Source organism: Falsirhodobacter deserti (assembly GCF_004015795.1).
In the GTDB taxonomy this organism is placed as follows: domain Bacteria; phylum Pseudomonadota; class Alphaproteobacteria; order Rhodobacterales; family Rhodobacteraceae; genus Falsirhodobacter; species Falsirhodobacter deserti.
Map to the genome: position 1 here is coordinate 112,529 of NZ_ML137218.1, position 52,853 is coordinate 165,381.

The 52,853-nt window shown below is 65.4% G+C and carries 61 protein-coding genes and 1 pseudogene (2 of these 62 running past the window's edge); 19 read left to right on the forward strand and 43 right to left on the reverse strand.

From position 1 onward, the window contains the following. The 8 genes from mutL to JX25_RS00590 all read right to left on the reverse strand — a co-directional run. Positions 1 to 1,593, reverse strand: partial view of a DNA mismatch repair endonuclease MutL gene (gene mutL / locus JX25_RS00550; RefSeq protein ID WP_128255127.1) — the 5' portion only. It extends 198 nt beyond the left edge of the window; only the first 1,593 of its 1,791 coding nucleotides appear in the window; the start codon lies at positions 1,591 to 1,593; its stop codon lies beyond the left edge, outside the window. A 50-nt stretch (positions 1,594 to 1,643) separates the two neighbouring features. Beyond that, complete coding sequence (locus JX25_RS00555; RefSeq protein ID WP_128253191.1) at positions 1,644 to 2,948, reverse strand: M16 family metallopeptidase; 1,305 nt, start codon at positions 2,946 to 2,948, stop codon at positions 1,644 to 1,646. Then, positions 2,945 to 4,282, reverse strand: a complete 1,338-nt coding sequence (locus JX25_RS00560; RefSeq protein ID WP_128253192.1) for a M16 family metallopeptidase — start codon at positions 4,280 to 4,282, stop codon at positions 2,945 to 2,947. Before JX25_RS00560 ends, JX25_RS00555 begins: the two co-directional genes overlap by 4 nt. Before the next feature lie 86 nt (positions 4,283 to 4,368). Continuing rightward, on the reverse strand, positions 4,369 to 4,872 hold the full coding sequence (locus JX25_RS00565; protein WP_128253193.1) for a DUF3035 domain-containing protein: 504 nt from the start codon (positions 4,870 to 4,872) through the stop codon (positions 4,369 to 4,371). Positions 4,873 to 4,923: 51 nt separating this feature from the next. Beyond that, positions 4,924 to 5,418 (reverse strand): signal peptidase II, encoded by a 495-nt coding sequence (gene lspA / locus JX25_RS00570; protein WP_128253194.1) that lies wholly within the window; start codon positions 5,416 to 5,418, stop codon positions 4,924 to 4,926. A gap of 1 nt (position 5,419) precedes the next feature. Next, entirely contained in the window at positions 5,420 to 7,000 is a 1,581-nt protein-coding gene (gene purH, locus JX25_RS00575; RefSeq protein ID WP_128253195.1) for a bifunctional phosphoribosylaminoimidazolecarboxamide formyltransferase/IMP cyclohydrolase, read from the reverse strand. Next, positions 6,997 to 8,211: a hypothetical protein gene (locus JX25_RS00580; protein WP_164876016.1), complete on the reverse strand. Its 1,215-nt coding sequence runs from the start codon at positions 8,209 to 8,211 to the stop codon at positions 6,997 to 6,999. The genes purH and JX25_RS00580 overlap by 4 nt, the downstream gene beginning before the upstream one ends. A gap of 127 nt (positions 8,212 to 8,338) precedes the next feature. Then, positions 8,339 to 9,598 (reverse strand): RsmB/NOP family class I SAM-dependent RNA methyltransferase, encoded by a 1,260-nt coding sequence (locus tag JX25_RS00590; protein ID WP_128253197.1) that lies wholly within the window; start codon positions 9,596 to 9,598, stop codon positions 8,339 to 8,341. Positions 9,599 to 9,664: 66 nt separating this feature from the next. On the opposite strand from JX25_RS00590, the gene JX25_RS00595 reads away from it, so the two are divergent. Then, positions 9,665 to 9,835 (forward strand): DUF1674 domain-containing protein, encoded by a 171-nt coding sequence (locus JX25_RS00595; protein WP_128253198.1) that lies wholly within the window; start codon positions 9,665 to 9,667, stop codon positions 9,833 to 9,835. On the opposite strand, the gene JX25_RS00600 is transcribed toward JX25_RS00595, so the two are convergent. Both JX25_RS00600 and dapB read right to left on the reverse strand, forming a co-directional pair. Beyond that, entirely contained in the window at positions 9,832 to 10,263 is a 432-nt protein-coding gene (locus tag JX25_RS00600; protein ID WP_128253199.1) for a GNAT family N-acetyltransferase, read from the reverse strand. The two genes, JX25_RS00595 and JX25_RS00600, sit on opposite strands and share 4 nt — an antisense overlap. After that, a complete protein-coding gene (gene dapB, locus JX25_RS00605) occupies positions 10,260 to 11,069 on the reverse strand; it encodes a 4-hydroxy-tetrahydrodipicolinate reductase (protein WP_128253200.1) in 810 nt (269 codons plus the stop codon). Before dapB ends, JX25_RS00600 begins: the two co-directional genes overlap by 4 nt. 77 nt (positions 11,070 to 11,146) lie before the next feature. Here dapB and rbfA point away from each other — a divergent pair, with 77 nt between their 5' ends. The 4 genes and pseudogenes from rbfA to JX25_RS00625 all read left to right on the forward strand — a co-directional run bounded on the left by rbfA (position 11,147) and on the right by JX25_RS00625 (position 13,742). After that, positions 11,147 to 11,557: a 30S ribosome-binding factor RbfA gene (rbfA, locus tag JX25_RS00610; RefSeq protein WP_128253201.1), complete on the forward strand. Its 411-nt coding sequence runs from the start codon at positions 11,147 to 11,149 to the stop codon at positions 11,555 to 11,557. Next, on the forward strand, positions 11,547 to 12,272 hold the full coding sequence (locus JX25_RS00615; protein WP_128253202.1) for a phosphodiester glycosidase family protein: 726 nt from the start codon (positions 11,547 to 11,549) through the stop codon (positions 12,270 to 12,272). The genes rbfA and JX25_RS00615 overlap by 11 nt, the downstream gene beginning before the upstream one ends. Before the next feature lie 52 nt (positions 12,273 to 12,324). After that, a pseudogene (gene truB, locus JX25_RS00620) lies at positions 12,325 to 13,227 on the forward strand (tRNA pseudouridine(55) synthase TruB). Beyond that, positions 13,224 to 13,742, forward strand: a complete 519-nt coding sequence (locus JX25_RS00625) for a DUF1643 domain-containing protein (RefSeq protein ID WP_128253203.1) — start codon at positions 13,224 to 13,226, stop codon at positions 13,740 to 13,742. Before truB ends, JX25_RS00625 begins: the two are co-directional and overlap by 4 nt. Here the strand turns inward: JX25_RS00625 and trhA are convergent. Then, positions 13,709 to 14,374: a PAQR family membrane homeostasis protein TrhA gene (trhA, locus tag JX25_RS00630; RefSeq protein WP_128253204.1), complete on the reverse strand. Its 666-nt coding sequence runs from the start codon at positions 14,372 to 14,374 to the stop codon at positions 13,709 to 13,711. The two genes, JX25_RS00625 and trhA, sit on opposite strands and share 34 nt — an antisense overlap. 157 nt (positions 14,375 to 14,531) lie before the next feature. Here trhA and ilvD point away from each other — a divergent pair, with 157 nt between their 5' ends. From ilvD to JX25_RS00655, 5 genes are all read left to right on the forward strand, one after another. Further along, positions 14,532 to 16,265: a dihydroxy-acid dehydratase gene (gene ilvD, locus JX25_RS00635; protein ID WP_128253205.1), complete on the forward strand. Its 1,734-nt coding sequence runs from the start codon at positions 14,532 to 14,534 to the stop codon at positions 16,263 to 16,265. 140 nt (positions 16,266 to 16,405) lie between these two features. Further along, positions 16,406 to 17,152 carry a DUF6478 family protein gene (locus JX25_RS00640; RefSeq protein ID WP_128253206.1) on the forward strand — a complete coding sequence of 249 codons (747 nt, stop codon included), beginning with the start codon at positions 16,406 to 16,408 and terminating at the stop codon, positions 17,150 to 17,152. 2 nt (positions 17,153 to 17,154) lie between these two features. Beyond that, complete coding sequence (locus JX25_RS00645; RefSeq protein ID WP_128253207.1) at positions 17,155 to 17,511, forward strand: hypothetical protein; 357 nt, start codon at positions 17,155 to 17,157, stop codon at positions 17,509 to 17,511. A 31-nt stretch (positions 17,512 to 17,542) separates the two neighbouring features. Beyond that, positions 17,543 to 19,768 carry a ribonuclease R gene (gene rnr, locus JX25_RS00650; protein ID WP_128253208.1) on the forward strand — a complete coding sequence of 742 codons (2,226 nt, stop codon included), beginning with the start codon at positions 17,543 to 17,545 and terminating at the stop codon, positions 19,766 to 19,768. A gap of 70 nt (positions 19,769 to 19,838) precedes the next feature. Further along, positions 19,839 to 21,071: a lytic murein transglycosylase gene (locus JX25_RS00655; protein ID WP_128253209.1), complete on the forward strand. Its 1,233-nt coding sequence runs from the start codon at positions 19,839 to 19,841 to the stop codon at positions 21,069 to 21,071. Here the strand turns inward: JX25_RS00655 and JX25_RS00660 are convergent. Continuing rightward, positions 21,068 to 21,337, reverse strand: coding sequence for an I78 family peptidase inhibitor (locus tag JX25_RS00660; protein WP_164876017.1), 270 nt, complete (start codon positions 21,335 to 21,337; stop codon positions 21,068 to 21,070). The two genes, JX25_RS00655 and JX25_RS00660, sit on opposite strands and share 4 nt — an antisense overlap. 82 nt (positions 21,338 to 21,419) lie before the next feature. Between JX25_RS00660 and JX25_RS00665 the strand changes: the two genes are divergently transcribed. After that, on the forward strand, positions 21,420 to 22,139 hold the full coding sequence (locus JX25_RS00665; protein WP_128253211.1) for an NYN domain-containing protein: 720 nt from the start codon (positions 21,420 to 21,422) through the stop codon (positions 22,137 to 22,139). A gap of 4 nt (positions 22,140 to 22,143) precedes the next feature. On the opposite strand, the gene dapE is transcribed toward JX25_RS00665, so the two are convergent. The 4 genes from dapE to dapD all read right to left on the reverse strand — a co-directional run bounded on the left by dapE (position 22,144) and on the right by dapD (position 24,861). Next, on the reverse strand, positions 22,144 to 23,289 hold the full coding sequence (gene dapE / locus JX25_RS00670) for a succinyl-diaminopimelate desuccinylase (RefSeq protein ID WP_128255128.1): 1,146 nt from the start codon (positions 23,287 to 23,289) through the stop codon (positions 22,144 to 22,146). Beyond that, positions 23,289 to 23,609, reverse strand: coding sequence for a hypothetical protein (locus tag JX25_RS00675; RefSeq protein WP_128253212.1), 321 nt, complete (start codon positions 23,607 to 23,609; stop codon positions 23,289 to 23,291). Before JX25_RS00675 ends, dapE begins: the two co-directional genes overlap by 1 nt. Positions 23,610 to 23,714: 105 nt before the next feature. Further along, on the reverse strand, positions 23,715 to 23,969 hold the full coding sequence (locus tag JX25_RS00680; RefSeq protein WP_128253213.1) for a GlsB/YeaQ/YmgE family stress response membrane protein: 255 nt from the start codon (positions 23,967 to 23,969) through the stop codon (positions 23,715 to 23,717). 67 nt (positions 23,970 to 24,036) lie between these two features. Continuing rightward, complete coding sequence (gene dapD / locus JX25_RS00685; RefSeq protein WP_128253214.1) at positions 24,037 to 24,861, reverse strand: 2,3,4,5-tetrahydropyridine-2,6-dicarboxylate N-succinyltransferase; 825 nt, start codon at positions 24,859 to 24,861, stop codon at positions 24,037 to 24,039. A gap of 74 nt (positions 24,862 to 24,935) precedes the next feature. Here dapD and JX25_RS00690 point away from each other — a divergent pair, with 74 nt between their 5' ends. Beyond that, positions 24,936 to 25,775, forward strand: coding sequence for an LOG family protein (locus JX25_RS00690; RefSeq protein WP_128253215.1), 840 nt, complete (start codon positions 24,936 to 24,938; stop codon positions 25,773 to 25,775). On the opposite strand, the gene JX25_RS00695 is transcribed toward JX25_RS00690, so the two are convergent. The 3 genes from JX25_RS00695 to JX25_RS00705 all read right to left on the reverse strand — a co-directional run bounded on the left by JX25_RS00695 (position 25,772) and on the right by JX25_RS00705 (position 27,848). Then, positions 25,772 to 25,987 carry a hypervirulence associated TUDOR domain-containing protein gene (locus JX25_RS00695; RefSeq protein ID WP_128253216.1) on the reverse strand — a complete coding sequence of 72 codons (216 nt, stop codon included), beginning with the start codon at positions 25,985 to 25,987 and terminating at the stop codon, positions 25,772 to 25,774. The two genes, JX25_RS00690 and JX25_RS00695, sit on opposite strands and share 4 nt — an antisense overlap. Before the next feature lie 49 nt (positions 25,988 to 26,036). After that, a complete protein-coding gene (gene rlmN, locus JX25_RS00700; protein WP_128253217.1) occupies positions 26,037 to 27,215 on the reverse strand; it encodes a dual-specificity RNA methyltransferase RlmN in 1,179 nt (392 codons plus the stop codon). A gap of 108 nt (positions 27,216 to 27,323) precedes the next feature. Next, on the reverse strand, positions 27,324 to 27,848 hold the full coding sequence (locus JX25_RS00705) for an invasion associated locus B family protein (RefSeq protein WP_128253218.1): 525 nt from the start codon (positions 27,846 to 27,848) through the stop codon (positions 27,324 to 27,326). Positions 27,849 to 28,041: 193 nt separating this feature from the next. Here JX25_RS00705 and JX25_RS00710 point away from each other — a divergent pair, with 193 nt between their 5' ends. Continuing rightward, positions 28,042 to 28,377: a DUF2794 domain-containing protein gene (locus JX25_RS00710; protein WP_128255129.1), complete on the forward strand. Its 336-nt coding sequence runs from the start codon at positions 28,042 to 28,044 to the stop codon at positions 28,375 to 28,377. Here the strand turns inward: JX25_RS00710 and JX25_RS00715 are convergent. The 3 genes from JX25_RS00715 to JX25_RS00725 are packed head-to-tail and all read right to left on the reverse strand — an operon-like array spanning position 28,374 to position 30,983. Further along, positions 28,374 to 29,183, reverse strand: a complete 810-nt coding sequence (locus tag JX25_RS00715; RefSeq protein ID WP_128253219.1) for a C40 family peptidase — start codon at positions 29,181 to 29,183, stop codon at positions 28,374 to 28,376. The genes JX25_RS00710 and JX25_RS00715 overlap by 4 nt on opposite strands. Positions 29,184 to 29,187: 4 nt before the next feature. Continuing rightward, positions 29,188 to 30,555 carry a leucyl aminopeptidase family protein gene (locus tag JX25_RS00720; protein WP_128253220.1) on the reverse strand — a complete coding sequence of 456 codons (1,368 nt, stop codon included), beginning with the start codon at positions 30,553 to 30,555 and terminating at the stop codon, positions 29,188 to 29,190. Positions 30,556 to 30,614: 59 nt separating this feature from the next. Then, positions 30,615 to 30,983, reverse strand: coding sequence for a hypothetical protein (locus JX25_RS00725; RefSeq protein ID WP_128253221.1), 369 nt, complete (start codon positions 30,981 to 30,983; stop codon positions 30,615 to 30,617). A gap of 124 nt (positions 30,984 to 31,107) precedes the next feature. On the opposite strand from JX25_RS00725, the gene JX25_RS00730 reads away from it, so the two are divergent. Beyond that, the gene (locus JX25_RS00730) at positions 31,108 to 31,755 is read left to right on the forward strand and encodes a carbonic anhydrase (protein ID WP_128253222.1); all 648 of its coding nucleotides are present in this window, start codon (positions 31,108 to 31,110) and stop codon (positions 31,753 to 31,755) included. Here the strand turns inward: JX25_RS00730 and JX25_RS00735 are convergent, their stop codons facing one another. From JX25_RS00735 to JX25_RS00755, 5 genes are all read right to left on the reverse strand, one after another. Continuing rightward, the gene (locus JX25_RS00735) at positions 31,756 to 32,058 is read right to left on the reverse strand and encodes a TM2 domain-containing protein (protein ID WP_128253223.1); all 303 of its coding nucleotides are present in this window, start codon (positions 32,056 to 32,058) and stop codon (positions 31,756 to 31,758) included. Between the two features lie 91 nt (positions 32,059 to 32,149). Continuing rightward, positions 32,150 to 33,172 carry an aspartate-semialdehyde dehydrogenase gene (locus JX25_RS00740; protein ID WP_128253224.1) on the reverse strand — a complete coding sequence of 341 codons (1,023 nt, stop codon included), beginning with the start codon at positions 33,170 to 33,172 and terminating at the stop codon, positions 32,150 to 32,152. Between the two features lie 87 nt (positions 33,173 to 33,259). Further along, on the reverse strand, positions 33,260 to 33,883 hold the full coding sequence (locus JX25_RS00745; RefSeq protein ID WP_128253225.1) for a glycosyltransferase family 29 protein: 624 nt from the start codon (positions 33,881 to 33,883) through the stop codon (positions 33,260 to 33,262). Beyond that, complete coding sequence (locus JX25_RS00750; protein WP_128253226.1) at positions 33,880 to 34,893, reverse strand: glycosyltransferase family 4 protein; 1,014 nt, start codon at positions 34,891 to 34,893, stop codon at positions 33,880 to 33,882. Before JX25_RS00750 ends, JX25_RS00745 begins: the two co-directional genes overlap by 4 nt. Positions 34,894 to 34,914: 21 nt before the next feature. Further along, a complete protein-coding gene (locus JX25_RS00755) occupies positions 34,915 to 35,184 on the reverse strand; it encodes a GlsB/YeaQ/YmgE family stress response membrane protein (protein ID WP_128253227.1) in 270 nt (89 codons plus the stop codon). 111 nt (positions 35,185 to 35,295) lie between these two features. Between JX25_RS00755 and JX25_RS00760 the strand changes: the two genes are divergently transcribed. Beyond that, on the forward strand, positions 35,296 to 36,906 hold the full coding sequence (locus JX25_RS00760) for an alpha-glucosidase family protein (protein WP_128253228.1): 1,611 nt from the start codon (positions 35,296 to 35,298) through the stop codon (positions 36,904 to 36,906). Position 36,907: 1 nt separating this feature from the next. Here JX25_RS00760 and JX25_RS00765 read toward each other — a convergent pair whose 3' ends face one another. Genes JX25_RS00765 through JX25_RS00780 form a run of 4 tightly spaced genes read right to left on the reverse strand, consistent with a single transcriptional unit; the run spans position 36,908 to position 39,766 of the window. Then, entirely contained in the window at positions 36,908 to 37,513 is a 606-nt protein-coding gene (locus tag JX25_RS00765; protein WP_128253229.1) for a pyridoxamine 5'-phosphate oxidase family protein, read from the reverse strand. Next, positions 37,510 to 38,196: a lysophospholipid acyltransferase family protein gene (locus tag JX25_RS00770; protein ID WP_128253230.1), complete on the reverse strand. Its 687-nt coding sequence runs from the start codon at positions 38,194 to 38,196 to the stop codon at positions 37,510 to 37,512. Before JX25_RS00770 ends, JX25_RS00765 begins: the two co-directional genes overlap by 4 nt. Beyond that, a complete protein-coding gene (locus JX25_RS00775) occupies positions 38,193 to 39,095 on the reverse strand; it encodes a cell division protein FtsX (protein WP_128253231.1) in 903 nt (300 codons plus the stop codon). Before JX25_RS00775 ends, JX25_RS00770 begins: the two co-directional genes overlap by 4 nt. Further along, positions 39,095 to 39,766 carry a cell division ATP-binding protein FtsE gene (locus JX25_RS00780; protein WP_128253232.1) on the reverse strand — a complete coding sequence of 224 codons (672 nt, stop codon included), beginning with the start codon at positions 39,764 to 39,766 and terminating at the stop codon, positions 39,095 to 39,097. The genes JX25_RS00775 and JX25_RS00780 overlap by 1 nt, the downstream gene beginning before the upstream one ends. Positions 39,767 to 39,885: 119 nt before the next feature. On the opposite strand from JX25_RS00780, the gene JX25_RS00785 reads away from it, so the two are divergent. Beyond that, the gene (locus JX25_RS00785; protein ID WP_128253233.1) at positions 39,886 to 40,356 is read left to right on the forward strand and encodes a zinc-ribbon domain-containing protein; all 471 of its coding nucleotides are present in this window, start codon (positions 39,886 to 39,888) and stop codon (positions 40,354 to 40,356) included. On the opposite strand, the gene JX25_RS00790 is transcribed toward JX25_RS00785, so the two are convergent. The 5 genes from JX25_RS00790 to argH are packed head-to-tail and all read right to left on the reverse strand — an operon-like array spanning position 40,357 to position 45,702. After that, positions 40,357 to 42,705: a DUF4175 domain-containing protein gene (locus JX25_RS00790; protein WP_128253234.1), complete on the reverse strand. Its 2,349-nt coding sequence runs from the start codon at positions 42,703 to 42,705 to the stop codon at positions 40,357 to 40,359. A 27-nt stretch (positions 42,706 to 42,732) separates the two neighbouring features. After that, positions 42,733 to 43,998, reverse strand: a complete 1,266-nt coding sequence (gene lysA / locus JX25_RS00795) for a diaminopimelate decarboxylase (protein ID WP_128253235.1) — start codon at positions 43,996 to 43,998, stop codon at positions 42,733 to 42,735. Next, on the reverse strand, positions 43,999 to 44,142 hold the full coding sequence (locus JX25_RS14705; RefSeq protein ID WP_164876019.1) for a hypothetical protein: 144 nt from the start codon (positions 44,140 to 44,142) through the stop codon (positions 43,999 to 44,001). A 7-nt stretch (positions 44,143 to 44,149) separates the two neighbouring features. After that, positions 44,150 to 44,305, reverse strand: coding sequence for a hypothetical protein (locus JX25_RS14710; RefSeq protein ID WP_164876020.1), 156 nt, complete (start codon positions 44,303 to 44,305; stop codon positions 44,150 to 44,152). Next, on the reverse strand, positions 44,302 to 45,702 hold the full coding sequence (gene argH / locus JX25_RS00800; RefSeq protein WP_128253236.1) for an argininosuccinate lyase: 1,401 nt from the start codon (positions 45,700 to 45,702) through the stop codon (positions 44,302 to 44,304). The genes JX25_RS14710 and argH overlap by 4 nt, the downstream gene beginning before the upstream one ends. 22 nt (positions 45,703 to 45,724) lie before the next feature. On the opposite strand from argH, the gene JX25_RS00805 reads away from it, so the two are divergent. Continuing rightward, the gene (locus tag JX25_RS00805) at positions 45,725 to 46,264 is read left to right on the forward strand and encodes a TlpA family protein disulfide reductase (protein WP_128253237.1); all 540 of its coding nucleotides are present in this window, start codon (positions 45,725 to 45,727) and stop codon (positions 46,262 to 46,264) included. On the opposite strand, the gene JX25_RS00810 is transcribed toward JX25_RS00805, so the two are convergent. Continuing rightward, positions 46,223 to 46,816 (reverse strand): DNA-3-methyladenine glycosylase I, encoded by a 594-nt coding sequence (locus JX25_RS00810; protein WP_128253238.1) that lies wholly within the window; start codon positions 46,814 to 46,816, stop codon positions 46,223 to 46,225. The genes JX25_RS00805 and JX25_RS00810 overlap by 42 nt on opposite strands. A 99-nt stretch (positions 46,817 to 46,915) precedes the next feature. Here JX25_RS00810 and JX25_RS00815 point away from each other — a divergent pair, with 99 nt between their 5' ends. After that, positions 46,916 to 47,740, forward strand: coding sequence for an EAL domain-containing protein (locus tag JX25_RS00815; protein WP_128253239.1), 825 nt, complete (start codon positions 46,916 to 46,918; stop codon positions 47,738 to 47,740). A 67-nt stretch (positions 47,741 to 47,807) separates the two neighbouring features. Here JX25_RS00815 and JX25_RS00820 read toward each other — a convergent pair whose 3' ends face one another. The 3 genes from JX25_RS00820 to JX25_RS00830 are packed head-to-tail and all read right to left on the reverse strand — an operon-like array spanning position 47,808 to position 49,023. After that, entirely contained in the window at positions 47,808 to 47,975 is a 168-nt protein-coding gene (locus JX25_RS00820; RefSeq protein ID WP_128253240.1) for a YdcH family protein, read from the reverse strand. Between the two features lie 56 nt (positions 47,976 to 48,031). Beyond that, positions 48,032 to 48,811 carry a tRNA1(Val) (adenine(37)-N6)-methyltransferase gene (locus JX25_RS00825; RefSeq protein WP_128253241.1) on the reverse strand — a complete coding sequence of 260 codons (780 nt, stop codon included), beginning with the start codon at positions 48,809 to 48,811 and terminating at the stop codon, positions 48,032 to 48,034. Then, a complete protein-coding gene (locus JX25_RS00830) occupies positions 48,811 to 49,023 on the reverse strand; it encodes a putative signal transducing protein (RefSeq protein ID WP_128253242.1) in 213 nt (70 codons plus the stop codon). The genes JX25_RS00825 and JX25_RS00830 overlap by 1 nt, the downstream gene beginning before the upstream one ends. A 44-nt stretch (positions 49,024 to 49,067) precedes the next feature. On the opposite strand from JX25_RS00830, the gene JX25_RS00835 reads away from it, so the two are divergent. Then, on the forward strand, positions 49,068 to 50,069 hold the full coding sequence (locus tag JX25_RS00835; RefSeq protein ID WP_128255130.1) for a polyprenyl synthetase family protein: 1,002 nt from the start codon (positions 49,068 to 49,070) through the stop codon (positions 50,067 to 50,069). On the opposite strand, the gene JX25_RS00840 is transcribed toward JX25_RS00835, so the two are convergent. The 3 genes from JX25_RS00840 to JX25_RS00850 all read right to left on the reverse strand — a co-directional run. Further along, complete coding sequence (locus JX25_RS00840; protein ID WP_128255131.1) at positions 50,066 to 50,881, reverse strand: 4-(cytidine 5'-diphospho)-2-C-methyl-D-erythritol kinase; 816 nt, start codon at positions 50,879 to 50,881, stop codon at positions 50,066 to 50,068. The two genes, JX25_RS00835 and JX25_RS00840, sit on opposite strands and share 4 nt — an antisense overlap. Next, positions 50,868 to 52,574, reverse strand: a complete 1,707-nt coding sequence (locus tag JX25_RS00845; protein ID WP_128253243.1) for a tetratricopeptide repeat protein — start codon at positions 52,572 to 52,574, stop codon at positions 50,868 to 50,870. The genes JX25_RS00840 and JX25_RS00845 overlap by 14 nt, the downstream gene beginning before the upstream one ends. A gap of 88 nt (positions 52,575 to 52,662) precedes the next feature. Further along, on the reverse strand, positions 52,663 to 52,853 hold the end of the coding sequence (locus JX25_RS00850) for an electron transfer flavoprotein-ubiquinone oxidoreductase (protein ID WP_128253244.1). 1,462 nt of this gene lie beyond the right edge of the window; 191 of the gene's 1,653 nt are visible here — the last part of the coding sequence; its start codon lies off the right edge, out of view; the stop codon is at positions 52,663 to 52,665.

Consider the following 52,853-nt stretch of genomic DNA (forward strand, 5'->3'; position numbering starts at 1 on the left):
CTGAAGGGTGGTGCTGTCGCCTTCGGCCAGCTCGTCCAGAATGTCGCGCAGCAGCGCCGCCGCATCCACGCGGCCAAGGATGGCGGGCGTTTCGCGCACGGCGATGGCCCCCGCGCCGAACGGTTCGATTGTCAGCCCAAGGCGGGCCAGATCATCTGCCATATCCAGAAGCTGGGCGGCATCCGGCGCGGAAAGGTCCACGATCTCGGGGATCAGCAGGGCTTGGGCGGCCACGCCCGCCGCATCGCGCTGCGCTTTCAGTTTTTCGTAAACCAGCCGTTCGTGCGCGGCATGCTGATCCACGATGACCATCCCGCGCGCCGTCTGTGCGATGATGTAGTTTCCGTGCACCTGCCCGCGCGCGGCCCCCAGCGGCAGCGTGTCATCGGCCTGAACCGGTTCTTCCACCACCCGGGCCGAGGGGGCTTCAGCGAAACCCAGCGGGGCCTGCCATGTCGTGCTGCGGGCCAGGACAGGCTGCGAGGGGCGATCCATCTGGTAAACGCGCGGCGGTTCGGGGCGCATCGCCTCAAGCGTTTCGGTGGCAACGGTGGAGGATGCGCGATGCCCCGCACCCGCCAGCACCTGCCGCAGCCCCGAAACGATCAGCGCGCGCGCGGTGGCCGGATCACGAAAGCGCACCTCTGCCTTGGCGGGATGCACGTTCACATCCACAAGCTGCGGATCGCAGGAGATGCGCAGCACGGCCGCCGGATGCCGGTCCCGCGACAGCACATCCATATAGGCCGCGCGCAGTGCCCCCATCAGCATCCGGTCCAGCACGGGGCGGCCGTTCACGAACAGGAATTGCTGCGCGCCCGATCCACGCGAATAGGTGGGCAGCGCGGCGTAACCCGAAAGCCGCAGCCCATCCCGTTCGATATCAACAGGCAGCGCGTTGGTCACGAAATCCGGGCCAAGGATGCGACCCAGCCTCCCGGCCAGCGCGTCGAACAGATCGCCTCTTTCAGGATCGGTGCGGAAGATCACCCGCGCGGTTCCCGCATCCGTCAGCGTGAACCCGACCGAGGGTTCGGCCATCGCAAGGCGGCGGATCACGTCGGCAATCGCCTGCGCCTCGGCGCGGTCGGTGCGCAGGAACTTCAGGCGGGCGGGGGTGGCATAGAACAGATCGCGCAGCTCCACCATCGTGCCGGGGCTGGCGGCGGCGGGGCGCACCGCCTCCATCCGTCCGCCGGTCACGGTGATGGCCGCCCCTTCGCCCCCGCCACAGCGCGAGGTGATGGTCAGGCGCCCGACGGCGCCCAGCGATGGCAGCGCCTCGCCCCGAAACCCGAAAGAGCGGATGGCCAGAAGGTCGCTGCCGTCGATCTTGGACGTGGCATGCCGCGCCAGTGCCAGCGGCAGATCGGTCGCCGTCATGCCGCAGCCGTCATCGGTCACGCGGATCAGGGTCTTGCCGCCATCGGCATAGTCCACCGAGATACGGCGCGCGCCCGCGTCCAGCGCGTTTTCCACCAGTTCCTTCACCGCAGAGGCGGGACGTTCCACCACCTCGCCCGCGGCGATGCGGTTGATGGCGGATTCGTCAAGCTGGCGGATGACGGGGCGGGGATCAGACGTGTCGCGCATGCCCACAAAATAGCATGGCGCGGGGCGGCGTGCCACCGCCCCGCGCGGCATCAGTTTTCCAGGCCCTTCGGCTGGCCGACCACCACGAAATGCAGCGCCTCGGGGTCGTAAAGCTCGCGTGCGACGCGGTTCACATCCTCCAGTGTCAGTGCCTCGATCATCTCGTTGCGTTTTTGCGGGTAATCGACAGGAAAGCCCTGCATCTGCATGCTGACAAGGATGCTGGCGATCGGCCCGTTGCCATCGAAGCGCAGCGGGTAGGCGCCGGTCAGATAAGTTTTGGCAGCATCCAGTTCCTGCTGCGTGACCCCATCCTGCGCCAGCTTTTCCCATTGTTCGCGCACCAGCGAGACAGCCTCGCCCACATTGGCATTGTCCGAGGCGAAGCGGCCGGCCAGAAAGCTGCCATGCTCCATCGAGGCAAGCTGGCTATAGGCGCCATAGGTCAGGCCGCGCTTTGTGCGCAATTCGTCCATCAGGCGGGCGGTGAAGCGGCCGCCGCCCACGATCTCGTTCAGGGTGAAGGCGGCCATGAAATCGGGATCGTCCACGGCAGGGGCGGGCTGGCCGAACTGCACAACAGATTGAGGGGTGGGAAAATCGACCACATGCGTATCGCCGTCCGCCTGCCAGTCCGCATCGCCGGGGCCTTCGGCGGCTTTTGCGGGCAGATCGCCCAGAAGCCGATCCAGCAGGGTTCCCAACTCCGTGGGTGTGATGTCACCGGCGGCGGCGACATAGATATTGTCCTGCGCCATTGTCGCCTTGTGCGCGGCAACCAGATCGTCGCGCGTCAGCGCCGACACGCTTTCGGCGGTGCCCGATGCGTCGCTGCCATAGGGGTGATTGCCAAAGACATCGCTGCTGAAGGTCCGGTTGGCAATGGCGTCGGGATCCTGCGCATCGGCGGCAATGCCCGAAAGAACCTGCCCGCGCACGCGCGCGATGGCGGAATCGTCAAAGCGCGGCTGGATGATGGCCTGGCGCAGCAGGTCCACGGCCTCGTCCCGGTTTTCGGTCAGGAATTGGGCCGAGACGCTGACGGCGTCGGCATCCGAGGAAAACCCGAAGCGTGCGGCCAGCCTGTCGCGTGCGGCGGCAAAGCCCTGTGCGTCCAGATCACCTGCGCCTTCTTCCAGCGTGGCCGCCATCAGGTTGACCGCGCCTCGCTTGCCTTCGGGATCAAGGGACGTGCCGCCAAGGAAGCGCAATTCCAACGCGGTGAAGGGAATGGCATGTTCTTCCACCAGCCACGCGGTGATCCCGCCGGGGGAGGTGACCTTCTGGATATCCACCGCCGCATGGGCAGGCAGGGCCAGGCAGATCACGGCGGCGGCATAGCGCAGGATCTTCATTGCGTCGTCTCCTCTTGTTCCAGCCAGCCGGTGACGGAGGCGCGCTTGTCCAGCACCTCTTTCGCCGCGTCGATCACCTGATCGGCGGTGACTGATTGAAGGATGCCGGGCCAGTCCTGCACATCCTGCACCGTCAGGCCCACCGCCAGCGCCGCGCCATAGCGGCGGGCAAGCGCGCCCGCATCGTCGCGCGAATAAACATCGTCGGCCCGCAGCTGGGTCTTGATCCGCGCCATCTGCTCGGGGTCGACGCCATCGCGGATGAAGTCGGCCAGAACGGCGTCCAGCGCCTCTTCGGCCTCTTGCAGGGTGGTGCCTTCGGCGGGAACCAGTCCCAGCCGGAAGGACGACGGATCAACCGCCACCCCGTCATAGGCGGCCATGGTGTAGATGGCCTTCGGATCATCCCCGAATTGCAGCCGCTGCGCGAGGACCGAGGTGGTGGGATCGCCGCCCAGAAGCGCGGCCAGCACCTCCAGCGCGGCGGCCTTGGCCTGATCGCCCGGATTGCGTTCGGGTGCCAGATAGCTGCGCAGCAGGAAGGGCTGCGCCACGCGCGGATCGCGGAAGGTCAGCCTGCGTTCGGCCAGCTGCGGCGGTTCCTGCGGGCGCAGGCGCGGCGGGATCGTCGTGGACGGCTCCAGCCCGCCGAAATGCCTTTCGGCCATGTCGCGCACCTGATCGGGCGTCACGTCGCCGGCCACGACCAGCACGGCGTTGTTGGGGGCATAGAAGGTGGTGTAGTGATCCAGCGCGTCCTCGCGGCTAAGCTCCTCCATCTCGGCCCGCCAGCCGATCACGGGGCGGCGATAGGGGCTGTTGAGGAACTGGGTTGCGGCAAGCTGTTCCTGGAACTGCGCCGAAGGATTGCTGTCGGTCCGCTGGCTGCGTTCTTCAAGGATGACATTGCGTTCATTGTCCACGATGGGCTGGGACAGGTTCAGGTTGGCCATCCTGTCCGCCTCCATCTGCATCATCAGATCCAGACGGTCCGCCGCCACGCGCTCGAAATAGGCGGTATAGTCATAGGAAGTGAAGGCATTGTCCGATCCGCCAAGAGCCGAAACCGTGGTGGAAAACTCCCCCGGCTTCATGTCCTGCGTGCCTTGGAACATCAGGTGTTCAAGGAAATGCGCAACGCCGGATTCGCCGGCTTTTTCATCGGCGGATCCGGTGCGGTACCAGACCATGTTCGTGACAATGGGCGCGCGGTGATCCTCGATCACGACGACTTCGAGGCCGTTTTCCAGCTTGAAATCCGTCACGTCCTGCGCCAGCGCGGGCGCGGCGCCAAGACCAAGGGCCAGCAGGGTGGCTGGCAGGCGATGGGGCATCGGGGTTCCTCCTTGCGATCGGATGGCAAGGTGGCCCGCGGGGGCACGGCGGGCAAGGCCGCATGCCGTGCCCTACGCGCTTGTGATCACTGGCCGGTCAGCGGGGCGGCGGGCGTGCGGCGGCCCTGCTGGCGCCAGCGGACGGTTTCGGACTGCGGATCAAGCAGCTCGTCGCCATAAGCTTGATAATAGGTCGTGTTGTTCAGCACACGGTCCAGAAGGCGGCCGCGGTTGCCCGCGCGGAACGCCTCATCCTCGGCGGCAAGCTGGCCGCGAACGCCCGCTTCGGTGCCGTAACGGCCCGTGGCCGCCAGCAATGCGCCGTCGCCGGCTGCGCCCGCATTGGGGTTGCCGCCAAGGGCGGTGATCGCTTCGGCCTGCGGGTTCGGTTCCGTCCGGTTCACGCCGCCGGGTGTGGGGGGCGGCAGCGCGTTCAGCGAAGGCGGCATTTGCAGCGGTTTTTGCGGTACGACCGAGAATTCGTCCGGACCGTTGCCCGCCGAGCGCAGGCGGATCAGGTTCGGATCATCCCCGCCACAGGCCGAAAGCATCAGGAACGCCCCGCCCGCCAGTGCCAATGCTGCACGCATTCTCCGCCTCCTTCGTCGTTCGGCCCGTTCTAGCTTATGGAACCCGTCAGGTCACGAGGTCTTTCTGCGACCCTTCTTCGGGCTTTTCGTATCCCCGGTGAACAGCACAAGCCCGATCGCGCCAGCGAAGATCGCGATGTCGGCCACGTTGAAGGCATAGGGATTCTCGATCCCGCAGCAGGACATGTTCAGGAAATCGGCCACCGCGCCGTAAAGCAGCCGGTCCACCACGTTTCCGATCGCCCCGCCGATCAGCAGCCCGGCCGAAATCTGGGCCAGCCGCGAATGCCCCGGCGTGCGCATCCACCATGCCACCCAGACCGAAATGATAACGGCGATGCCGATCAGCAGCCACTTGGTGAACGCCGCGTCCCCCGCGAACAAACCGAAGTTCATCCCCTGGTTCCACGCCATGCGGAAGGTCAAGATCGGGGGGGCGACCTCGATCTCCCCCCGATGGATCAGGCCCATCCCGTGCACCACGGCCAGCTTGGTCATCTGGTCCAGCGCGAAGGTGACGGCGGCGGTGACGGCGAGGGCGCGCATGTCAGTGCCGGAAGTGGCGCTGGCCGGTGAAGATCATGGCAAGGCCCAGACGGTCGGCCGCCTCGATCACCTCGGCGTCGCGCATCGATCCGCCCGGCTGGATCACGCAGGTCGCGCCCACGCTTGCCAGAACCTCCACCCCGTCGGCGAAGGGGAAGAAGGCGTCGGAGGCGGCGGCGCAGCCCTTGGTCAGCGGTTCGGAAAGGCCCATCACCTCGGCCGCATCCTCGGCCTTGCGGGCGGCGATACGGGTGCTGTCCACCCGGCTCATCTGGCCTGCGCCGATGCCGACGGTGGCGGCGTCCTTCACGTAAACGATGGCGTTGGACTTGACGTGCTTGGCCACCTTCCACGCGATCAGCGCGTCGGCCATCTCAGCCTCGGTCGGCTGGCGCTTGGTCACGACCTTCAGGTCGGGGAGGGGCGCGGTGTCCTTGTCCTGCCCCAGAAAGCCGCCCGCGACCTGCTTGAAGGCAAGGCCGCCCGCCTTGGCGTCGGGCAGGCGCAGGGTGGTCAACAGGCGCAGGTTCTTCTTGCGGGCGAATACTTCCTTGGCGGCGTCGTCGGCGCCGGGGGCGATCACCACCTCGGTGAAGATCTCGGAGATCTTTTCCGCGGTGGGGCCATCCAGCGGCTGGTTCAGCGCCACGATCCCGCCAAATGCCGAGGTGCGGTCGCAGTCGAAGGCGCGGGCATAAGCCTCGGCCAGCGTTGCGCCGCGCGCCACGCCACAGGGGTTGGCGTGCTTGATGATCGCAACGGCCGCGCCGTCAGCCGGATCGAATTCCGCAACCAGTTCGAAGGCGGCGTCGGTGTCGTTGATGTTGTTGTAGGACAGTTCCTTGCCTTGCCACTGCTTGGCCGTGGCCACGCCCGGACGGTTCGACCCGTCGGTATAGAAGGCGGCGGACTGGTGCGGGTTCTCGCCATACCGCAGGGTGGATGACAGGGTGCCGGCGAAGGTGCGGCGGCGCGGAACCTCGTCCAGCGTTTCGGCCATCCATGCGGATACGGCGGCATCATAGGCGGCGGTGCGGCTATAGGCCGTCAGCGCCAGCCGCTGGCGGAACGCATAGGATGTCGCGCCATCGTTGCGCGCCATCTCGTCCAGCAGGGCGGCATAGTCCTGAACATCCGTGACAACGTTCACGAAGCGGTGGTTCTTGGACGCGGCGCGGATCATGGCGGGGCCGCCGATGTCGATATTCTCGATGCAGTCGTCATAGCTGCCGCCACGCGCGACCGTCGCCTCGAACGGGTAAAGGTTCACGACCAGCAGGTCGATCGGTTCGATCCCGTGGGCAGCCATGGCCAGCAGATGTTCGTCATCGTCACGAAGCGCCAGCAGGCCGCCATGCACGTTGGGGTGCAGCGTCTTGACGCGGCCGTCCATCATTTCGGGGAAGCCGGTGATGTCCGCCACGTCCTTGACGGGCAGGCCTGCGGTGCGCAGCGCGTTCGCCGTGCCACCGGTGGAGATCAGCTCGATCCCGCGGCCATGCAAGGCGCGGGCAAGGTCCAGAAGCCCCGTCTTGTCCGAAACGGACAGCAGTGCGCGTCCAATGTAAACGAGGTCGGTCATCCAATGGCTCCTGGGTCGTGGGGCAGATCGCGGGTCCGTGCCGGAGTATCGCCGGATCGGGAAAAGGTCCAGTCAAAGCGCGCGGGCCATTCCCCGATCTGCGGCTGCAGCACGATCCCGCCCGTGTCGATCTGTGCGCCGGGGGCGGTAAAGGCCCACTGCTCGCCCTCGGGCAGGGTCAGAAGGATGCGGTCCGGCGCGGCCTGCACGGTGATGCGCGGGTCCAGCAGGAACCGGATAGACAACGGCGGGGCGCGGAAGCGGCGGCGCTTCGGTGTCAGGATATGGGTTCCGTGCAGGGTGCCCCCATCCGCCGAAAGCGCAAGGTGGCATTCGCGCGGAAGCCGAATCCGGAATGTCCCATCGTGCAGGGTGGTGATGGCGGCCTGTGTTACCGAAACGCGGGAAAGCTTGCCGGGCAGCGACGCGCCATTGGCCGTAAGGATGCCGCCGGCGGTGACGATGGGGCCATGGCGGCTTGCCAGTTCGAACCTGTCCGGATCGGCGATGACCGTGCTGCCGCCACGGGCAAGGCGTGACAGCCCCATTGCCTGTGGCGGCGGTGCCTGCCTGATGTGCGCAAGGGCCAGCGCCGCGTCCAGTTGCAAAGGATCGCCGCCCGACCCGCCTGTCAGCCGTGTCAGGCGCCCGTCGGCATGGCGCATGGCGCGCAAGGCGTTCACGGCGCTTGCGATGCCGTCGTGCACCGGCGCGTTTGGCCAGGTTTCGCGCAAGGCCAGCATCAGGACCAGCGCCCGAACCAGCCCGTCGGGATCGCGGGGAAGATCGGGAAGCACGATCCCTGCAGGCCGCAAAGCGGGGCGATCCAGTGCATGGGCGGCCGCCGACAGCCCTGCCAGTGCCGCAACCCGCGCCCACCCCCGCGTCGCCCGCCAGCGCAGGCGCAGGAATTCGGCCTGCCGCGCCAGTGCCTCCATCGCGGGAAGGGGCACGCCGCGCGGATAGATGAAGCGGGCATGGGCCAGCCAGTGCAGAAGGCGGGGGCCGGTGGATTCGGGCGTCCAGCCTTCGCCCCGGCCGTAATGCAGAACCCAGTCGCCGATGATGCCCGCCGCGAACCGGCCCGAGCGTTCGTCGCCAAGTTCCGCCAGATCGTCCAGCCAGCCGAAGGTCCACGCATCTGCCCGTTGCCAGGGATGCCCTTCGGCGATCAACGCCTCGGCCCGCACGGGGTCGCCGGTCAGGGCCATCGGGGGCAGGGGGTGCAACAGATCGGGGACGCATGCCGACCGGCTGCGCCATGCTGCTATCTTGTCCCTCAGCCCTGCTTTTTTGCTTGTCATCGTTTGCAGAGGATACCGTTCAGCAGCGCCCCTGTCACCGCCGAAGGTTGACCATGAAGAATCCGTCCATCCCCCCGCGATCGGCCCAGAAGTCGGGGCGCAGGCGAAGCCCGCCTTGCGGCGTGATCCATGCCGGATCGATTCCCTCCAGTTCGGGGGGCTGAACGCGCAGGTCCGGATGGCGCACCAGCGCGGCGTCAAGCTGCGCCTCGCCCTCTTCGGGCAGAAGCGAGCAGGTGCAGAACACCAGTCGCCCGCCCGGTTTCAGCAGCGTCAGCGCGTGGTCGATCATGCGCGCCTGCAGGGCGGCCAGCGTTTCCGCTTCCTCGCCCGTCTTGGTGAAGGGCAGGTCGGGATGGCGGCGGATGGTCCCCGTGGCCGAGCAGGGGGCATCCAGCAGGATCGCATCGAAGGGTTCGGCCTGCCAATCCAGCACATCGGCGGCCACGACATCGGCGGCAAGCCCGGTGCGGGCAAGATTTTCGCGCAGGCGCTTCAGCCGGGGTTCGGAGATGTCGACCGCCGTCACCTGCGCCCCGGCATCGGCCAGTTGCAGCGTCTTGCCGCCGGGTGCGGCGCAAAGATCGGCGATGCGTTCGCCCTTTTGCGGGGCCAGAAGGCGCACGGCCAGCGCGGCGGCGGCGTCCTGAACCCACCATTGCCCGGATTCGTATCCCGCAAGGGCCGAAACCTGAACGCCCTGCGGCAGGCGCAGGCTTCCGGTGGGAAGGGCGGTGCCTTCGGGCAGATCGGTCGCGCCACTGCGGGGCGTGATGTCGATGGGCGGCTGCTGGGCCTGCACGGTTTCCATCGCGGTCACGGCATCGCGGCCCCATGTGCGGACCAGCGGCTGGCGCAGCCAGCGGGGCAGACGCTGCGGCGGCAGCCCGGCAAAGGGGGTCTGAAGATCGGCCACCTTGCGCAGCACGGCGTTGGTGAACCCTGCCTGATGCGACGTTTTTCGGTTATGGCGCACGATATCCACGGCCGCGTTCACCGCCCCGTGCGCTGCGGCACCGCCCTCGGCCATTTCCACCACGGCAAGGCGCAGGGCGTTCTGCACAAGGCGCGGCGGGGCGCGGCGGACATGCGGTTCCAGCACGCGGTCGGCCTGTTCAAGATGGCGCAGCACCAGCGTGACCAACCGCTGCGCGCGAGCGCGTTCAGAGGGGGGCAAAGCCTCCAGCGGGCCATTGGGAATGCTTGCGGCCTGCGCCAGAAGTTGGCGTTCCCCCAGAACGGTCCCCAGAAGCTGCACTGCTGCCTGCCGTGCGCGAAATCCCTCGACCGCCATGCAGCCCCCTTGTTAGCGTGGACCCCAGCGGTATATCAGCCACACCCGTTAGACAAGGAGAGCGCCATGACCGAGCGTTCCGAACTGCCCCCTGCCGCCCAGCGCGCCCTTGCCGAAGCCGAGGAACGGCGCAAGCTGGCCGTGCAGGACCTGCCGACCGAACTTGGCGGCCGCGACGGCCCCGAGCCTGTCCGGTACGGAGACTGGGAGAAGAAGGGCCTTGCCATCGACTTCTAGGGGTAGCGCGCCATCACGATATCCGGCCCGTCCTCGTTCGTGATGGCATAGCCGAGGGCGCCGTAAAGCCGCAGGGCGGCGGCATTGTCCTTGTGGACATGCAGCCAGACCTGCGGCAGCCCGCGTTCCTGCGCTTCGCTTCGAACCGCTTCCATCAGGCCCTGCGCCATGCCGCGCCCGCGGCAGGCGGCGCGCACGTAAACCATGATCACGGCCCCGTCGGGGCGCAGGCCGGCCAACCCCGCAGGCATGTGCCCGTCGAAGGCACAGAACACGGCGTTCGCCTCCAGCCTTGCCCGCCATTCACTTTCGGGCAGGCCGGTCCAGTCGGCGAGGGAGCTGGCATAGGCCGCGGGTTCCAGCCGCAGCGCTTCCAGCCGCAGATCGCGGAAGGTCTGCCAGCCGGCGGGCGTCAGGCGCCGGATCATAGCCCCAGCACGTCCATCATGGAGTAGATGCCGGGCTTCTTGTCCTGCCCCCAAAGGGCCGCCTTCAACCCGCCGCGCGCAAAGATGCCGCGATCCGAAGCGATGTGGCCAAGCGTGATACGCTCCCCCTCGCCGGCAAAGATCACGTCATGTTCGCCCACGATGGTTCCGCCGCGGATGGAGGAAAAGCCGATCGCCCCGCGTGTGCGTGCGCCGGTGATACCGTCGCGGCCGGAATCGCGCGCGGCGTCAAGATCGACGCCGCGTCCTTCGGCCGCAGCCTCGCCCAGCATCAGCGCCGCACCCGAGGGGGCATCGACTTTCATGCGGTGATGCGCCTCCACGATCTCGATATCCCAGTCGGCATCCAGTGCGGCGGCAACCTTCCGCGTCAGCCCCAGCAGCAGGTTCAGCCCAAGGCTGGTATTGCCCGACCGGATGATGACGGCATGGCGGGCCGCAGCCTCGATTCTCGTCAGGTGATGTGCCTCGAACCCTGTGGAGCCGCAGACGTGAACGGCGCGGGCCTGCGCCGCAAGGCCGGCAAAATCGACCGAGGCGTCGGGCGTGGTGAAATCCAGCACGCCCTGCGCTTTTGCGAACGCCTCAAGCGGATCGTCGGTCACGGTCACGCCCACCGGCGCCCCGCCCATCGCCACGCCCACATCCTGGCCGGCCCAGGCATGCCCCGAACGCACCACGCATCCCGCCAGCCGCGCCTTGTCCGAGGCCAGAACCGCCTGCACCAGCAGCTGGCCCATCCGGCCCGCCGCACCCGTCACCACCATTCCGGGAAGTTCTGTCATCACATCCTCCGTTTTCGGGGTCGTAGCGTGGAAAGGCCGGATTGCGAAGGGGGCGCGAAAGGCTTACATCGGGAAACATGGCACGCAACATCCACACTCCGGGCGCAGGCCCCTCTCAACGTCAGCTTCGCGTGGGCGAACTGATCCGCCGCGTCATGTCCGACGTGCTGAACAGGGGCGAGGTTCATGACCCCGACCTGAGCAGCGTTTCGATCACCGTGGGCGAGGTTTCGGTTTCCAACGACCTGAAGGTCGCGACGGTCTATGTCATGCCGCTGGGCGGTGGTGACGTGAAGGCGGCTATCGCGGCACTGGCCCGCAACAAGGGCGAGCTTCGCCACCGTGTCGCGAAGGAAATGTCGCTGAAATACGCGCCGGATCTGCGCTTCCGCCCGGACGAGACGTTCGACCGCCTGGACGAGACACGCCGGCTGTTCGCCGATGAAAAGGTCCAGCGCGATCTGCGCGCGGATGATGATGAAGAATAGGCTGCTTGCAACGCTGGCGGCCCTGTTCCTGCCGGTGGCTGGCCATGCCTGCGAAACGATGGAGTTTCGCGGCAACGGCTATGCCATCTGCGAAGCGGGGGCCGCCGATGACGTGCGCGTGTTCCAGACCGCGCCGGACGGGCGCCCCTTCGGCAGCTTCACGCGGGTGAACAACGCCCTGCGGGGTGAAGGCGAAAAGCTGGCCTTCGCGATGAATGCCGGGATGTATCATCCCGACCGCTCGCCCGTGGGGTTGATGATCGAGGACGGCGTGACGCGCAAGGATCTGGTCGTCGGCCCGTCCGCGGGCAATTTCGGGCTGGAGCCGAACGGCGTCTTTTGCATCGGCGAGCGGTTCAGCGTGGTGGAAACCCATGCCTTCGCAGCTGATCCGCCGGAATGCCGCTTTGCCACCCAGTCCGGGCCGATGCTGGTGATCGACGGGGATCTGCATCCGCGTTTTCTGGCCAACAGCGACAGCCGCTATATCCGCAACGGCGTCGGGGTCAGTGCCGACGGGCAGACCGCCTGGTTCGTGATGTCCGCGGACGAGGTGACGTTTCACGAATTCGGAAGCCTGTTCCGCGACGCGCTGAAGGTGCCGAATGCGCTGTTCTTCGACGGCTCCATCTCGCGCATGCATGCGCCTGAACTGGGGCGGGACGATATCGGCTTTCCGCTGGGGCCGATCGTGGGGATGGTCGTGCCCCGTTGACCGGGGCGCCGCCGCTGGTGTAGCAGGCTGCCTTTCGCAACGGAGGTGATCCATGGGACGCAAGCGCAAGGGCCGCGCGATTTCGGGCTGGCTGGTCGTGGACAAGCCGGCAGGCATCACCTCGACTTCGGTCGTGAACAAGGTACGCTGGGCGCTGGGCGCGCAGAAGGCCGGCCATGCGGGCACGCTGGACCCTGCGGCAACGGGCGTTCTGGCCGTGGCGCTGGGCGAAGCGACCAAGACCGTTCCCTACATCACAGATGCCCTGAAATGCTATCGTTTCATGGTGCGGCTGGGTCAGGCGACGACGACCGACGATGCCGAGGGCACTGTCATCGCCGAATCTGCCGACCGCCCCACCGATGAGGCGATCGCAGCCGCACTGGCTGCCTTCCGGGGTGACATCATGCAGGTGCCGCCGCAGTTTTCCGCCGTGAAGGTGGAGGGCGAGCGCGCCTATGACATCGCCCGTGCGGGCGAAGAGATGGATCTGGCCGCCCGCCCGCTTTGGGTGGAAAGCCTGATCGTTCTGTCGCGCCCCGATGTCGACCATGTGGAGCTGGAGATGGTGGGCGGGAAGGGCGGCTAGGTCCGTTCCATCGCGCGGGAGCTGGGGGCGGCGCTCGGGTGTCATGGGCCTGTGCAATGGCTGCGCCGCACATGGTCGGGCCCCTTCACCGCCGAGGAAGGCATCTCGATCGAGGAGATCGAGCGCCTGGCCCAGCAGCCGGAACTTGATGCCCACCTGAAGCCGCTGGAAATGGGGCTGGCCGATCTGCCGCAGCTTCAGGCCACGCCCGAAGGTGCGGCACGGCTGAAGAACGGCAACCCCGGCATGGTCATGACCGGCGCTGAATACGGCGACGAGGCATGGGCCTCTTACCAAGGGCGGGCGGTGGCCGTCGGCATCTACAAGGGCGGGGAGTTGCACCCGTCGCGCGTGTTCGTCGAATGATCCAGCGCACGCATGTGAAGGGGGATGCCCCCTCCACCGCCGTTTATTCCGATTGCGAGCGGTATCGTTTCCTGCTGACCCGCACATGGGACGAAGGCGGGAAAAAGGCGCTGTTCATCATGCTGAACCCCTCGACGGCGACCGAATACCAGAACGATCCCACCGTCGAGAGGTGCGAGCGCCGTGCCCGGGCGTTGGGCTTCGGTGCGTTCCGCGTCTGCAACATCTTCGCGTGGCGCGATACCGATCCCAAGAAGATGCGCGCTGCGCCCGAACCCGTGGGAGCGGGCAATGACGAGGCGATCGTGGACAGCGCCCATTGGGCCGATACCGTCGTCTGCGCATGGGGCACGCATGGCGCCTTCCTGAACCGCGGCCCGCAGGTGGAAGCGCTGCTGCGCGCCACGGGGCTGCCGCTGTATCATCTGGGGTTGTCGAACGCGGGGCATCCCAAGCATCCGCTTTACATCGGCTATGCCGTTCAGCCGGTGCTGTGGACGCCAGCAACCATGTGAGTGGTCACGGCCGCGAAGAACACCCCGCTCGCGGCCAGCACGAAAACATGCCAGATCGTCTTGTGAAACGGCATCCGGTGGCGAAGATAAAACAGCGTGCCGACGGTATAGATCACGCCTCCGGTGACGATCAGCGACAGCACGGGCGGGCTCATCGTGGCGAAAAGCGGCCAGCCGGCCACGACGCCGGCCCAGCCCATCGCGATGTAAAGGCCGAAACCCAACCATTGAAAGCGGTTTGGGGCGATTACCTTCAGCGTCACGCCCGCTGCTGCCGCGCCCCATAACAGGATGACCAGTGGCATCTGGCTTGGGCCCGAAAGCAAGACGAACACCGTATAGGTTCCGGCGATCTTGAAATAGATGGCCGAATGATCCAGCCGCCGCAGCACGCCATGCCATCCGGCCAGCGGCACCATGTTGTAAAGCGCCGAGCAGACGAGCATCCCGATCAGCGTCGTGCCATAGATTGCCGTTCCGATCAGCGCCGGCGCCTCGGGGCGCAGGATCGCCGTCAGCGTGATCAGCACCGGCACCGAGACAAGCGCCAGCACCGTTCCCAGCACATGCACCGTTGCATCGCTGAGCCATTCGGATCGGGAATAAATCTTGCGGCGTGTTGTGACGGTCATGGGCGGGATGTAGGAAGCAGAACGGTTTTCGCAAACCATTGGCCCATTCTTGCACGCGCATTGCCGCAGCGCTGCGCGCGGCGCAACAAAATAACATCTTGAAGCTGTCATTCTTGCAATTTATGACGCTCCTCAGCCAAAAGCCGGAGGATTCCCGATGTCCGATGCCCGTTTCGACAAGTCGAAGCTTCCCAGCCGCCATGTGACCGAAGGTCCGGCGCGTGCCCCACACCGCAGCTATTTCTATGCGATGGGGATCTCCGAGGAAGAGATACATCAGCCCTGGGTTGGCGTCGCCACCTGCTGGAACGAGGCCGCGCCCTGCAACATCGCGCTGAACCGTCAGGCGCAGTCGGTGAAGATGGGCGTGAAGAAGGGCGGCGGCACCCCGCGCGAATTCACCACCATCACCGTGACCGATGGCATCGCGATGGGGCATGAGGGGATGCGCTCCTCGCTCGCCTCGCGGGATGCGATCGCCGACACGGTGGAGCTGACGATGCGCGGCCACTGCTATGACGCGCTGGTGGGCCTTGCGGGCTGCGACAAGTCGCTGCCGGGGATGATGATGGCGATGGTTCGCCTGAACGTGCCTTCGGTTTTCGTGTACGGTGGATCGATCCTGCCGGGCAAGCTGAACGGCAAGGATGTCGTGGTTCAGGACGTGTTCGAGGCGGTGGGCAAGCATGCCGCCGGCACCATGTCCGATGCCGAGCTTCAGATCCTTGAGCGGGTGGCCTGCCCCTCGGCCGGGGCCTGTGGCGGGCAGTACACCGCCAACACCATGGCCTGCGTATCGGAAGCCATCGGTCTTGCGCTGCTGAACTCCTCGGGGGCGCCGGCACCTTATGAATCGCGCGACCAGTATGGCGATTATTCGGGTCAGGCCGTGATGAACCTGCTGGAAAAGAACATCCGCGCCCGCGATGTCGTGACGCGCAAGGCGCTGGAAAACGCGGCCCGCGTCGTGGCCTGCACCGGTGGTTCGACCAATGGCGGCCTGCACCTGCCGGCCATCGCCCATGAGGCGGGGATCGATTTCGACCTGATGGACGTGTGCGACATCTTCCGCGACACCCCTTATTTCGTGAACCTGCGGCCGGGCGGCGATTACGTCGCCAAGGACCTGTTCGAAGCGGGCGGCGTACCGGTCGTGATGAAGGAACTGGCGCGCGCGGGGCTGCTGCACCTTGATTGCCTGACCGCGTCTGGCGAGGAGCTGGGCGAGACGCTGGGCCGCATCACCCATGAACCCGACGGCAAAGTGATCCACTTCATCGACAAGCCCATCACCAAGACCGGTGGCGTTGTTGGCCTTAAGGGCAATCTTGCCCCGGAAGGCGCCATCGTGAAGGTTGCCGGCATGTCCGAGGCCGAGCAGGTGTTCCGCGGCCCCGCCCGCGTGTTCGAATGCGAGGAAGAAGCTTTCGAGGCCGTGCAGAAGCGTGAATATGCCGAAGGCGACGTGATCGTCATCCGCAACGAAGGCCCCGCTGGCGGGCCGGGCATGCGCGAGATGCTGTCCACCACCGCCGCGCTTTCGGGGCAGGGGATGGGCAAGAAGGTGGCCCTGATCACCGACGGCCGCTTCTCGGGTGCGACGCGCGGCTTCTGCGTCGGCCATGTTGGCCCCGAGGCTGCGCATGGCGGGCCGATCGCGCTGCTGGAAACCGGCGACATGATCACGCTGAACGCCGTGACGGGCGAATTGTCGGTCGATCTGACGGATGAGGAACTGGAACGCCGACGTCTGGCATGGAAAGGTCCGCGTCCGACGGAATACGAATCCGGTGCGCTTTGGAAGTATGCGCGGCTGGTTGGCGGCGCGCGTTACGGGGCCACGACCCATCCGGGTGCAAAGGCCGAAAAGCACATCTACATGGATCAGTAAGCACGGAATGTAACGGTTCCTGCCGGTTCGCCTGAAAAGGCGGGCCGGGCAAATCATTATTAACGCGCGTAAATCTTTGATTGCGCGATCGGGGAATCCGGTCCAAAACGTTCTTGGTCATCATGAACGGGGGCTTCCGCGTGGCAGGCGATCAAGGCAGTTGGCTGGAGCGGGCGCTTTACGGGCGCAGTCTTGCCCATTGGGCGGATGAAGCCGAACACGCAGACCGGACGGACCTTCTGCGCCTGAAAGTCCTGCGCAAACGGGCTTGGGCCCTGCGTACGCATCTGGACCGCCTGATCGCGAAAACCGAAAGCCGCCTGCGCCCCGAGCCTGCGATCGAGCGCCCCCTTGGCACCGACTGGTTCTGGCGCCCGTCCTTGTGGAACGAGATCCAGTCGCCTGGCATCGTGACCAGCGATCGTTCCGTGCTATGCAAGGACGTGATGCTGTTTCACGATTGCACCCTGAACGAACTTGGCGTGCAGCAGATCCGCAACCGCGATGCCGCGTCGGGCACGGCGCATGCGATGCAGATCGACGTTTTCGAATTCCGCGGCGGGTTCCTGTCGCTGGCCATCGAACTGCCGGCCGAGGCTGTTCAGGGCATCCGCCGGAAACATCTGATCGGCCTGACGCTGACCATGGATGCCGAACGCCCGCAGCGGGTTTTCGCACGGTTGAACCTGCGCCACGGCCCCAATACCGAACAGTTGCTGGCCGAGATCGGAGATGACCGCACGGTCGAATTCGACCTTGCCTATACAAAGTTGAACGAGGCGCGGGCCGAGAAGATCTGGCTCGACCTCATATTCGAGGATCCTCGGATGAATCGGATCGTTCTGCGGGACCTGACCATGATCCGCAGACCTCGGGCGGAGATCTGACAATGGTGCAGCTGATACGCGAAGGCCTGCGGGCCGGAACCTGGCATGGGCTGGTGGTGAACACCGAGTCGCCAAACATCGAGGTGCTGCTGCATGGCGAACCCGTCAGCGGCGTGACCATCACGACCGAGGATACGCAGCGCCACCGCATCGCCGTTCCCGTCGCCCCCGAAGTGCTGGTCGACGGCATCCAGACCTTCGTGATCCGCGAAACCTCGGGCGGGGTGCTGGGCCATTTCACCATCGGCGCGGGCAACGGGATGGAGGATGACCTGCGGGCCGAAATCGATCTGCTGCGGGCGGAGCTGGAGCTGCTGAAACGCGCTTTTCGCCGCCACTGCGCCGAAACCTCCGCGTGACGCGGCCCCTGCGGCGTGCTAGCTGCAGGTAATGGATAGATTGCCCTCGAAAGAGCAGATCCTTCAATGGATCACCGATAACCCGACGCAGACGGCCAAGCGCGACATCGCCAAGGCCTTCGGCATCAAAGGGGGTGCGCTTCGGATCGAACTGAAGCGCCTGCTGAAAGAGATGGAGGCCGATGGCGCGCTGCAGCGCAAGCGGCGCAGCTATCGTGACGCCGCCACCCTGCCGCCCGTTTCGATCCTGCGGATCGAGGGGCCGGACGCTTCGGGCGATCTTTTCGCGCTGCCTCTGGAATGGGAAGGCGAAGGCGATGCCCCGCGCATCCTGATGCGCACTGCCCCGTCCGATGCGCTTGGCGCGGGGGACAAGGTGCTGGCGCGCCTGACGGCCGTGGAGGACGAGGATCACACTTACGAGGGTCGGCTGATCCGCAAGATCGGGTCCAACCCGCTGCGCGTGCTGGGCATCTTCCGCAAGGGGGCGGACTTCGGCCGCATCGTGCCCATCGACAAGGGGCAGGACAAGGAATGGCTTGTCGCGCGCGAGGATACGAACGATGCCCGCGACGGCGAATTGGTGGAGGCCGAGCAGGCCGGATCCAAGCGCATGGGCCTGCCGCGTGCGCGGATCGTGGCGCGGCTGGGCGATCCGTCGGCCCCGCGTGCCATCTCGCTGATCGCGATCCACCAGCACGGCATTCCTGATCATTTCCCCGATTCCGTGGTGGCCGAGGCGGAGGCTGCTAAACCCGCGCCCATGGACGGGCGCGAGGATCTGCGCGATCTGCCGCTGGTCACCATCGACCCTGCGGATGCACGCGACCATGACGATGCTGTCTATGCCGAGGCTGCGCCGGACGGGGGCCATATCGTCTGGGTCGCCATTGCGGATGTGGCCCATTATGTCACGCCCGGTTCGCAACTAGACCGCGAGGCGCGGCGGCGCGGCAACTCCACCTATTTCCCCGATCGCGTGGTGCCGATGCTGCCCGACGTGCTTTCGGGTGATCTGTGTTCGCTGCATGAAGGCGTGGACCGTCCCTGCCTTGCCGTGCGGATGCATCTGGATGCCGATGGCAACAAGATCGGCCATCGCTTCGTGCGCGGGATGATGCGCTCTGCCGCCAGCTTGACCTATGGCGAAGTGCAGGCCGCGCAGGATGGCCAGCTTTCGGACCGCACGGCCCCGCTGATGGATGACATCATCGCGCCGCTATATGGTGCATATCAAGCGGCGAAGGCAGCGCGGGACCGTCGCCAGCCGCTGGATCTGGACCTGCCGGAACGGCGGATCGAACTGACCGAGGATGGCAAGGTCGCCTCTGTCGCGTTCCGCGAACGGCTGGACGCGCACCGCCTGATCGAAGAGTTCATGATCCTTGCCAATGTTTCGGCGGCCGAGGAACTGATCCGCCTGCGCCGCCCCCTGCTGTTCCGTGTTCACGAAGAACCCAGCCCCGAAAAGCTGGACGTGCTGCGCGAGATTGCCGAAGCTTCGGGCTTCACGCTGGCGCGGGGGCAGGTGTTGCAGACCAGCCACCTGAACCGTCTTCTGGATCAGGCGGGCGGCACCGATTTTGACGAGCTGATCAACGTCACGACCCTGCGGTCCATGACGCAGGCCTATTACTACCCCGAGAATTTCGGCCATTTCGGGCTGGCGCTGCGGAACTATGCGCATTTCACCTCGCCGATCCGCCGGTATTCGGACCTGATCGTGCACCGCGCGCTGATTTCGGGGCATGGCTGGGGCAAGGACGGGCTGTCGCCGTTCGATATCGAGAATCTGGCCGACACGGCAAAGCAAATCTCGGATACGGAGCGCCGGTCGATGATGGCCGAACGCGACACGAACGACCGCTATCTGGCGGCGTGGCTGTCCGACCGGGTGGGGGCGGAGTTTACGGGACGCATCGCTGGCGTGCAGCGCTTCGGCCTGTTCGTGAAGCTGGACGAAACCGGTGCGGACGGGCTGATCCCGATCCGCAGCCTTGGGCACGAGTTCTTCCACTTCGATGCCGACAGCCAAGTGCTGACGGGCAGCAATTCCGGCCTTGTTCTGGGCATCGGGCAGCGCGTTCTTGTGCGGCTGGTGGAAGCCGTGCCGGTGACCGGCGGACTGATGCTGGAACTGCTGGAACTGGAGGGCGACGCCCTGCCGCGCCGCCCGCAGCAAAAGCGCGGCCGTGGCGGCCCGCGGAAACCCGCCAAGGTTGAGCGGAAACGCCGCGTCATCCGGTCACGCCATTAAGCAATCCTTTGCCACCGCGCGTGTTGGGGCTACACTCGGCCCCAACAATAAGATCGAGCGGTGAAGACCAATGCGGAACATCCTTCTGACGGCCAGCGTGCTGACCCTTCTTGGCGCCTGCGCCAGCCCCGGAAACGTGACAACCTCGCCCCGGCCGGTTACGGCCTCCCCTGTCGATGCAGGCTCGGAGGCTGGCATGCGTGCCTGGATCGCCGGCTTCCGCCCGCGGGCGGAACGCGCGGGCATCAGCCCCGCCACGTTGAACCGGGCTTTTGCCGATGTCCGTTACAACGCCGAGGTGGTGCGCCTTGACGGGCGGCAGTCGGAATTCACCAAGACCGTCTGGCAGTATCTGGAAAGCGCCGTTTCCCCCAGCCGGATCGAGAACGGGCGGGCGATGCTGGCCCGCTATGCCTCCACCCTCGATGCGATCGAGGCGCAATATGGCGTGGACAAGGAAATCGTCGTCGCCGTCTGGGGCATGGAATCAAACTATGGCGCCAATCGCGGAAACTTCCACCTGATCGAAAGCCTGACGACACTGGCCTATCACGGGCGGCGCGCGTCCTTCTTTGAAGCGCAGCTGATCGACGCGCTGAAGATTGTGCAGGCGGGCGATGTGACACCCGCCAACATGACCGGAAGCTGGGCCGGCGCGATGGGGCACACGCAGTTCATGCCGTCCTCGTTCCTTGGTTATGCCGTCGATTTCAACGGCGACGGGCGGCGCGATATCTGGTCGGATGATCCGACGGATGCGCTGGCTTCCACCGCGGCCTATCTTGCGCGGTCCGGCTGGCAGCCCGGCGGAATCTGGGGAATGGAGGTCGTGCTGCCGCAGGGCTTCGATTACAGCCGGATCGGCAAAAGCACCCGCATGGCTGCAGCCTCGTGGGCGGCGCAAGGCGTGCGGTCTGCGGACGGGCGTGCCCTGCCGCAGGGGGATGCGTCGATCCTGCTTCCGGGCGGGGCGAAAGGCGCGGCTTTTATGATCTTCCAGAACTTCCGCGCGATCGAACGGTATAATGCCGCCGACAGCTATGTCATCGGCGTGGGGCATCTGGCGGACCGGCTGAAGGGCCTTGGGCCCATCCGCAACATTCCGTCCGATGCCGAAGCACCGCTGAGCCGCAGCCAGACGCAAGAGCTGCAGGAAAGGCTGACGCGCCGCGGCTTTGACACGCAGGGCACCGACGGGCGCGTGGGGCCGAACACCGTGGCGGCGATCACCGCCTATCAGCGTTCGGCCGGGTTGATCCCCGACGGGTATGCCAGCGCCTCTTTGCTGGCGCGCCTGCGTTAACCGCAGCGCACGGCGGTGATGACACCCTTCGCGTCCGTTTCCACGTTCAGGCGCGAGGGGTTGAAGTCCAGCGTCACCGGCTGGTTCGGCCGGATGATGCGCAGCGTGTAGGGCGTTTGCATCCCGCTCAGGCTGGCCGAATCCTTGCCGATCCAGGTTTGGTAAGGTCCTGCCTCGCAGGTGGCCGGGGCGACGACGGTGGTGCGGGTCGTGGTCTCGCAAGCGGCGAGCGTCAGACCTGCGACGATGAATGCGATGTATTTCATGATGTCCTCCATGATTGTATGAGGTAGTACGGGAACTGGCGCGCGCCACAGGCTCTGCTACAACCGACGAAAAGGAGCCTTCATGCCCGATGACCGCACACCCCGCCTTTGCGTCCTGATCGACGCGGACAACGTGCCTGCACATTACGCCGAAAGCATTTTCGAGGAGATCGCCTCGCTAGGCGAGGCTTCGGTCCGGCGCATCTATGGCGACTGGTCGGCGCTGCGGCTGAAGAACTGGGCCGAAAAGGTGGCAAGCCTTGGCCTTGTGGCCGACCAGCAGTTTTCCAACACGCGCGGAAAGAACGCCTCGGATATCGGGCTGGTCATTTCAGCCATGGATTTCCTGCATTCCGGGCTGTTCGATGGCTTCGTGCTTGTCAGCTCTGACAGCGATTTCACGCGGCTGGCGGCGCGGATCCGCGAACAGGGGCTGGATGTTTACGGGATCGGGGAAAAGAAAACGCCCGAAGCGTTCCGCATGGCCTGCAAACGTTTCATCTATGTCGAGAACCTGACCGCGCGCGAAACGCCAGAGCCGGAGCAGCCCGCGACCCCCCGCCCCGCGAAAGAGCCGCCCGCCAGCGCTATTCCCCTGATCGCCGCCGCCATGCGCGCCATCGATCCGGAGGGGGAGTGGTATTCGCTGGGCCAGATCGGCCAATACATTACACAGGCCAATCCCGACTTCGACACGCGCACCTATGGCGCGGCCAAGCTGTCGGACCTCGTGCGCAAGGTCAGCCGGTTCGAGGTGGTGATGGGCGAGGGCGGTCAGCTTCTGGCGCGCGACCTCGCCTGAAGGGTCAGGCGAAATAATCGCGCAGGATGCGGGTGTAGATTGACTTAAGCGTGTGGATGTCTTGCACCCGCACGCGTTCATCCACCGCATGCATCCGGTGGCCGACCAGCCCGAATTCGACCACGGGGCAGTGATCCTTCACGAAACGCGCATCTGATGTTCCACCCGAGGTGGACGGTTCGGGGTGGCGTCCCGTTTCCGCCATCACCGCGCTGGCAACAAGTTCGGTCAGCGCGCCGGGCGGGGTGACGAAGCTGTCGCCGCTGATCTTTGCGGACAGGGTGATGACCACGCCGGTCTCGGCCTCGACCTTCGCGGCTTCGGCACCAAGGCGTTCGATCAGGCCTTGGCCGGAATGTTCGTCGTTGAAGCGGATGTTCACGGTGGCCCGCGCCTCCGCCGGGATGACGTTGGTGGCAGGGTTGCCGGTGTCAAAGGTGACCGTGGCAAGGGTCGAGGCGTCGAAATGGGCATTGCCTTCGTCCAGCGGGGTTTCCTCCAGCCGTGCGATCAGGCGGGCCAGCGCGGCAACGGGATTTTTTGCGCGGTGAGGATAGGCGGAATGGCCCTGCAAGCCCTTGGCGGTGAACTTCACGGTGACCGAGCCGCGCCGGCCGATCTTCATCATGTCGCCTATCACCTCGGGGCAGGTGGGTTCGCCCACAAGGCAGACATCCATCTTTTCGCCCTGCGCGGCCATCCAGTCCAGCAGCGCCACCGTGCCATGTTCGGCATCGGCTTCCTCATCCCCAGTCAGGGCAAGGATGAGGGCGCCGTCGGGGGGCGTGTCCTTCACGAAATCCACCGCAGCCGCCGCAAAGGCCGCCACGCCGGATTTCATGTCGGTCGCGCCGCGCCCGTACAGCCAGCCATCCTCGATCACCGCCTCGAAGGGGTCATGCGTCCAGTCGGCGACATTGCCCTCCGGCACCACATCCACATGGCCGTTGAAGCCGAAGGTGCGGTTCGCGCCCTGCCGTCCCCAGCGGGCGAAAAGGTTGCAGATGCCGCCGCGATCCACCCGCGTGCAAGCAAAGCCGGCCTCGGTCAGCAAACGCTCCATCAGTACCAGCGCGCCGCCCTCGTTCGGGGTGACGGACGGGCAGCGGACAAGTTCGGCGGTCAGCGCGACGGGGTCGGTCATGGGGATCACTCGTAGAAAGGGGTCATCTGGGCCACGACGACCGAATTTTCGGCCAGCGCGCGTTCCATCAGCTCGCGCTCCTCGTCGTCGATCTCGTCGCCGTTCTTCAGCCGTTCATCCAGCGTGCCATAGCCGGACACGTCCAGCGGGGCGAGGTCGGCCTGCTTCAGGATGGCGACGGTTTCGCGCACGGCCTCTGCCTCGTCCACGCCCGAGGCATAGCAGATCAGCGCCGCGCCCGTCGCCTTGTCGGGCAGGCCGTCGCCCGGCTTGCGGCCAACCTCGATCACCAGCGTAAAGACCTGTTGGGGGCGCTTTTCGGTCATGGTCCTATCCTTTTGCCTTGGTTTGGCAGGTTCGCGGGCGGGGCGCAACAAACGAAAACACCCCGCGCGGTTGCGCGGGGTGCGGTTCGGAATATGCCGCCCGGATCAGGTCTTGCGGCGCAGCATGCGGCCCAGTGCGATCAGGATGCACGCACCGATGACACCCACGACCAGCTGGCCGATCCAGCCGCCCAGCGTCGCGCCCAGAAGCGTGACGAGGATGAAGTTCATGATGAGAGCACCGAGGATACCCAGGATGATGTTCATCAAAAGCCCGTGGTCGGACTTCATCAGCTTCTCGGCGATCCAGCCTGCGATTGCGCCAACGATGATGGCGGCGATCCACCCAAGTCCTTGCATGTCCGTGTCCCTTCAGTAGGTTGCTGTTAAGCGGGCAACGCAACTGCGGGCGGCAAGGTTCCGCCGGTCAGTCCCGAAGAAGTTCGTTGATGGACGTTTTCGAACGGGTCTTGGCATCCACCTTCTTCACGATGACGGCGCAGTAAAGATGCACGCCGTTCTTGGAGGGCAGCGAACCGGACACCACGACCGAACCTGCCGGCACTTCGCCATACATCACTTCGCCGGTTTCGCGATCCACGATCTTGGTGGACTGGCCGATATAGACGCCCATGCCAAGGACCGAGCCTTCGCGGACGATCACGCCCTCGACCACCTCGGAGCGGGCGCCGATGAAGCAGTTATCCTCGATGATGGTGGGGCCGGCCTGCATGGGTTCCAGCACGCCGCCGATTCCGACACCGCCCGACAGGTGGACGTTCTTGCCGATCTGGGCGCAGGATCCGACGGTGGCCCAGGTATCGACCATGGTGCCTTCATCCACGAATGCACCAAGGTTGACGAAGGACGGCATCAGCACAACGCCCTTGGCGATGAAGGCCGACCGGCGGACGACGCAGTTCGGAACGGCACGGAAGCCTGCGGCTTTCCATTCACTCTCGCCCCAGCCGGCGAACTTGCTGTCCACCTTGTCCCACCAGCCGCCGCCCTGCGGGCCGCCCGACTGCATCTCCATGTCCTTCAGGCGGAAGCCCAGAAGCACCGCCTTCTTCGCCCACTGGTTGACGTGCCAGTCGTTGCCATGCTTTTCGGCCACGCGCAGGGTGCCGGCATCAAGCGCCGACAGCGTCGCTTCGATGGCATCGCGCGTTTCGCCGGTGGTGGCGGGGGTGATGGTGTCGCGGGCTTCCCACGCGGCTTCGATGGCGGTTTTCAGCGCGGCGTTCGTCACGGGGCATCCTTTCAATTGGGTCTGGAATGGCTATAAACGCGGGGGGCATGCCCCGCAACTCGCGAAGGACGGACATGAACGAAGAGACCCGCAAGCACCCGCTGCGCCATTCGGCCCAAGACCGCCAAACCGCCGACAGGGTGCCCGAAACGCCGCAGAGCCGATCGCCCGCCTATCGTCTGGCCTTTGCGGATGAAGATTTCCTGACGCGAGAGGAGCTGCGCCCGATCCGGCTGCAGCTGGAACTACTGAAGGTGCAGATGTCGCTGGACGAAGAAGGTGTGGACAGCACCATCGTCCTGTTCGGCGGGGCGCGCATTCCCGAGCCCGCGAAGAAGGACACGGCCCGCACCCCTGCACTGGCCGAGCTTTCGCATTTCTATGATGAAGCGCGTCGCTTCGCCCACCTGATGACGGAACGCTGCCTTGCCAATGGCGGGCGGACGGGCGTCATCTGCACCGGCGGCGGGCCGGGCGTGATGGAAGCCGGCAACCGCGGCGCGGCCGAAGCGGGCGGCCGTTCTGTCGGGCTGAACATCGTGCTGCCCTTCGAACAGGCGCCGAATGCCTTTGTGACGCCGGAGCTTTCGTTCAACTTCCACTATTTCGCATTGCGGAAGATGCACTTCCTGATGCGGGCCGAGGCGCTTTGCGTTTTCCCCGGCGGCTTCGGCACGCTGGACGAGATGTTCGAAACGCTGACGCTGATCCAGACCCGCCGCATGAAGCGCATCCCCGTGCTGCTGTTCGGACGCGCCTTCTGGGATTCGATCATAAACTGGGAGGCGCTGGAAGCGTCCGGCACCATCGCGGCCACGGATCTGGAGCTGTTCCAGTATGTCGAAACGGCCGAAGAGGCCGTTGCCGCGCTGGACGCGTGGGAGCCGCCGCCGCTTGGCCCGCTGGTGCGCTAGACCTTCGACAGCTCTGAATGGAGCTTGAGGATCTTGTCCCCGTCTTCCTGTTTCAGCAGGTAGGCGGGGCATTTCTTTGATCCGTTCCGGGTCACCTTCTTGCCCTTCAGGGTGCGTTGTACCTTGCGGGTAAAGATATCGGCAACCTCGGCCTTTGCCGTGCTGCCGCCCCAGTTCCATTGAACCGTGTCGCCCTTGTGGAATCGTGTCATCCGCATCTCCCTTTCGCGGGGCAACCGCGAAAGGGGCAGGGCGTTCCCGTCAAAGGCCGGCTTCGGCCGCGATTTCCGCGCGCGACTTGCGCTGGCGTTCGGTTGCCGATTTCAGCTGCCCGCAGGCGGCCATGATATCCTCGCCGCGCGGCTTGCGGATGGGGGAGGCATAGCCGGCATGATAGATGATGTCGGCGAACTTCTCGATCCGGTCCCAGTCCGACCGCTGGTAGGCGCTGCCGGGCCATTCGTTGAACGGGATCAGGTTGATCTTGGCTGGAATGCCCTGGATCAGCTTCACCAGCCGCTTGGCATCGGCATCCGTATCGTTCACGCCCTTCAGCATCACGTATTCAAAGGTGATCCGTTCGGAATTCGACAGGCGCGGATAATCACGCAGCGCGTCCAGCAGCGTCTTGATGTTCCAGCGCTTGTTGATCGGGACCAGCTTGTCGCGCACCTCGTCGGTGGTGGCGTGGAAGCTGACCGCCAGCAGGCAGCCGATTTCCTCGGCGGTCTTGGCGATTTCCGGCACCACGCCAGAAGTGGACAGCGTGATGCGGCGGCGCGACAGCGACAGCCCCTCGCCATCCATCACGACCTTCATCGCGTCGCGCACGTTGTCGAAGTTGTAAAGCGGCTCCCCCATGCCCATCAGGACGATGTTGGACACAAGGCGCTGTTCATCCTTGGGCGCGCCCTGTTCCGGCCATTCGCCCAGATCATCGCGTGCCAGCATCAGCTGGCCGACGATTTCGCCGGCTGTCAGGTTGCGGACCAGCTTTTGCGTGCCGGTATGGCAGAAGGAACAGGTCAGCGTGCAGCCCACCTGCGATGATACGCAAAGGGTGCCGCGGCCTTCTTCGGGGATGTAGACGGTTTCGACCTCGTGCCCGCCGGCGATGCGGACAAGGTACTTGCGCGTCCCGTCTTCCGAGATCTGGCGGCTGACAACCTCGGGGATGACGATGTCGAAATGATCGGCCAGCTTGGCGCGATAATCCTTGGCAAGGTTGGTCATTGCCGCAAAATCGCGCACGCCCCAGTGATAAAGCCACTGCCACACCTGCCCGACACGCATCTTCGCCTGACGATCGGGCGTGCCCATTTCCACCAGCGCGGCGTGAAGCTGCGGGCGGGTCAGGCCGATGATGTTCGTCTTCGCACCCTCGGGCAGCTTGCGCGGAAGGGTCAGCACGTCCTGCGTGATGGGGGCGGTGGCGTTCATGGCGTCCTCGAGGATGTGGGGAAGGCAGGTATATAAGCGATTCCGGCTGCAAATTAAATGCAAAAACGCCCCGGAACCTGCCGGGGCGCCTTGCATCTGCCGCATGGCTTACTTGCAGCGGTTCTCGGCCTCGGTCATCGCGGCGGTGAACCCCATGAGCGAGAAGGTATCTTTGGTTTGCGTGCCGCGGGCCGACCGCGCCGTCAGCACCGCTTCGGACCCGGCCTTCATCGCGGCCAGCACGGCGGCATCGCCCGCGCTATCGGCCGGCCACGCCCAGTCGCCATCCGTCACCAGCGAGAAGGAGCGGCCGTTGATTTCCATATCCACGGTGGAGCCGCCGGCGAAGGGATAGCCGCCCGTGAAGGAAACCGCACCATTGGCGCCCGCACCGGGACGGAAGGTGACGTAAAGCAGGATGTCGCCGCGCGACACTTCGGCAGGCTGGCCGTTGCGCGTGTTGACGGTACTTTTCGGGCTGGAAACGCCCCAACATTCCTTCGGCCCGTCCTCGGTGAACACGCTCCAGTCGGTCTTGGTGGCCACCCGATTCGTCGATTCCTGCGCAGCGGCGCCGGTCGCGGCAAGTGCCAGCATGGCCGCGCCGATCAGGCGCGCGTTCAGCGATGTCATGTCCCAGCCTCTCCGTTCCGGCCCGGCCTGCGTCTTTGCGCGATTCAATGGCGCGGGCCCGTTCAACTCGATGACCGTTCATACCGTGAAAGTCCCGCGCTTTCAAAGGCCATCTGGCAGGCCATCGCGTATCTGTGAGGCAATGGCCGCCCGCAAGCTTGAAACCGCCGTTCCGAGGGGCAACATCAACTGGATGAGCACCACGATCCCCTTCACCCCCGCCGCTGCCGAACAGGTCCATTTCGACCGGAAGGAGCTTGGCCTGATCCTGTCGCTTTACGGCCGGATGGTGGCGCAGGGCGAATGGCGCGATTACGGCATTTCCGGCCTGCGCGAACTTGCGGTGTTTTCGGTCTTTCGGCGCACGGCCGAATTCCCGCTTTACCGGATCGAGAAGCGGTCGAAGCTGCGCCAGCGGCAGGGGATGTATTCGGTCGGGGGGATGGATGGCCAGATCCTGCGGCGGGGGCACGATCTGGCACAGGTGCTGCGGGTGCTGGAGCGAAAGTCGATCCGCGCCGTGGATTAGGGGCGGCGCCGTGCGGCCAGCGGATGCCCCGCGGCCGCGATGCGGTCGATGGCCACCTCGATATCCTCGATCACGGTGGACATGAACGCGCCCGTGGCGTGGATCATGCGCCTTTCGTCCATTGCCATGGCGACATGGCCCTTCCAGAACAGCAGATCGCCCCGCTGCAGCGGCCCTTCAACTTCCGTTCCGATGGACTGCTGAAGATCGCTGTCGCCCGGGCAGCGCCGTCCGCAGGCCAGCTGCGAGATTTGCACAAGACCCGAACAGTCGATCCCGGCGCGGCTGTTCCCGCCCCAAAGATAGGGCGTGCCAAGAAACCGTTCGGCCACGGCCACGGGGTCGGCCATCCAGTTGCCCAGCGGGCGCAGATGCGCGCCCCAGATGAAGCCTTTGGTGGTTTCCAGCCAGGGCCCCTGTTCGCCGATGACCGTCAGGCGCGCGCCCATGGTCAGCACGTCGATCACCCGCGCCTGAACGCGCGGTTCGGGATAAAGATGGCTGGCCGGAAAGGCGAGCCAGTGCGTCTGCGGCAGCGCCGGTTCCAGCGCGGTGGTGGGAAGCCAGCCGCAATATCCGTCCTTGGTCGCAAAGCCGAAGGCGAAGTGGTGATCGTGATCCACCACGGTGAAGCTTTCGCCCATCACAAGCTGACGATCCCGCGCGCCTTGCGGGGCTGCCAGAAGGTCGACCAGCGGGACGGAGATCTGCCGCGCCTCTCCCTCCGTGAAGGCGGGGGCGTCGATCTTGCCGCGCAGGCTTTCATGCGCAATGCGGCGGGTTGCGGGGGTCATGCGCCGGTCCATGAGGTCACACCCGCAGCAGATCGGGAAGGGCGGCAAGAATGGCCCGCGCCCCTTGGCCGACGCCCCCTTTCGGGCGTGCGGGCGCATCTGAGGGCTGGTGGCCATAGATGTCGAAATGGACATAACGCCCCTTGGTGAAGCGCCGAAGGAACAATGCCGCCGTGATCGCGCCCGCCATGCCGCCGCCCGGCGCATTGTCCAGATCGGCGATGGCCGGTTCGATCATCGTTTCATAAGGGTCCCAGAAGGGAAGCCGCCAAAGCGGGTCGCGCACCTGCGTTCCCGCCTGTTGCAGGGCTGCTGCTGCCGCGTCGTCATCGGTGAAGAAGGGCGCAAGATCCGGCCCCATCGCCACGCGGGCCGCGCCCGTCAGCGTCGCCATGGAGATGGTGAGATCGGCCTCCTCCTCCGCAGCAAGCGCCAGCGCATCGGCCAGAACCAGACGCCCCTCGGCATCGGTGTTGTTCACCTCCACCGTCAGGCCCTTGCGCGAGGTCAGGATGTCGCCCGGCCGCATCGCCCGTTCGGATACCGCATTCTCCACCGCCGGGATCAGCACGCGCAGACGGATCGGCAGATCAAGCGCCATGATCGTTTGTGCCAGCCCCAGCACCGCCGCTGCGCCGCCCATGTCCTTTTTCATCAGCAGCATGGAGGCGGCAGGCTTGATGTCCAGCCCGCCCGTATCGAAGCAAACCCCCTTGCCCACCAGCGTCAGTTGCGGCCCGCCCGTGCCCCAGCGCATGTCCAGAAGGCGCGGCGCGCGGTGCGATCCCTGACCGACGGCATGGATCATCGGAAAGCCGGTTTCCAGCGCCTCCCCCTTTGTCACCTCAAGCTGCGCGCCGTGGCGGGAGGCGAGGGCTGCGACCACCCCCTCAAGCTCCTCCGGGCCCATATCGGCAGCGGGGGTGTTGATCAGATCGCGCGTCAGCCATTCGCCTTTGGCGATATGCACCAGACGTTCGCACCCGTCGGGCAGCTTCAGCCGGGCGCCCATGGTGGTTCCCTTGCGATATCGGCCAAAGCGGTAGCCGCCCAGCAGAAAGGCCAGCACGGCCTCGTCCCGGTCGGCGTCGCTCATCGCGCCCTCAAGATGCCAGTCACCTTCCGGCAGGCGGGCGGCGGGGGCAAGGCCGAACCGCACGCGGCGGCGGGTGGCAGCCGTTCCGTGGCCGATGACGGCTGCGGCAGGGGCCCCGTCAATGCCGGGCAAAAGCCGCAGATCCCCAAGTGCCGCCGCAAAGCCGCTGCCGCGCAGCCATGCCGAAACGGGCGCGGTCTGCTGTGCCAGCCACCCCTCCAGCGCTTCGGCGGAAACGATGTGCAGTGGACGCGAGGTGGCGTCGGGTGCGGAAATGGCAAGGGTCATGGCAGGCTCCGGTCTTGTAGCGGGCCGAGCCTAGTCCTTTGCCGGACCGCTGCAAGCGCCTATTGCTGCGCCTGAAGGAGGTCACTGGCGGGATTCAGCGCAGCCTCGGTCAGGCGCAGAACCCGGGCCCAAAGCGCCGGAAAGGCCACGCCGCCCAGATGGTGTTCGGCCGCGGCGGCGGCGTCCGCCAGCGATAAAAGGCCCAGATCCGCCGCCATCCCGGCGATCTGCCGAAGCCGCGCGGGCAGGGCCTCCAGATCGCGCTGCTTTTCCAGATCGGCCGCCTTTGCCGTTTCCAAGGCAAGGGCAGCAAGGCGCTTGCGAACGATACGGGCCGCCTGTCCGCCATGATCGCGGTATATTCCCGCAACAGGACCCGGATCATGCCGGATGACGTCCTGCGGGGTAAGGGTATGGATTATTGCCATCAATGCTCGCCCTTTCCGCTGCTGCAGGCCTTGATGCGACGGAACAGTATTTCGTCGCCGCCGGTTCCATGTAAAAAGACCGTCACCCGGCATTTGCCCCTCGGTCCAAACGACAGGAGTTCCGATGAAGGACGCACGCCCTCTGCCCCATTACCTTATCCAGCGCTATCATGGATGGCGCGCCACGACCTATGCGGCCAATCACGCATGGTATCGCCGCCTGGCCGGCGAGGGGCAGCATCCCCGCGCGATGGTCATCGCCTGCTGCGACAGCCGCGTGGACGTGGCCCAGATCTTCGGCGCCGATTCGGGAGAGCTGTTCATCCACCGCAACGTGGCCAACCTTGTGCCGCCCTATGATCCCGATGGGGATTATCACGGCACCTCGGCCGCCGTGGAATATGCGGTGACGGCGCTGAAAGTGGCGCATCTGGTGGTGCTTGGCCATTCCAGCTGCGGCGGCGTGAAGGGGTGCCACGACATGTGCGAAGGCCGTGCGCCGGACCTCGAGGCATCAACCTCGTTCGTGGGCCGCTGGATGGACATCCTGCGTCCCGGCTATCAGCGTGTGAAGGAAGCGGCCCCGGCCGATCCCCTGCGCGCGCTGGAAAACGAGGCGGTGATGACCAGCCTTGAAAATCTGATGACCTTCCCCTTCGTGCGTGATGCGGTGGCCGGCGGCCTGCTGACCCTGCACGGGTGCTGGAACGACATCGGCGAAGGCGGGCTGGAACATTACGATTGGCGCGAGCGCGCCTTCGTCCCCGTCTGATCAGCGGGAAAGCTCTGCCGTCAGGCGGGCGCGCACACGGTCCTTGTCCCTTGCGATCATGCCGGGGACAAGGAACAGATCCACGACCCACCAGACCAGCACCACAAGCGATGTGATGCCGAAGGTCAGCATTCCCAGCAGCATCAGGACCAGCATCGCAAGGCCCGTCTTCAGATGGCCAAGATAGATGCGATGCACACCGAAGGTGCCAAGAAAGAACCACAGAAGATAGGCCGCGGCGGTGGACTTCGCCTCGTTCGTGACGCGCTGTTCGACCAGAATCTGCTGTTGGGTATCAAGCATGGAAACACCTTCCAAATTATCATGACGGCGTTTCTGGGCGCGTGGTGCGCCCGATGCAATGAAAAAGGCGCCCCGCAGGGCGCCCTTTCCGTCAGCCTTTCTTCAGGCAGCGCTTGCCCAGAACCTCGGCGATCTGCACCGCGTTCAGCGCCGCGCCCTTGCGCAGGTTGTCCGACACACACCAAAGGTTGATGCCATTGTCGATCGTGCTGTCCTGACGGATGCGCGAGATGTAGGTGGCGTATTCGCCCACGCTTTCGATCGGGGTGATGTAGCCGCCGGTCTCGCGCTTGTCGACGACAAGGATGCCGGGGGCTTCGCGCAGGATGTCGCGGGCCTCGGCCTCGTCCAGGAAGTCCTCGAACTCGATGTTGATGGATTCCGAATGGCCGACAAAGACGGGCACGCGCACGCAGGTCGCGGTCACGCGGATGTCCTTGTCGAGGATCTTCTTCGTTTCGGCGACCATCTTCCACTCTTCCTTGGTGGAACCGTCGTCAAGGAAGACGTCGATATGCGGGATCACGTTGAAGGCGATCTGCTTGGAGAATTTCGACGGTGCAACTTCCTGACCGGGAACGTAAAGGCCCTTGGTCTGGTCCCAAAGCTCGTCGATGCCTTCCTTGCCGGCACCCGACACAGACTGGTAGGTGGACACCACGACGCGCTTGATCTTCGCGCGGTCATGCAGCGGCTTCAGCGCGACGACCATCTGCGCGGTGGAGCAGTTGGGGTTCGCAATGATGTTCTTCTTGGTGTAGCCATCCACGGCTTCGGCGTTCACTTCCGGAACGACCAGCGGCACCGCCGGATCGTAGCGGTAAAGCGAGGAGTTGTCGATCACGACGCAGCCCGCTGCCGCAGCCTTGGGCGCATAGGTTTTCGTCGCTTCCGAACCCACGGCGAAAAGCGCCATGTCCCAGCCGGCAAAGTCGAAGGTGTCCAGATCCTTGGTCTTCAGTGTCTTGTCGCCAAAGCTGACCTCGGTGCCAATGGATTTGCGCGACGCCAGCGCCACGATTTCATCGATCGGAAACTCGCGCTCGGCGAGGATGTTCAGCATTTCGCGACCCACGTTACCCGTGGCGCCCGCGACGACGACCCTGTAGCCCACGATGGACCTCCTTTTCGTCTGAGAGGGACATCCCTTTATCGTCAAGGGACGCGTCCCCTTACTGCACACACCGAAAAGTTGAAAGGTTTATCCGTGAGGATGCAGAAAAAAGCGCGATTCTTGCGCGATCAGGGCCTGCACCCATTCCGCCTCGGCTGAAAAGTCATGTGGAACCTGATCGGCCCCCCGACGACCGGAAAGTGACAGGGATGCAAAGAAATCGAAACCGTAAAGATCGACCTGTTTCGCATCCGAACGCGCCAGAAGGTCGATCATCATCGCGCCTGTGGTGGGGGGCGCGCCAAGCCGTTCCTTCAGCGCGGCATAATCGGCCAGCGGGTGCAGATAGAAGCCCTTCCGCTGCGCCACGCTCCATGGCAGCCGCTTGCGCTTGTGCGACATCCACAGCACCCGCTGCGGTGAAAGCTGCGCCAGCGCCTTTTCGTTAATGCTGGTCGCAAGCGCCAGGATGTCGGTTCGCGTGCCATGGGATCTGGCCGCGGGCATGGGCGCACGGTTGATGCGAATTACGATATGGGCCGCTTCGATGCTTGCGCCATGATCGGCCTGCGCCAGCGCCCGCGCATTGCCCACCAGCGCCACGCGGCGATCGGCCCACTCATCCAGCAGGGCGGGTTGCGGGGTGGAAAGGGCAGACAGGGCCGCCTCGTTCCGCAGGGTGCGCGCGATCAGGAAAGACAGCTGGTTCATGACAGCATCCGGCGGTAGACGGCGATCAGCGCCTCGGCCTCATCCTCGATCCGGAAACCGTTTTCAACGCGGCTGCGGGCGGCTTCGGCCATTCGCGGCAAGGAGGGATCGTCCAGCATCTGCGCGATCGCTGCCCGCAGGGCGGGCAGATCGTCGGGCGGAACAAGAAGGCCTGCCTCCGGCCCCACCAGTTCCTCGAACGCGCCTACGCGGGTGGCGACCACCGGAACGCCGCAGGCCATCGCCTCCAGCGGTGTCAGGCCGAAGCCTTCCCACCGCTGCGGGGCGACATAAAGATCCAGTGCGGCATACCAGTCGGGCATCCGGTCCACGCTCACTTCGGGCTTGAACAGGATGCGCGCTTCAAGACCGGCGGCGGCGACGCGCGCCTTCAGATCGTCAAGAAAAGGGCGGTCCTTGTCCACAGCCCGCCCCATGACGATGGCCGTTCCCGCGCGTGCAGGCAGCAGGTCGATCATCGCGTCGACGAAATGATCCGTCCCCTTCGAGGCGCGGATGCGCCCGAAGCAGCCGATCAGCGGGCCTTGGGGCAGGCCCAGGCGCCCATGCAGGGCCGCCTTGTCGGCCGGACGGAAGGTGGCGGTGTCGATGCCGTGCAGGATCACGTCGGCCTCCCGCTCCAGATAGGCGGCACCCTTGGCCGAGGTGGCCACAACCCCGTCCATCTGCCTGATCAGCCACTTCGTCCAGCCGCTGTGGCTGCGCTGCGAGGCAGAGGTGAACAGCAGCCGGAACCTGCGCCGCAGCAGCCGCGCCAGGATCAGGCCCAGCAACATCTCTGTGTTTCGGCGGGCATGCCAGACGCGCCAGCGGTCGCGCGGAAGGGTTGCAGCCCGCCACAGCGGAACATGCGGCACACCGGCAGGCAAGCCCGGGCCAGTAGCCACGATGCCGATGCTGCGGGCCTGTACCGGCACCAGCCGTGCGATGGTGGCCGTGACGCCCGACAGGCGCCGCTTCAGGTTGGGGGCGATGACCAGAATCTCCATGCGCCCTGCCTAGATTGTCGTTCAGTCGAACACCAGCTTGGCGATGACCAGCACGATCGCGGCCCCGATCAGTGCCACCAGTGCCACGGCAACCAGCCCGCCAGCCGCCAGCAGGCTGAGGCCAAGAAGGCCAAGCACCACCGGCACGGCCACAGCCGCGATGATGCCTGTCACGATGTAACGTGCGCGGTTGCCGCCTGCGACTTTCGACGCGATCCAGCCTGCCAGCGCGCCGATGATGACCGTCAGAACCAGTGCGGCCCAGCCGATGCCGTGAAGAACGTCTTCCATTGGAGTCCTCGTTCATTTCGCTTCCGGGATGAACATAGGGTGAGGCGCGAAGAAATCCGCTTTCCTTGTTGCCGCAGGCGGTTAACTTCGGTGCAAAGAGTGAGGTGGAAGATGCGGGATTGGTGGCGCGGATCGGTGACGTATCAGATCTATCCCCGTTCGTTCCAAGATTCGAACGGCGACGGGATCGGGGATCTGCCGGGGATCACGCGGCGGCTGCCGCATGTTGCCTCGCTTGGGGTGGATGCGATCTGGCTGTCGCCGTTCTTCCCCTCGCCCATGCTGGACATGGGGTATGACGTTTCGGATTATCGCGGCGTGCATCCCGATTTCGGCACCCTTGCCGATTTCGACAAGATGCTGCGCGTGGCGCATGATCTGGGCCTGAAGGTCATCATCGATCAGGTTCTCAGCCATTGCGCGATCACGCATCCGCTTTTCGCGGAAAGCCGCCGCGACCGCACCAATGCCAAGGCCGACTGGTTCATCTGGGCCGATCCGAGGCCCGATGGCACCCCGCCCAACAACTGGCTTTCAGTGTTCGGCGGCCCCGCATGGACATGGGATGCCGGCCGCCGCCAGTTCTACATGCACCACTTCCTGGCCGGACAGCCAACCTTCAACTTCCACAATCCCGCGGTGCAGGAATACTTCCTTGATGTGCTGCGCTTCTGGCTGGACCGGGGGGTGGACGGGTTCCGGCTGGATACCGTGAACTACTATTTCCACGATGTCAGGCTGCGGTCGAATCCCGCGCTGCCGATGGCGCGGCCCCCCATCAACCCTTATGACATGCAGGACCAGATCCACACCAAGACGCAGCCCGAAAATATCGGCTGGCTGGAGAAGATGCGCGCGCTGACCGACAGCTATCCCGACCGCATGATGGTGGGCGAGGTTGGCGACGCCCTGCGTGGGATCGAGGTGATGGGCAAATACACCAAGGGCGAAAAGCGCCTGCACATGGCCTATTCGTTCGAGATGCTGGGCGATGCCCATTCCGCCCGCTTCTTCCGCAAGACCGTGGAAAGCTTCTTTGCCGGTGCGCCCGACGGCTGGCCCTGCTGGGCGTTTTCGAACCACGATGTGCCGCGCCATGCGGGCCGGTGGACGGGGCGCGGCAGGATCGAGGATGTGGCCAAGCAGTCGGCAGCGCTGCTGCTCAGTCTCGAAGGGTCGATCTGCCTTTATCAGGGGGAGGAACTGGGCCAGACCGATACGGAGCTGGAGTATCACGAGCTGACCGACCCCAAGGGCCTGCGTTTCTGGCCGGATGAAAAGGGCCGCGACGGATGCCGGACGCCGATGGTCTGGGATGAAAGCCGTCACGGCGGTTTCACCACCGGCACGCCCTGGCTGCCGGTGAAGCCGCCGCAGGCTGCTCGCCACGTTGCCGCACAGGAGGCGCGTCGCGATTCCGTGCTGCACGCCTATCGCGACATCCTTGCCTTCCGGCGGGCGCAAAAGGTGTTGCGGCGCGGGCAGACGCGGTTTCTTGACCTGCCAGAGCCGATCCTGGCTTTCATCCGCTGGCTGGGAAAGGAGGAGATGTTGTGCATCTTCAACCTCGGCCACGAAGCCGTCACCCTTCAAATCGAAGGCGTGGAGGGTAGCGTCGGGCCCGATCATCACGCCGAACTGGACGTGACGGAATTGCGGCTTGGCCCCAACGGCTATGCCTGGATGCATGTGGGGGCGGATCTGGCGTTGCGCGTCCGCTGATCTACCACATGGTTCGTGCGGCGCGTGCGGACCAGTCCGCGTCATAGGTGGCGCCATCGAAGGCGCCGTTCGTTGCATCGCGCAGCATGTCGCCAACGGTGGGCAGCCCGTCCGCATCCGGCCCGCGCGACCACAGGCCGGACCGCATCAGCGCGCGGGCGCACTGGCTGTAGACCTCCTCGATCCGGAACAGGATCACGCAGCGGGGCCGCAGATCGCCCCGTGCGAACCTTGCCCGCAAATCGTCATCCACCGTCAGCCGCGCCCGTGCGTTCACCCGCATCGCGTTGTTGGACCCGTGGACAAGGAAGATCAGGCTGCATCGCCCGTCGCGCACGATGTTGCGGAGGGAATCGACGCGGTCGTTGCCCTTCCAGTCCGGCATGGCCAGCGTTTGCGGATCAAGGATGCGCACCACGGGCCCGTCATCTCCGCGCGGGCTGCCATCGGTGCCTTCCGGCCCCACCGTCGTCAGAACGCAGAAGCGGCTTCGATCGATAAAGGCGGCATAGGACGGCGTCAGCCGGTCCGTCACCTTCTTCTGCGCGGCATCGCCGGGTTTGCCGTAAACCTTTTGCAGATCGTCCAGCGTTTCGATGAAGGTCATGTTTCCTCCGCAAGGCGGGCCGAGGCGGTTTCGATCCGGTCCTCCAGCGTGGCAAGAAAAACATCCGGGGCAAGGCCGGGGGCGATGGGGGGCAGAAACTCCACGATCGCAAGGCCGGAATGGCGGCGCAGCCCAAGCGGCCAAAGGTATCCCGCATTGGTGGCAACGGGGATGCAGGGCTGGCCCAGATGGGCGTAAAGCGCCGCCGCACCGTATCGGTAGGGTGCATCCTGCCCCGGCGGTACGCGCGTTCCTTGCGGATAGATCGCGATCTGCCCTTCGCCGCTGCCGGCGGCCTGCAACAGGTTCGCCACCGCCTCGCCCTTTTTGCCCCGCTGCACGGGAATGCAGCCAAGGCGGGCAACGTACCAGCCGAAGACGGGCATTCGCATCAGCTCGGCCTTCATGACGAAGCGGGGGCGGGGAAGGGCGGCAAAGATCAGGATCACATCCAGAAAGGACTGATGCTTGGCCGCCACCAGAACCGCGCCTTCGGGCGGCGTTCCGCGGATTTCGGTGCGCAGGCCCAGCATCCAGCGCGCCGTCCACCGAACCCAGGCGCACCACAGCTTGCAGGCCCGTACCGCCCCGTCGCGGGATAGAAGCGCCGCGGGCGCGAAGGCCAGACCCAGCACGCCCATTGCCAGATACATCTGCGCGGCAAAGAGGGCTGAACGTATCATGTCATCTCTGCCAGTTTGCGGAAGGCGGCGGCGCGCGTGGCGGCAAAGGCGACGGCGGCACAAAGCGGCGGCAGAAGCCATGGCAGCAGCCAGCTTGCACCGGAAAAGCCAAGGCCCGTCAGAAACCCGCCCGCCGCCTGCGCCGAGGGCATGATCCAGATCGCAAGGATCGCTGCCAGAACGCCCGCGGCCGATCCCGACATCGTGCGCAGGGTGAACCGGCGCACGAAGGCCCGTGCGATGTAACCGTCCTGCGCCCCGATCTGCCGCAGCACCCGCAGCACCTGCGCGTTGGCGGCCAGCGAGGCATTGGCCGCCAGCGTGATCACCGCCCCCGTCGTGCCAAGGATCAACAGAAGCGAGCCCCAGCCCAGAAGGCGCAAACGGCTTGCGGCCACGGCCAGCGGCTGGCGCCAGCGGGCATGATCGTCAAGCACCGCGCCCGGTGCCTCGGCCTCAAGGCGTTGGCGCAGGCCTTCGGCATCAAATCCCGCGCCTTCCTCGGCAATCTCCACCAGTTGCGGAATGGGGAGGGAGCCGAGCGGCAGATCCGCCCCGAACCACGGGGTCAGAAGGGCACGCTCCTCCTCCTCGCTCAGGGCGCGGGCACTGGCGATACCGGGGGTGGCGTTCAGGATCGCCATGACCGTGTCCAGCTGGCCCTGCGCCTGTTCCGCCGGGGCGGAAATGCGGATGGTGGAGGTGCGGGCCAGCGCATCCGACCAGCGATCCGCCAGGCGCCCCGCCGCCAGCGAAAGTGACAGCGCGAAGACGGCAAGAAACGCCATCACTGCGGAGGTGAAGATGGCCAGCCATGCGCCGGTACCGGTCGGGGGGACCAGACGTTCGGCCCCCGGATCGGGACGGGTCAGATCGCGAAGAATGCCGCGGATATCCATCAAAGTTCCGCCCCCGCCAGTTCGACACGCCCGCCCTTTATGCGCAGAACCCGCGCCGGCACCTGCGTCTTGGCGGCGCGGATCAGGTTCAGATCGTGGGTGGCGATCAGGATGGTTTTGCCCATGCGGTTCAGCTCCACCAGCAATGTCAGCAGGCGCAGCGACATTTCCCAGTCGAGATTGCCCGTCGGTTCATCCGCCAGCATCAGGTCGGGCGACATGATGACGGCGCGTGCAACGGCCGCACGCTGGCGTTCGCCGCCCGAAAGTTCCGGCGGAAAGGCACTGGCATGCCGTGTCAGGCCCACCCAGTGCAGAAGATCCGCCAGATCCTGCGGGTCGGCCTCGCGCCCCGTCACGCTGAGGGGGAGGGTCACGTTGGTGGCCACGGGAAGATGGTCAAGGAACTGGCAATCCTGCTGCACAACGCCCACGCGCCGCCGCATCCGTGCCAGCCCGTCACGGTTCACGCTGCGGATGTCACGGTCGAACAGGGTCACGGTGCCTTCGGTCGCAAACAGCTCGCCGTGGCACAACTTCAGGAAGGTGGATTTTCCAGCCCCCGACGGACCCGTCAGGAAGTGGAACGATCCGGGCTGCAGCGACAGGTTGATCGCTGAGAAAAGTTCCCCTCCGCCATAACTGTAGGCGACGTTGTCGAAGGCGATCACCCGGCTTTTCCCCCTGCATCATGACGCGACGTTGCCCAAGCTTCCCGGCGCTTGCAACACCATAGGCTTGGATAGCATTCCCGCCCTTGCTACAACACCCGAAAGCGAAGGGGAAAGTCATGCGGATCAGCTGTGCGGAATGCGGTGCGCAATACGAGGTCGAAGCTACCGCCATCCCCGACGAGGGGCGCGAAGTGCAATGTTCGGCCTGCGGCCACAAGTGGCTTCAGCATGCCCATGTCGAAACCCTCGATTATGACAAACCCCTGCCGGTGAAGCGTCCGCCGGCCGATTTCCGCACCGTCCTGCGCGAGGAAGCGGAGCGCGAAGCGGCCGAACGCCGGCGCGAGGGGTTGCCCCCTTCGCCGCCGCCGGCCCCGCCGCCGCACACGTCGCGGCGGAGTGTCTTCATCCGCGGGTTCGTGCTGGCCCTGCTTCCGCTGGCGGTCCTTGCCGCCCTTTACCTTGGCGCCCCCTGGCTGGAACGCGAGGTTCCGTCCCTTGCCGACCCGCTGGACCGTTACGTGGCAGGGGTGGACGGGCTGCGCCTTTGGCTGGATGGCAAGCTGGCCCCCTTCCAGTCCCGCTGATCAGAAGAAATCCAGCAGGCGGCGCAGGTAATCAAGCTCTCCTTCCGGCCGGTCCTGCTGGCCCGAGCGGCGGCGGATTTCATCCAGAAGCTGTTCGGCCCGCTGACGGGCCTGATCCTGCCCCTGAAGCATGTTCTCGTCCGAGCCGATGCGGCCCGTATCCCCCGGCGTGCGGCCCAACGGATCACGGGACGCCTCATCGGAACCGTCCTCGGACGAGGGGGGCGGATTCTGCGCCTCGCCGATGTTTCGCATGCCTTCGCGCAGGGCTTCCATCGCCTCGGCCTGGCGATCAAGCGCGCCGGACATGTCGCCATTTCGCAGCGCGCGTTCGGCATCTTCCATTGCGCGGCCTGCCCGGTCCAGTTCCTGCCGGCCCGCTTCCCCTGCATCGGGCATGCCCTCCAGCCGTTCGCGCAGGTCGCGCTGGCGATCCGCAAGGCTGCCTTGGTCAGTTTGTCCGTCCTGCATGCCGCGGAAGCCTTCATCCGACAGGTCCTGCTGGTCGCGCAGCGCGTCCTGAAGATCGCGCATGGTTCCGCCGCTGCCCCGACCGCCTTCGCCTTCGCCTTCGGTCACCTGCAGGTTTTCCATCATCTGGCGCAACTGTTCCATCAGGGCCTGCGCCTCGGCCATGCGGCCCTGTTCCATCAGCGACTGGATCTGGTCCATCATCTGCTGCAGCTGGTCCTCGGACAGTTCCTGCGTTTCGCCCTGCGGCGGCTGCGGGGCGTTCTGCGACTGCTGGCCCAGTTCGTCGATGTAATCCTCCGTCTCCTCGCGCAAGTCCTGCATGAGGGTCTCGATCTCGGACGGGTCGGCCCCTTCGCGCATCGCCTGCGCCAGCCGGTCCTGCGCGCGCTGCATCCGCTCCTGCGCCGATCCGGCGTCGCCCTCTTCCAGCAGCAGTGCGATGTCCCAAAGGCCCGCCGCGATCTCGTCCCGTTTCTCCGCGCCCAGATCGGCGGCATGGGCAGACAGATCGCGCATCAGCACGCGCAGGCGCAAGAAGGCGCGTTCATCAGAAAACAGCCCCTCCGGACGATAGGTAACCGCCTTCAGAACCTGATCGACACGAACCGCATTGCTGCGGTTCCACAGCAGATCGCGGCGCATCTCCACCAAGGCTGCGGCCAGCGGGTCGAAGAAGCGGCGGGCAGGCAGAACGGCATGAACCACATCTTCGCCGGTGCGGCCTGCGGCATCGGTGACGGTGAATCGGATCGAAACGGGCAGGTTGGCAAAGGGGTGCTGCGACAGATCCTGCGCAACCGTTTCGGAAAATTCGCGCCGGTCACCCGTGACGGGCAGCGGCAGGGAAAGCTCCACCGGCTCCCTCGGTTCGGGATCGGGCGTCAGGCCATAGCGGCGATCAACGGCGGCAAGGTCCAGCGCGATCTGCACGGTGCCGCCGGTGATGCCGTAATCATCCCCCGCCTCGAACGGCAGGCGGGTTTCGCCATCCGCTTCGCGCTGAAGATCTTCGACGCCTGAAACCGTCGGCGACGCGTCAGGGGTGACCTGAACCGTCCATTGCTTTCCGCCATTGCCGGAAATGGCCAGCGTGCCGGACTGGCGCAATTCGAACTCCTGCTCGGGGGCGGAGGCGGTCGCGGCCTCGGTCCGGGCCGAGACGGTTTCGGACACGGTCAGATCGCCCACATCGCCGTAAAGGCGGATCTGCACCCGGCTGCCTTCGGGCGCCATCACCGTTCCGTCCAGATCGGCAAGATACAACGAGGGTTTGCCGGTATAGGCCGGCGGCTGAATCCAGCCTTCCCACATCGGCCCCGTCGCCGCCTGAGAGCCGGAAGGAAGCCCGGCCACCGTCGCAACGCGCCAGACGGATCCGAACAAAAGCGCCATGACCAGCGCCGTCAGTGCGACGTAGCGCAGGGCGAAGGGGTCGCGGCGGGCCAGATCGGGATTGGGGGCAACCGCACGGGCCCCTGCGGTTCGTGCGGCCATTTGGCGGCGATGCGCTTCCCACACGGCGGCGGATGCCGGATCGCTGCTGCCGATCGCCTGCCTATCGGTCAGCGAGGAGATGGGCCGCCCGGGAAGCGAGGCGTCAAGGCGCGCCACGGCCTCGGCCCGGCGGGGGCGGCGGAAGCGGCGCATGCCGCGGATGGTGAAGCCGAAACCGCCCGCGACGGCCAGAACCATCGCGCCCCATGCCACCTCAAGCGGAAGGCTGTCCTGCACGCCAAAGGCAAGAACGGCGAATAACAGAAGCGCGATCGTCCAGACGGGCCAGAACGACCGTGCCAGCCGCTCTGCCCAAAGGCCCGCCCACGTCAGCCTGATCGGCCAGCGCAGGCGGTGAAGGGTCGCTTCAACGCCGGACATTCCACCTGCCTGTCATGGCCGCAGGGGTTACAACCACTCGGGCACCGTATCGCGGGCCAGAATTTCTTCAAATGTCGGCCGCGCGCGGATGACGGCATAGTGATCGCCCTTCACCAGCACCTCGGGGATCAGCGGGCGGGTGTTGTATTCCGACGCCATGACGGATCCATAAGCGCCGGCCGAACGAAAGGCCACCAGATCACCTTCGGCCAACGGGGGCAGGGGACGGGCCTTGGCGAAGGTGTCGCCGGTCTCGCAGACCGGCCCCACCACGTCATAGGGCTGCTGTTCGGTGCCGGCGGCGGGTTCTTCCACGGCGACGATGTCGTGATGCGCGCCATACATGGACGGGCGTACCAGATCGTTCATCGCCGCGTCGAGGATCAGGAAATCCCGCCCTTCGCCGTTCTTGACATAGATCACGCGGCTGACCAGCACGCCGGAATTGCCCGAAATCAGGCGCCCGGGTTCGATCTCGATCTCGCAGCCCAGATCGCCGACCGTGCGCTTGATCAGCGCGCCGTAATCGGTGGGCAGCGGGGGCGCCTCGTTGTTGCGGGCATAAGGAATGCCGAGGCCGCCGCCCAGATCCAGACGGCGGATGTCATGCCCTTCGGCCCGCAGCCGGTGGGTCAGGTCGGCCACCTTCAGATAGGCCTGCTCGAACGGTGAAAGCTCGGTCAGCTGGCTGCCGATGTGCACGTCGATGCCAACCACATCAAGGCCCGGAAGGCGGGCCGCTTCGGCATAAACCTCGGACGCGCGGGCGATGGGGATGCCGAACTTGTTTTCCGATTTGCCGGTCGCGATCTTTTCATGGGTGCGGGCATCGACATCGGGGTTCACGCGGATCGCGATGGGCGCGATGACACCCATCGACGAGGCGACTTCGGACAGGGCCCGCATCTCGGGCTCGGATTCCACGTTGAACTGGCGGATGCCGCCTTCAAGGGCGATCCGCATCTCCTCGCGTGTTTTGCCGACGCCGGAAAAGACAATCTTGTCACCCGGAACGCCCGCGGCCTTGGCCCGCATGTATTCGCCCGCGGATACCACGTCCATGCCCGCGCCAAGGTTGCCCAGCGTTTTCAGCACGGCCACGTTGGACAGCGACTTGATGGCAAAGCAGACCAGGTGCGGCAGGGGCGAAAGCGCCTCGGTGAACAGCTGGTAATGGCGCGTCAGCGTCGCCGTGGAATAGCAGTAGAACGGCGTGCCGATCACCTGCGCAATGTCGGACAGTGCGACATCCTCGGCATGCAGCGTGCCGGAGCGGTAGAGAAAGTGGTCCATCTAGCGGTTGATCTCGGGTTGGGTATCGGCAGGGAAAACGTCGGTTCCGTTCGGCGCGACAGGTTCACCGTCAACGCCGCAGCCCGACAGGGCAAGAAAGGTCGCAAGGGCCAGCGTGCAGGCCAGAAGCAGGGTATGGCTCATCAAGTCCTCAGGGGCTGACCGCCACGCCGACACCGCCCACGCGGCCGCTGACGGAAGGGGCAACATACACGCCGCCCGGCCCGATGCCGATGCCCGCATTCAGATACGGGCCGGTCTGGCAGGCAGACAGCATCAGCACGGCAAGGACGGCGAGCGGCTTCATCCAAGAATCTCTTTCCAGCGGGCGACCTGTGCGCGCACCTGGTCGGGGGCCGTGCCGCCATAGGACTGGCGCGAACGGACGGAGTTTTCCACGCCCAGCACCTCGAACACGTCCGCACGGATGCCCGCATGAACGCCCTGCATGTCGGCCAGCGTCAGGTCCGGCAGGTCGCAGTTCCTGGCTTCGGCCAGCGCGACCAGCGTGCCGGTCACGTGATGGGCGTCGCGGAAGGGCAGGCCCAGTTCGCGCACCAGCCAGTCGGCCAGATCCGTCGCGGTGGAAAAACCCGAGGCTGCGGCGGTTTTCAGTTCGGCCACGTTTGCCTGCATGTCCTGAACCATGCCCGTCATCGCGGCCAGGCACAGCATCAGCGTGTCGGCGGCGTCGAACACCTGTTCCTTATCTTCCTGCATGTCCTTGGAATAGGTCAGCGGCAGGCCCTTCATCACGGTGAACAGCGCCACCGTCGCGCCCATGATGCGGCCGATCTTGGCGCGCAGCAACTCGGCGGCATCGGGGTTCTTCTTCTGCGGCATGATGGACGATCCGGTCGTCCAGCGATCCGAAAGGCGCACGAAGCGGAACTGGGCGGAGGACCAGATCACCAGCTCTTCCGCAAAGCGCGACAGGTGCATCGCGCAGATCGACGAGGCCGACAGGAACTCCAGCGCGAAATCGCGGTCGGCGGTGGAATCAAGGCTGTTCGCCGTTGGCCGGTCAAATCCGAGCGCTTTTGCAGTGGCGTGCCGGTCGATGGGGAAGCTGGTTCCGGCCAGCGCGGCGGCACCCAGCGGGCATTCGTTCATCCGCGCGCGGGCATCGCGGAAGCGCGACAGGTCGCGGCCCAGCATCTCGGCATAGGCCAGCATGTGGTGGCCCCATGTCACCGGCTGCGCGGTTTGCAGGTGGGTGAAGCCGGGCATGACCCAGTCCGCCCCCGCTTCGGCCTGCGCCACGAATGCGCGCAGAAGCGCCTCGATCCCCTGGATCGCGGCATCGCACTGGTCGCGCACCCACATGCGGAAATCCAGCGCAACCTGATCGTTGCGCGAACGGGCGGTGTGCAGGCGGCCTGCCGGCTCGCCGATGATCTCTTTCAGGCGGGCTTCCACGTTCATGTGGATGTCCTCAAGCTCCACCCGGAACGGGAAGGTGCCGGCCTCAATCTCTGACAACACCGTGAGAAGGCCTTGGCCGATGGCCTCGGCATCGTTATCCGTGATGATACCTTGTGCGGCAAGCATTGCCGCATGGGCCCGCGATCCGGCGATGTCCTGCGCCGCCATCCGCTGGTCGAACCCGATCGAGGCGTTGATTGCCGTCATGATCGCGTCCGGACCGGCGGCGAAGCGCCCGCCCCACATGGCGTTGGCAGAGGTCTTGTCGGATGCGGTCATGGAAAAGCCTTCGGAGGGTCTGATGCTGCGTGTGGTTCTCATGGTCTATACCGCCTTGGCGCTTGGCGCAAACGTGGCGATGGCCGACGTTCCTGCTGCAAAGGCGGCGCAGGCCGGCGACATGCGCAAGCTGGCCTTCGACGAGGAGCGTCCGTTGCCGCAGGCGGATCTGCTGACGCTGGACGATGCGGTGGTGCCCACGGGCGATCTCGCGGGCAAGTGGACGGTTCTGAACTTCTGGGCCACCTGGTGCCCGCCCTGCCGGCACGAGATGCCCTCGCTGGACCGGCTTCAGGCCCAGCGGCCCGATCTTGCGGTGGTGACGGTGGCCACGGGGCGCAATGCCGTCCCCAAGATCCGGGAGTTCTTCGAGGAAGAGGGAATCACCAATCTGCAGGCGCTTCGCGATCCCGACATGGCGCTGTCGCGCAGCGTGGGGGTGATCGGCCTTCCCGTGACGCTGATCCTGAATCCCGAGGGGCAGATCGTCGGGCGCCTGACGGGCGACGCCGAATGGGATTCACCCGATGCGCTTGCCCTGTTCGATGCGCTTTCCGGCTGACAGGCAGCGGGCGCGGGCGGGGCAGGTCACAAGGTGGTCGTTCACCAGCCCCGTTGCCTGAAGGAAGGCATAGGTGATGGTCGGGCCGCAGAACCGGAAGCCCCGCTTGCGCAGATCCTTGGAAATGCGGGTCGACAGCGCTGTCGCGGCAGGAATGTCGGCGGGGATCGCGGGTGCGTTCACCAGCGGACGGCCATCCACGTAATCCCAAAGGAAGGCGCTGAAATCCTCGATCTCCAGCCATGCGCGGGCGTTCAGGATCGTCGCCTCGATCTTGCCGCGGTGGCGGATGATGCGGGTATCGGTCAGCAGGCGGGCAACCTCCGCTTCGCCCCAGGTCGCGATGGTGGCGGGCTCGAACCCTTCGAACGCTTCACGGAACCCGTCTCGGCGGCGCAGGATGGTGATCCACGACAGCCCCGCCTGAAATCCGTCAAGGATCAGCTTTTCCCAAAGCGCCCGCGGATCGGTTTCGGGCATGCCCCATTCGGTGTCGTGATACGCGACATAAAGCGGGTCGGTCCCGCACCAGTGGCAGCGCTGGCCGTCCATCCGAAGTAATTACCTAAAAATAGAAATAACGTGCAATCTTCAGGGTTTGTTTACTCTCCGGTCCCCATTCTGTCCAGCATGCAAGCCGGAGGGAAAGCAATGACGGAGAAGAAGCGCAAGGCGGCCATCGAAGGCACGCCGCTTGGCTTCGCCATCTCGGAAAATGACCGCCGCACGCTGGATATGGTTTCGCAGGCGCTGGACCAGAAGCGGGTGAAGCTGGCTTTCCAGCCGGTCGTGCTGGGGTCTGATCCTTCGCGGATCGCGTTTCATGAAGGGCTGATCCGGATCATGGACCCGTCCGGCCGCATCATTCCCGCCAAAGACTTCATGGCCTCGGTCGAGGAGCAGGAGACGGGCCGCCGCATCGACGTGGCAGCGCTGGAAATCGGGCTTTGGACGCTTGCGCAGAATCCCGGGATTCGGCTGGCGGTGAACATGTCCGCACGCTCCATCGGCTATGCCCCATGGATGCGGGCGCTGCACCGCGGGCTGAAACGCGATCCGACGGTGGCCGAACGGTTGATCCTGGAAATCACCGAGAGTTCCGCCATGCTGGTGCCGGAACTTGTCACATCGTTCATGGATGATCTTCAGCGGCAGGGCATCGCCTTCGCTTTGGACGATTTCGGTGCGGGATATACGGCCTTCCGGTATTTCAGGGACTTCTTCTTCGATATGGTCAAGATCGACGGGCAGTTCATCCGCGGCATCGACAGCAGCACCGACAACCAGGTCCTGACACAGGCGCTGCAATCCATCGGGCGGCACTTCGAGATGGTCACGGTGGCGGAATCGGTCGAAACGGTGGCAGAGGCAGAGTTCCTGCGATCCATCGGCGTGGACTGCCTTCAGGGCTATCTGTTCGGAGCGCCGACAACACGGCCCGACTGGCCGCGCGACAGTATTTCCCTTTCCGCCTGACATAAGGGCGTGATGACCGGCGGTGCCCCGTTCCGGCCAACGGGGCGCCGCCAAATTCGTTTGGATGTCAGATCCGCGCGAGGCGGGTGATCTCCTCTTTCAGGCGCATCTTCTGTTTTTTCAGTTCGGCAATCCGGATGGTATCGGCAGCAGGTTGGCGCTGTTCCCAAATGACCGAGTTCGAGAGCGAAGCGTGCTTGCGGCGCAGTTCTTGCAGGTGCGAAGCGACAGACATGACGGTCTCCTGTGTGATTGCGTGTAAAAGAATTGCAACACGCAGCCTGAGTCGTGTCACGTTTCTTTTTGGATAATATTCTTGCGTGCGCGGGGGCTGGCCGATAACGGCTGCGGAAATCCGCCACCTTCGCGCAGGATGGAACGTGCAAGGGGACTGGCATCGTCACCATCGCCGTCATGAACAGCACCCGAATGAAGAATGGCCGGTGCAGCAAGCACGAAGGCCGCCCGTCCCCCCTTCTTTGTCTGAATAATCAACCTTTTGGCCGCCCGTCCTTCGCGTGCAGCAAGGGGCAGAACCACGGTGGAGCCCACCGAACCCGGCAGCCCCTGCAAGGCATCGGGCAGACGGTCCGCCCCGAGGATCAGCGTCATCGTGCCGCCCGGGCGCAGCCTGCGGGCCATCACATCCATCCAGCGGGCCAGCGGAAGATCTTCGCGCAATGCGATGTCGCGGCCTAAATCTTGGGCAGCTGTGCCTCCGAAATAGTACGGAGGATTAGCGATGACATGATCGAAGCTGCCTGTCAGGCGAAGCTGGTCCAGATCGCCCTCGATCACTGTCAGCGGCAGGCCATTGGCCTCGGCATTGCGGCGGGCAAGCGCGGCATAGGGGGGCTGAAGTTCCACCCCCGTCATGATGGCACCGGTGCGCAGCGCAAGGCAAAGGGAGGCGACGCCGACGCCGCAGCCAAGTTCCAGCACTGCCTGTCCGCGCTGGGCGGGAACGGCGGCGGCAAGGAAAACAGGGTCCGTCGCCGCGCGATATCCCCCCTTCGGTTGCAGGATGCGCAGCCGGCCATCCAGAAAGCCGTCTTCGGTCAGATCGCTCATCAGCTCAGCGACAGGCCGTTATCGGTCAGGATGCTGCTGGCCATGAAATGATCCTTCTCATGCACCATCATGCGGCGCGGCAAGGCCCCGATTCCGCCGTCAAGGATGCTCATGTGGACGTCCATGACAAAGGCAGTTATACCCTCGCCCTGAAGCAGCGCCTGTGCAAAGGCGATCACGGTGGGATCGGTGGTGCGCAGAAGCTCTTTCATGACAATCAGATATGCGGCAGACGCAGGTTTGTCGAGGATCGAGGATCGACGTGGACGACGTTTCGCAAAAGCCGCATGACCAGCTTGGACAATGGCTCGCCCCGGATATGGAGCGTGTGAACGCCCTGATCCGCGAGCGGATGGCTTCGGAACACGCCCCCCGCATCCCCGAGGTGACGGCCCATCTGGTGGAAGCGGGCGGCAAGCGCCTGCGCCCGATGCTGGTGCTGGCCGCGGCGCGGATGTGCGGCTATGACGGTCCGTTCCACGTCCATCTGGCCGCCACGGTTGAATTCATCCACACCGCAACGCTGCTGCATGATGACGTAGTCGATGAAAGCGCCCAGCGGCGCGGGCGCCCCACGGCGAACCTGCTGTGGGATAACAAGTCGTCGGTTCTGGTAGGGGATTACCTGTTTGCGCGGTCGTTCCAGCTGATGGTGGAACCGGCACGGATGGATGTGCTGGACGTGCTGTGCAACGCTTCGGCCACCATCGCCGAGGGCGAGGTGCTGCAACTGACCGCCGCGCAGGATCTTTCGACGACCGAAGGCATCTATCTGCAGGTGGTGCGCGGCAAGACGGCGGCCCTGTTCGCCGCCGCGGCCGAGGTGGGCGGCATGATCGCCGATGCTTCGCCCGATCAGGTTGCAGGCTTGCGCGATTATGGCGATGCCCTGGGCATCGCCTTCCAGATCGTGGATGACCTGCTGGATTACGGCGGCGTCGCCGACACCATTGGCAAGAACGTCGGGGACGATTTCCGCGAACGCAAGCTGACGCTGCCGGTGATCAAGGCCGTCGCAAAGGCCGACGCAGAGGAGCGTGCGTTCTGGGATCGCACCATCGCGCAGGGCGATCAGCAGGATGGCGATCTGGAACGGGCGCAGGGCATCATGGCGCGGCACGGCGCGATGGAGGCTGCCCGTGCCGATGCGCTGGCATGGGCTGATCGCGCCAAGACCGCGCTGGACCCGCTGCCCCCGCATGATCTGCGTGACATGCTGACCGCATTGGCCGATTTCGTGGTGGCGCGTATCCGCTAAGGCTCCATTAGGGCGGCGGCGGCCCACCATTCCGGGGGCAGGGCGGCGGCACCGGCTTTCGCTTCCGCTTCAGTGGCGAAAATGCCGAAGCAGGTTGCGCCCGAACCTGACATCCGCGCCAGCAGGCAGCCTGGCAGCGCGGCCAGCGCATCCCGCACCCCGGCGATCACGGGTGCAACGGCGATGGCCGGTTTTTCCAGATCGTTGCGGGTGGTGCGCAGCCAGCGGACCAGTTCCAGCACCGTGGCGAGTTCAGGCATCGGCGGCAGCGCCTTGCCAAAGCCGCCCAAGGCGCGGAACACCTGACCCGTCGGCACGGGAACGCGCGGGTTTGCCAGAACAAGCCAGGCCTTGGGCAGGCGAACGGGGGACAGCTTTTCCCCGATCCCGCTCATTCTTGTGGGGGTACCGGCAAGGCAGACGGGCACATCCGCGCCAAGGGCCAGCACCTGTTCGGGTGCGGGCAGTGGTTTGCCGGTCAGGCCCGACATGATCTTCAGCGTGGCCGCCGCATCCGCCGAACCGCCCCCGATGCCGGAAGCAACGGGAAGCACCTTTTCCAGCCGCAGGTCCGCCGTTCCCATCAGCCGCGCCGCGCGCAGCACCAGATTGTCGGGTTCGTCCTGCAGATACCTTGCCTCCGGCCCCGTCACCTCCAGCGTCAGGGTTTCGGCGGTTCGTCCTTCAAGCCGGTCGCCTACCCCTGCAAAGACCACGAGGCTGTCAAGCAGGTGATATCCATCCTCGCGCCGTCCGGTGACGTGCAGCGCAAGGTTCACCTTGGCGCGCGCCAGTGCATCAACGCGCGTCATCGGCCTGCCCAGCGATCTTTTCGGCCAGATCGTCATGTCCTTCCTCGATCAGGACGGAATCAAGGCCCTGTTCAAGCTTGCGTTCGATCCGCTCCACCTCGTCGGGTTCGGGGTTGAAGATCAGGGCGCGACGCCACTGGAAACGGGCTTCTTCGCGGCGGCCCACAGCCCAGTAGATGTCGGCCAGGTGGTCGGTCAGGATCGGATCGGCGGGTTCCAGAAGGACAGCAGTTTCCATCGGCTCGACAGCCTCTTCGAAGCGGCCAAGCCGGAACAGCGCCCAGGCAAGGCTGTCTTGGATCGCGCCGGAATCGGGGTGCGCGGCAACGGCGCGTTCGATCATGTCCAGCGCTTCGTCCAGCTTGCGGCCCTGTTCCACCAGCGAGTAGCCAAGGTAGTTCAGAACTTCCGGCTGGTCGGGCGCCAGATCCAGCGCTGCGCGCATGTCGGCCTCGGCCTCCTCGTTCTGACCCAGCCGCTCGTGGCTCATCCCGCGGCTGAACAGCACCGGCCAGTATTGCGCCGAGGGCGAGCCGATCATCCCCAGCGCCTCGTCATAGATCGCGATCGAGCCGGTGTAATCCCCGGTCCGGCGAAGGGCATCGGCCAGCGCGACCTTGACGCCAAGCGCATCGGGCCGCGCCTCGGCCAGTGCCCTCAGGGTGGCCACCGCCTCGTCCCCGCGATCATCGGCGAAAAGCGCATCGGCGCGGGAAATCTGTGCCGCTTCGTGCAGGGGGTCAGTGTCTGGAACCGCGTCATAGGCCGCAAGGGCATCGGCTGTCTGCCCTTGCCCTGCCAGCAAGTCGCCCACCAGAATTTGCGCTTCGGCATGATCGGGGCGCAGGTCCGTCGCGACACGCGCATAGATCAGCGTGAAGGTGTCCCCCGCCTCGGCCGCAAGGGCGGAGCCGAGGGTATAAAGCACCTCGGCTATGCCGTCCTGCGCGTTGCGGGCGATGTCCCAGTCCAGCGTTTCGCCATTTTCAAGCGCGGCGACCAGCATCCTGCGCGCAGGATCGCTTTCGGCGAAGCTGTCCTCCAGCACGACGCGGGCTTCGTCTGCGCGGTCCAGTTGCGACAGGACCTGAACGCGGGCCAGGATGCCGCGCCGCGTGTTGGCCACGGCATGGTCGGGATCGGCAAGAATCGCATCCGCCCCTTCCAGATCCCCCGCCAGCGCCAGCGCCAGAGCCTTGTGATAAAGCCCGAAAGCCTGCAGCCCCTGCGCCTGCGCTACGCGGTCGAACCCTGCCATGGCGGCATCGGCATTGCCGCGCCCCAGCTCGGCCCATGCATCCACCAGCTGCTTCATGACGCTGCCCACGGCATCAAGGTCGGGCTGAAGCGCGATAACGCCTGCCCAGTCGCCGGCTTTCACCAGCTGATCGACCAGCGCGATATACATGGTCGGGCTGTTCAGCCCCAGCGAGCCCATCGTTTGTGCCACCGCGCCTGCGCGATCCAGCTTTCCCGATGCGATATGTGCGATGACGGTGCTTTCCAGCAGCCGCGCATCGCCCGCATCCGCCTTCAGCGCGCGGTCGAACCATGCCGCGGCGGTGGAATGGTCGCCCTCCTCGGCCGCGATCTTGGCTGCCAGATAGGCGCCGGGATCCTGCGCCATGGCACCTGCGGGCAAGATCAGTGCAAGTGCCAGTGCGGCATGGCGGAAAAGGGACTGGTCGGGCATGTGGCCTCCGGCTGCGACCTGTGGACGATAGGGCGCATCGCGGCGGATCGCAAACCCCGCTGCGGGCCGATGCCGTGAATGTAATCCGTCACATGTTGGGATAGTTCGGACCGTCACCGCCCTGCGGCGTGGTCCAGACGATGTTCTGCGCCGGATCCTTGATGTCGCAGGTCTTGCAATGCACGCAGTTCTGGAAGTTGATCACGAAGCGCGGGCCATCGGCATCCTCCACCACCTCGTACACGCCGGCGGGGCAATAGCGTTGGGCCGGTTCGGCAA

What these genes read in the sequence shown, in the direction of transcription:
- JX25_RS00555 (WP_128253191.1), bottom strand. Translation starts at nt 2,948, where the DNA reads ATGAAGATCCTGCGCTATGCCGCCGCCGTGATCTGCCTGGCCCTGCCT.
- JX25_RS00560 (WP_128253192.1), bottom strand. Translation starts at nt 4,282, where the DNA reads ATGCCCCATCGCCTGCCAGCCACCCTGCTGGCCCTTGGTCTTGGCGCC.
- JX25_RS00565 (WP_128253193.1), bottom strand. Translation starts at nt 4,872, where the DNA reads ATGCGTGCAGCATTGGCACTGGCGGGCGGGGCGTTCCTGATGCTTTCG.
- lspA (WP_128253194.1), bottom strand. Translation starts at nt 5,418, where the DNA reads ATGCGCGCCCTCGCCGTCACCGCCGCCGTCACCTTCGCGCTGGACCAG.
- purH (WP_128253195.1), bottom strand. Translation starts at nt 7,000, where the DNA reads ATGACCGACCTCGTTTACATTGGACGCGCACTGCTGTCCGTTTCGGAC.
- JX25_RS00580 (WP_164876016.1), bottom strand. Translation starts at nt 8,211, where the DNA reads ATGGCCCTGACCGGCGACCCCGTGCGGGCCGAGGCGTTGATCGCCGAA.
- JX25_RS00590 (WP_128253197.1), bottom strand. Translation starts at nt 9,598, where the DNA reads ATGGCGGTCGAGGGATTTCGCGCACGGCAGGCAGCAGTGCAGCTTCTG.
- JX25_RS00595 (WP_128253198.1), top strand. Translation starts at nt 9,665, where the DNA reads ATGACCGAGCGTTCCGAACTGCCCCCTGCCGCCCAGCGCGCCCTTGCC.
- JX25_RS00600 (WP_128253199.1), bottom strand. Translation starts at nt 10,263, where the DNA reads ATGATCCGGCGCCTGACGCCCGCCGGCTGGCAGACCTTCCGCGATCTG.
- dapB (WP_128253200.1), bottom strand. Translation starts at nt 11,069, where the DNA reads ATGACAGAACTTCCCGGAATGGTGGTGACGGGTGCGGCGGGCCGGATG.
- rbfA (WP_128253201.1), top strand. Translation starts at nt 11,147, where the DNA reads ATGGCACGCAACATCCACACTCCGGGCGCAGGCCCCTCTCAACGTCAG.
- JX25_RS00615 (WP_128253202.1), top strand. Translation starts at nt 11,547, where the DNA reads ATGAAGAATAGGCTGCTTGCAACGCTGGCGGCCCTGTTCCTGCCGGTG.
- JX25_RS00625 (WP_128253203.1), top strand. Translation starts at nt 13,224, where the DNA reads ATGATCCAGCGCACGCATGTGAAGGGGGATGCCCCCTCCACCGCCGTT.
- trhA (WP_128253204.1), bottom strand. Translation starts at nt 14,374, where the DNA reads ATGACCGTCACAACACGCCGCAAGATTTATTCCCGATCCGAATGGCTC.
- ilvD (WP_128253205.1), top strand. Translation starts at nt 14,532, where the DNA reads ATGTCCGATGCCCGTTTCGACAAGTCGAAGCTTCCCAGCCGCCATGTG.
- JX25_RS00645 (WP_128253207.1), top strand. Translation starts at nt 17,155, where the DNA reads ATGGTGCAGCTGATACGCGAAGGCCTGCGGGCCGGAACCTGGCATGGG.
- rnr (WP_128253208.1), top strand. Translation starts at nt 17,543, where the DNA reads ATGGATAGATTGCCCTCGAAAGAGCAGATCCTTCAATGGATCACCGAT.
- JX25_RS00655 (WP_128253209.1), top strand. Translation starts at nt 19,839, where the DNA reads ATGCGGAACATCCTTCTGACGGCCAGCGTGCTGACCCTTCTTGGCGCC.
- JX25_RS00660 (WP_164876017.1), bottom strand. Translation starts at nt 21,337, where the DNA reads ATGAAATACATCGCATTCATCGTCGCAGGTCTGACGCTCGCCGCTTGC.
- JX25_RS00665 (WP_128253211.1), top strand. Translation starts at nt 21,420, where the DNA reads ATGCCCGATGACCGCACACCCCGCCTTTGCGTCCTGATCGACGCGGAC.
- JX25_RS00675 (WP_128253212.1), bottom strand. Translation starts at nt 23,609, where the DNA reads ATGACCGAAAAGCGCCCCCAACAGGTCTTTACGCTGGTGATCGAGGTT.
- JX25_RS00680 (WP_128253213.1), bottom strand. Translation starts at nt 23,969, where the DNA reads ATGCAAGGACTTGGGTGGATCGCCGCCATCATCGTTGGCGCAATCGCA.
- JX25_RS00690 (WP_128253215.1), top strand. Translation starts at nt 24,936, where the DNA reads ATGAACGAAGAGACCCGCAAGCACCCGCTGCGCCATTCGGCCCAAGAC.
- JX25_RS00695 (WP_128253216.1), bottom strand. Translation starts at nt 25,987, where the DNA reads ATGACACGATTCCACAAGGGCGACACGGTTCAATGGAACTGGGGCGGC.
- rlmN (WP_128253217.1), bottom strand. Translation starts at nt 27,215, where the DNA reads ATGAACGCCACCGCCCCCATCACGCAGGACGTGCTGACCCTTCCGCGC.
- JX25_RS00705 (WP_128253218.1), bottom strand. Translation starts at nt 27,848, where the DNA reads ATGACATCGCTGAACGCGCGCCTGATCGGCGCGGCCATGCTGGCACTT.
- JX25_RS00710 (WP_128255129.1), top strand. Translation starts at nt 28,042, where the DNA reads ATGAGCACCACGATCCCCTTCACCCCCGCCGCTGCCGAACAGGTCCAT.
- JX25_RS00715 (WP_128253219.1), bottom strand. Translation starts at nt 29,183, where the DNA reads ATGGACCGGCGCATGACCCCCGCAACCCGCCGCATTGCGCATGAAAGC.
- JX25_RS00720 (WP_128253220.1), bottom strand. Translation starts at nt 30,555, where the DNA reads ATGACCCTTGCCATTTCCGCACCCGACGCCACCTCGCGTCCACTGCAC.
- JX25_RS00725 (WP_128253221.1), bottom strand. Translation starts at nt 30,983, where the DNA reads ATGGCAATAATCCATACCCTTACCCCGCAGGACGTCATCCGGCATGAT.
- JX25_RS00730 (WP_128253222.1), top strand. Translation starts at nt 31,108, where the DNA reads ATGAAGGACGCACGCCCTCTGCCCCATTACCTTATCCAGCGCTATCAT.
- JX25_RS00735 (WP_128253223.1), bottom strand. Translation starts at nt 32,058, where the DNA reads ATGCTTGATACCCAACAGCAGATTCTGGTCGAACAGCGCGTCACGAAC.
- JX25_RS00745 (WP_128253225.1), bottom strand. Translation starts at nt 33,883, where the DNA reads ATGAACCAGCTGTCTTTCCTGATCGCGCGCACCCTGCGGAACGAGGCG.
- JX25_RS00750 (WP_128253226.1), bottom strand. Translation starts at nt 34,893, where the DNA reads ATGGAGATTCTGGTCATCGCCCCCAACCTGAAGCGGCGCCTGTCGGGC.
- JX25_RS00755 (WP_128253227.1), bottom strand. Translation starts at nt 35,184, where the DNA reads ATGGAAGACGTTCTTCACGGCATCGGCTGGGCCGCACTGGTTCTGACG.
- JX25_RS00760 (WP_128253228.1), top strand. Translation starts at nt 35,296, where the DNA reads ATGCGGGATTGGTGGCGCGGATCGGTGACGTATCAGATCTATCCCCGT.
- JX25_RS00765 (WP_128253229.1), bottom strand. Translation starts at nt 37,513, where the DNA reads ATGACCTTCATCGAAACGCTGGACGATCTGCAAAAGGTTTACGGCAAA.
- JX25_RS00770 (WP_128253230.1), bottom strand. Translation starts at nt 38,196, where the DNA reads ATGATACGTTCAGCCCTCTTTGCCGCGCAGATGTATCTGGCAATGGGC.
- JX25_RS00775 (WP_128253231.1), bottom strand. Translation starts at nt 39,095, where the DNA reads ATGGATATCCGCGGCATTCTTCGCGATCTGACCCGTCCCGATCCGGGG.
- JX25_RS00785 (WP_128253233.1), top strand. Translation starts at nt 39,886, where the DNA reads ATGCGGATCAGCTGTGCGGAATGCGGTGCGCAATACGAGGTCGAAGCT.
- JX25_RS00790 (WP_128253234.1), bottom strand. Translation starts at nt 42,705, where the DNA reads ATGTCCGGCGTTGAAGCGACCCTTCACCGCCTGCGCTGGCCGATCAGG.
- lysA (WP_128253235.1), bottom strand. Translation starts at nt 43,998, where the DNA reads ATGGACCACTTTCTCTACCGCTCCGGCACGCTGCATGCCGAGGATGTC.
- JX25_RS14705 (WP_164876019.1), bottom strand. Translation starts at nt 44,142, where the DNA reads ATGAGCCATACCCTGCTTCTGGCCTGCACGCTGGCCCTTGCGACCTTT.
- JX25_RS14710 (WP_164876020.1), bottom strand. Translation starts at nt 44,305, where the DNA reads ATGAAGCCGCTCGCCGTCCTTGCCGTGCTGATGCTGTCTGCCTGCCAG.
- argH (WP_128253236.1), bottom strand. Translation starts at nt 45,702, where the DNA reads ATGACCGCATCCGACAAGACCTCTGCCAACGCCATGTGGGGCGGGCGC.
- JX25_RS00805 (WP_128253237.1), top strand. Translation starts at nt 45,725, where the DNA reads ATGCTGCGTGTGGTTCTCATGGTCTATACCGCCTTGGCGCTTGGCGCA.
- JX25_RS00810 (WP_128253238.1), bottom strand. Translation starts at nt 46,816, where the DNA reads ATGGACGGCCAGCGCTGCCACTGGTGCGGGACCGACCCGCTTTATGTC.
- JX25_RS00815 (WP_128253239.1), top strand. Translation starts at nt 46,916, where the DNA reads ATGACGGAGAAGAAGCGCAAGGCGGCCATCGAAGGCACGCCGCTTGGC.
- JX25_RS00820 (WP_128253240.1), bottom strand. Translation starts at nt 47,975, where the DNA reads ATGTCTGTCGCTTCGCACCTGCAAGAACTGCGCCGCAAGCACGCTTCG.
- JX25_RS00825 (WP_128253241.1), bottom strand. Translation starts at nt 48,811, where the DNA reads ATGAGCGATCTGACCGAAGACGGCTTTCTGGATGGCCGGCTGCGCATC.
- JX25_RS00830 (WP_128253242.1), bottom strand. Translation starts at nt 49,023, where the DNA reads ATGAAAGAGCTTCTGCGCACCACCGATCCCACCGTGATCGCCTTTGCA.
- JX25_RS00840 (WP_128255131.1), bottom strand. Translation starts at nt 50,881, where the DNA reads ATGACGCGCGTTGATGCACTGGCGCGCGCCAAGGTGAACCTTGCGCTG.
- JX25_RS00845 (WP_128253243.1), bottom strand. Translation starts at nt 52,574, where the DNA reads ATGCCCGACCAGTCCCTTTTCCGCCATGCCGCACTGGCACTTGCACTG.